The sequence below is a fragment of the Candidatus Xiphinematobacter sp. Idaho Grape genome (assembly GCF_001318295.1).
Classification (GTDB): domain Bacteria; phylum Verrucomicrobiota; class Verrucomicrobiia; order Chthoniobacterales; family Xiphinematobacteraceae; genus Xiphinematobacter.
In genome coordinates, this window is the sequence record NZ_CP012665.1 from 574,684 (window position 1) to 632,354 (window position 57,671).

The window sequence follows — 57,671 nt, forward strand, 5'->3', positions numbered from 1 at the left end:
ACAATCAAATTAATCCAGCTACCGCCACTTTTCAGTTGAGGGCAACTTGTAAAAATACAAACTCCCCACTCTGGCCTGGCCAGTTCGTAAATGTTCGTTTCTTACTAAGAACACTCCCAAACTCGATAGTCATCCCAACGGAGGCCATACAGCTAGGTCCCAACGGCAGCTCGCATGTATACGTGGTAGGACAGGAAAAAAGAGCAGTGATGCGTTCAGTAGTTACTGGACCTGCAGAGTCTGGGTATACATTAGTTCAGTCGGGCCTCAGTGCGGGGGAAAATGTGGTTGTAGAAGGGCAGTACCGCCTTCGACATAATTCTCCAGTTGCAACTACCATTCTTCAGAGGAGAGGGTTCTGTAACCCTCCCTAAACGGTTTTAAGGGAAGGAATTGGGAAGATATGCCGTTGTAGGTGCTTTTGAACTTTATGAAAAATATTTCAGAGCCGTTTATTAAACGCCCTATCGCTACTTCCTTGCTCATGATGGCTATTTCCCTCGCAGGCTTGATCAGTTATCGGTTGCTTCCGGTCTCTGCATTGCCATCGGTAGATTTCCCGACAATTCAGGTGACATCCAGATATCCTGGAGCAGATGCCCAAGCAATGGCATCATTGGTAACGGCTCCCTTAGAAAAGAGGTTAGGGCAGATTAGTGGAGTGGCCTCCATGGGATCTACTAGCTCCATGGGCACTTCAGTAATTACACTGCAGTTTGTCTTAGGAAAGAATATGGACCAGTCTGCTCAAGATGTGCAGACAGCTATTAGTGCAGCTGGTGGCGTCCTACCCAAGGATATGCCGAGTCCCCCCATCTATAATAAAGTAAACCCAGCAGACATGCCCATTCTGACTCTCGCCATTACCTCAGATAATTTGCCATTGGCGAAAGTTAATGACTATGCAGATTCTATTCTGGCACAAAGACTCAGCGAAATCTCTGGAGTCGGATTAATAACTATTCAAGGCAACCAGAAACCGGCTGTACGAGTCCAATTGAACCCGTCCGCTCTTGCTGCAAGGGGAATCAGTCTAGAGGATGTACGCAAGATAATTACACGTGCCAACACTAACTCCCCCAAGGGAAGCCTTGAAGGAGCCCGGCAGTCATTGACTATAGGGGCTAATGACCAAATTCGAAACGCTAGTGAGCTTGCCCCTTTGCTTCTATCCCATCAGGGTGGAGCGTCCGTATGTTTACAGGATGTGGCAGCGATAGAAGATGGGGTCGAAAATTCATTGACGCAGGCCTGGATTGCTAACTCCCAGCGGCCATACCAACGGGCTGTCCTCCTAGACATCCAAAGGCAGCCGGGCGCCAATATTATCCGCACAGCCGACCGGGTCAAATCTATTCTTCCACAGATTACTCGTTCTTTGCCGCCGGGAGTACATCTTTCTGTTTTTTCAGACCGTACTGAAACAATTCGAGCATCTATGCAGGACGTACAATTTACCCTCTTGCTGACAGTATCTTTGGTTATACTGGTGTTGTCACTCTTTCTAAGAAAAGTGGGTCTTACGCTCATTCCGACCGTAACTCTGCCAATTTCTATGTTAGGTACCCTCGTCTTTCTCTATTTTGCTGGGTTCAGTTTGGACAACCTTTCTCTGATGGCACTGACCATCTCTGCCGGATTTGTAGTAGACGATGCTATTGTGGTGATTGAGAATATTGTCCGCTACATAGAACAGGGGGAGCCGCCGATAACGGCCACTTTAAAAGGGACTCGACAAATTGGCTTTACCGTTATTTCGCTTAGCATCTCACTCATAGCAGTGTTTATTCCCTTATTGCTCATGCCTGGAATAGTTGGGCGCCTCTTCAGGGAATTCGCCATTACGCTGAGTTGTGCCATTGCAATTTCTGCTCTGATATCTCTGACTCTGACCCCTACAATGTGTTCCAGGATGCTGGGTGCACCAGATGTGTACTCGAAGAAAGGAGTATCCAGGGCCCAGCATTGCTTCGACTTTTTTTTCAGCAGGCTTCTCCAGTTCTATCGTCATTCCCTAAACTGGATATTAGAACGCCAACGAATAACCCTTCTGGTTACAGCGGTCACCACCTTCGCTACAGTAATCTTGTTCTCGTTAATTCCAAAGGGATTTTTACCACTTCAGGATACTGGGTTATTGATTGGTGTAACAGATGCCTCTCAGGACGTTTCCTTCAGCAGGATGGTGAGGTTACAGAGGCAAATCTCACAACACCTCTCCCAGGATCCGGACGTGTTGAGGGTAGCGGCTTTTGTCGGCACTAGTACAGTTAATCCCACCCAAAATATGGGGAGATTTTATATCGTACTGAAACCTCGTAAAGATCGTGCAAGCGCGCAGGAAATCATACTTCGCCTCTCAAAGACTGCCCAACGAGTGCCAAGCATCCGCCTACACCTACAGGCGGTGCAGGATTTACAGATAGATACGCATATCAGCCGTACGCAGTTTCAATACACACTGGAAGATGTACACTCTACCACCCTTCAAGAATGGGTGCCAAAACTGCTCGATAAGTTAAAAGCCGAACCTAGCCTTACCGATGTAGCTACCGATCAACAACATCACGGACTCCAGCTCCGTATTGCGATCGACCGCACAACTGCCTCTCGGCTCAATATCCCTATCCAGACTATTGGCGATACGCTTTATGACGCGTTTGGACAACGCCAGATATCAGTAATCTATACCGACCTTAACCAGTACCGCATCGTCATGGAAAATGAGAAAGGTTTTAGAAACTCACCGCGTTCCTTAGAGAAACTCTACGTAAACCCTACCATGGGTGGTAGCCTAGTTCCCATAGGATCTCTAGCGCGAGCAAACGTTCAGCCGGCTCCGCTGATAATTTCTCATTATGGGCAATTTCCGTCAGCGACAATTTCCTTCAATCTACATCCCAGATTTTCTCTTGGCGAGGCCATACATTCTGTTGAGCGCGTGGGAGTATCTATCGGCATGCCAAAAAGCATTCAAACTCATTTTGTAGGCAGTGTCGCAGAATTCCACTTCGCCCTCAAAAAGGAATTCTTCCTTATTCTCTCGGCCCTCGTGACAGTTTATATCGTTCTGGGAATACTCTATGAGAGCTACTTCCACCCCATTACCATTTTATCCACTCTGCCCAGCGCCGGAATAGGAGCTATACTCGCTCTTCTGCTCTGTAGACTGGAACTTTCTCTAGTTGCCCTTGTCGGTGTTTTTCTCCTAATCGGTATTGTGAAAAAGAATGCAATTATGATGGTTGATTTTGCTCTGGATGCAAGGCGCGAGGAACACCTTTCGGCAAGAGATGCAATTTATCAGGCATCCCTCTTACGATTCCGGCCCATTATGATGACGACAGCTACCGCGTTGTTAGGAGCCGTTCCAATGGCTTTAGGGTCTGGGCTAGGATCTGAGTTGCGCAGGCCGCTAGGGGTAGCAGTTATTGGCGGATTGTTACTTTCTCAGCTTATTACTCTCTACACTACACCGGTGGTGTATCTCTACCTTGATAGGTTAGAGCAATGTATAAAGCGGTGGAGAAAGAGAGTAACTGCTAGTAGTGCCCCTGCGGCAATATGAGTATCGCGAAGTTCTTTATTGAACATCCCAGAGGCGTCTCCCTACTAGTAGCAGGAATGCTTCTCTGGGGTATGTCAGCGTACCTTTTTTTACCAATTTCCCCATTACCCAATGTAGATCTCCCAACTATTAGCATCTCTACTTCCCTGCCGGGGGCTAGCCCTGAAACGGTTGCTTTGTCCCTAGCAGCTCCTCTAGAAAAACGCCTAGGACAGATTACAGGGCTGCAGAGAATGACTTCTTCTAACACTTTGGGTAGTTCTTTTATTACCCTCCAGTTCGACTTGAATAGGAGCATCGATGGTGCTGCAAAGGATGTTCAGGCAGCCATTCAGGCAGCAAAAAGTGACTTGCCTATCGGCACAACACCACCCACGTATCACAAAATAAACCTTGCAGGTACCCCTATAGGAGTACTTGCTATGACCTCCGATGCGTTGCCGATTGCTCAGGTATATGAACTAGCAGAAGACATCGTAGCGCGACGCTTAAGTCAGATTATTGGGATTGGTCGGGTTCCGGTTTACGGAGGAGCACGAACTGCCATCCGCGTACAAGCGCATCCAGCTCTGCTTGCCAATATGGGTATGGGTCTAAATGAGCTACAGGACTTTCTTTCTCATACTAACTCTTTCACCCCGCAAGGGTTTCTAGCAACCGGTGGCCAATTCTATGGACTCCGCACTAATGATCAACTGCCTAATGCATTGGAATACCGATCACTAGTGATCGACCAAAGAAACGAGATTCCAGTCATGCTTTCCTCAGTAGCTCGCATCATTGATGCAGAGGAAAATAAACAACATGGAGGATGGCTTAATGGCAAACGTGCCGTGATCCTCCCCATATTTAAGGATCCGAATGCAAATGCCATTTGCATAATTAAGGAACTTCACAGGATGCTACCTTCTCTCCGTTCCTGGCTACCCTCTGGGGTACATCTGGATGTGGTTATAGATCGCACGCAGACCATTCATGAGTCTCTTCACAATCTTCAATGGACACTAGCTCTAACCGTTGCTCTCGTTCTTGTCGTGATATTTCTGTTTCTCCAGCGATGGATGCCCACTCTCATAGCGGGGGTTGCAATATGCCTTTCTCTCGCAGTTACTTTCGGAATTATGGCACTCTATGGCTTTAGCCTTAATAGTATTTCCTTAATGGCGTTAACTATTTCAGTGGGATTTCTAATAGATGATGCCATAATTCTCACAGAGAACATTGTACACCACATAGAAGAGGGACACGCTCCTATGGAGGCTGCCTTGCGTAGCACAAGGCAGATAGGATTTACGGTGATATCGATGGCCCTTTCAACAGTATCCGCATTGATACCAATTCTATTCATGGGAGGGATAGCAGGACGGATTTTCCAAGAGTTTTCTATTAGCTTGAGTATGATAATTCTTATCTCAAGCATTGTTTCTTTAATTCTCATACCTACTTTCTGTGCCCAATGCTTATATGAGAAAACTCTCCGCCTACACAACACTTTCACCGTGTGGATGGAATCCTCATTTTCAAAAACAGTGGCTTGCTATCAAGCAGGATTAATATTGGCTCTACAGCATAAGAAATTCATCCATGTGGTTCTCTTGATCACCCTAGTAGGTAGCCTAATCCTCTATAAAATACTTCCTAAGGGCTTTTTTCCACAACAAGATATAGGCTTAATGTTTGGTGTAACAGCAAGTTCCAAGAACTTGTCCTATCTAGCTCTCCAATCTAAACAGCAGCGGCTAGCAGAAATTATTTTGGCTGATCCAGCAATAGAAAGCGTACTATCCATCATACATAGGGGAGATGGTTCTCCAGGCAGTAGTTATCTCTACGTTTCTCTTAAGCCTCTTTCAGAACGCAAGGTGAATGTGGAAAAGGTCATCCGTCGCCTCCGACCAAAGCTGGTTGCACTCCCGGGAATGGCACTCCATCTTTTTCCAGCACAGGAGCTTCGCACGGGCGGCCGCATCGGCATGGCCCAGCACCAGTATGCCTTGCGTTCGGATAACTTTTCAACCTTATTGGAGTGGGCACCCCGTTTGCTCAAAAAATTACGCGAGCATCCAAAACTGGTTGATGTAGAAAGTAACCAAGAGCTCGACGGTATGCAAATGCGGGTTCGCATAGATCATAGTCTTGCTGGGCAATTGGGCATTCAGTCTGAGCAGATCAGTGCTGCACTACGCTGTGCATTCGGTCAACAGCAAGTGTCCACTGTATATTCCAGCATTAATCAGTCCAACGTGATTTTAGAGGCTGGTCCAGAATTTTCTAGCAACCCGAATTCTCTTAATAAAATTCACATCAAATCTTCCTCTGGAAACTTAGTGCCCTTGGGCACAATAGCCTCCTTTGAAAAGGAAAAGTCCCTGCTTTCGGTCAATCATGAAGATCAGTCTGCAGCAGTGATACTTTCCTTTAACCTGAAGGAAGGAGTTGCACTAGGTAAAGCCATAGCAATAGTAGAGAAGGCATGTAGTGAGCTCCATATCCCTGCCTCCATCAGAGGAGAATTTGTAGGAAACGCGAAACTCCTCAAAAAGACTTCCTTGTCCCAACCTCTACTCGTTTTGGCTGCCATTGCGGCAGTTTACATCGTCCTGGGAGTACTATATGAAAGTTTACTCCATCCTTTAACCATTCTTTCTACGCTGCCCATAGCCAGCATTGGGGCCCTCCTTGCCCTGCTCCTAACAGGGATAGAGCTTAGCATCATGGCAATGATTGGCATAATCTTACTAGTTGGGATTATGAAAAGGAATGCCATTATCATGGTTGATTTTGCTATTGAATCCCAGAGAAGACGAGGCCTTAGTGCACATGACGCGATTTATCAGGCTGCTATCGTACGATTTCGCCCCATTCTCATGACAAATATAACGGCATTGCTTGGAGCTTTACCACTTGCAATAGGAAGAGGAAACGGAGCTGAATTACGTCAGCCGCTCGGGGTCACCATCATAGGAGGAGTGTTAGCATCGCAAGTGCTAACACTTTTTACAACGCCCGTGATTTATCTGACCCTTGAACATCTAAAGGGAACAGTTACTAGAGCTCAGTGTTCTTTTCTTCAATGGCAACGGGGGCCTTTATCCACTAAAATTGCCCATCTGGCAGGTTTCCCAAAAGGCCGAGAAAAGCAGCTTTAGCGACTTCTACAACCTCATATATATCTATTTCTAGTCCAGTTTCTTGAGAGAGAGAGGTCATAACGACTCCAGAAATTCCACAGGGGACAATAGATGAAAATCCAGTTAGTCCTTTGGTCACATTGAGTGCGAACCCATGCATGGAAATCCATTGTCGCACTCCAATACCGATGGAAGCAATCTTCCGGTTTTCTATCCAGACACCAGTGAAACCTTTCTTACGCTCGCCGCTCAATCCGTATTCTCTTAGGAGCTCAATTAGTACTCCTTCTAGGAAATGGAGGTATCTGTGGAGATCACGCCCCCTAGAAGCTAGGTTGAGGATAGGATAGCAAACAAGTTGACCAGGACCATGATAGGTGGCCTGTCCACCTCGATTGATATAGTGGAGAGGGAATGGGAGATGGTCTGGGTCTAAAAGACTTGATTTGTCCCGTGTTTTTCCGATAGTGAAGACCGGTTCGTGCTCGAGAAATAGCAGCCTTTCCTCTCCACAGGAACAGGCCTTTTCGACCCAATATTTCTGGAAGAACAAGCTTTCCCTGTAGGGGACTCTGCCGAGCCATTCTGCGGTTGGTGTGTCCACCCCTTACTCAGACAAGGGGACTGGGCTGTCCAATGAAAAGAGCCGCGGAGTTGGCTTGAAAATGGCAGAGGCCAACAGCCATAGCGTCAGCAACGTCTTTGGGGGGAGTCTCCGCAAGCCCCAGTATAGATCTTACCATAAAGGCTACTTGATATTTTTCTGCAGTTCCGTATCCAACAACTGCCTGTTTTACTTTCCTAGGTGCATACTCATGGACGGGAAGCCCTTGTTCTGCAGCGGAAAGGAGTACGGCTCCATGAACACCACCCATGTTGATAGCAGTACGGTGATTTTGCACAAAAATAATTGCTTCTACAGCAAGGGAGACAGGAGAATATTCCATAATGAGCTGCGCGATGTTTTGGTGAATAGAAAGGAGACATCTAGAAAGACAAAGCGCTGCAGTGCTGCGAATAGTTCCAAACCGCAGGCAACGGACTTTTGTATCTCTACATAAGATTGCATAACCTGTACTCCGCAAAGAGGGATCTACAGCCAAAATTGTCTCCATGCTTATTCTATTCGATGTATGAGAGACTGGAAGGCATGTTGCACTACCTCAAAGTGGAGATCCGCCATAGAAGGAGTGGTACAGGATACAACTGATACAAGAACATTTGCGGGTGCCCACACGCGTGGGTTCGTAGGACCGTAGAGAAGAATACAGTGAATACCGGTTGCGGCGGCTATGTGGGAGACCCCACTGTCCTGCCCGACGAAGACGCGAGCCTGGGAAAGCAGTCCAGCAAGGATAGGAAGAGGGAGGCTATCGAAAAAGCGAAGACGCGGAGAGCAAATTTGACGAGAGAAATACTTAAGTGCCAACTCATCAGCTTCTCCGCCGACACATACCAAGTTATAATCGGGAAATTTTTGAAGAACCCACAAAAAAAGTTTTTTCCAGCGGACGAGTGGCCAATTCTTATGTATTCCACCACTACCTGGGTGCATCGCAAAAAAAGGTGCTTTACATCCTGCATTCTTGAGTGCATGCAGAGCATTTTGTTGGTCCTGATCAGATAAAAAAATCTGAGCGGCTGGGTCCTCTAGGAAGAGAGACAGCTTTTTAAACGGCCGTGCTAGCTGATAGGCAGCATGTGTTTCATCGTTGATTTTTGAAGATCCCTGGATGAGGCACTGCACTCCGATACGAAGAAGATTTCTGGAAAACCAAGGACCGTGAATGTAGTTAATAACTCTCTGAAATCCAGAAAAATATCCGTAGAGTTCCTTATTTAGCTGTGCTTGTGGAGTGAAAAGGCTCGCCCACAAAGCGCTGTTTAAGTTGCGCGTTGCCCGCGCGTAATATCGCCTCTCAGCGAGCTGGACGGCAGGATAACAACCTAGAATATCCACTGCTGCTTCTGGAAACGCTACTCGAAGCAGCCGGATCGCTGGTAATGTAAGAACAAAGTCTCCAATTGCACCCCCACGAATCACCAAAGTGCTCATGCTAAGAAGGATGTTTGCAGTAATTCGATTTATGGACGGCTCCCATTTACTTCGCTTCACCCTGGATGTTCTAGAGGCATACTGACCTCCTCCCAATCTGCGGGGCGGTTCCAAGGAATCAGACTCTCCTCTTTTAAGCTCCTAGCAGGGAGAGAATGATGAGTAGTAGCACACCCAGAAAAGAGAGACACTGCTGCAATAGTTATAAGGGGGAAGATGTATTTTACTGCCAAGGTAGAGTTTAGCGAATACTGCATCACTCGCAAATAGATGCTACTTTTACAGGTACTATTTTTACAGGTACTATCTCTGTCTGGCATTTATAACTCCACCGGAACTCTAGTGGCAGGGTAGTGGGAAATCAACCTGGCATAAAGAATAAAGGTATTTTTGAAATTTTCCCTCTATATTTCCCTCTGTAGTTTTATCCATAGGGTACCCCTGCTAGGTTGTCAGGGGCGTGGTTTTTTTCGTCACAGTTCAGGAGGGAGGGGTCCCTTAGACATTTTGCCTTCTTGACTCTTAGCAATTCAATCTTAGGGTCTTCTCATGAATTTTGAGAACCGCAAGCAGGTTTGTGCTGCAGCGCGCAAGTTTTTAGAGAACAAAGGGTTGCGACAAACGCCGCAGCGCAACGCTATCATTCTGGCGGCATTTTCCACTTCTGACCACTTCAGTGCGGAAGGCCTATTGCGCATGGCCAGGGAAATTGATTTTTCTGTTTCCAGAGCCACAGTGTACCGCACTCTGCCACTTTTGATGGAAAGTGGACTCCTAAGAGGGCTAGATTTAGGGAATGGAGTCCAGTACTATGACCCAAACTTCATAGAGCATCCCACCCATAACCATCTGATTTGCGTGGATTGTGACAAAATCATTGAGTTTGAAGACATAAATATGGAACTGTTGAAGAACTGTATCTCCCGTAGGCTAGGATTTTTTCCGGAAAGTAAGGTGTTGCGAATTGAGGGGCATTGTGAGGAATTGCAACTGCATGGGAGTTGTCCGAAGCGCCGTGGATAGAAGTGTCATACGGAGGGGAAGGTTTGCGGAGGAGACGTCTGCGCTTCTTAGGGTTTATACGGAATCCATTTCCTATGACTGGCGTCTGTATCGACATGATATCCAAGGGAGCTTGGCTCACGCCAAGGCCCTAGTTGCGGCAGGTATTTTGACGGAAGAAGAACGCCTCTTGATTGAAAAAGGGCTGCTTGAAATCCAAGCAGAAATAGATCGGAAGGAATTCACATTCGATGCTTCCTTGGAGGATATCCACATGAATATCGAGGTTGCATTGATTCGCCGGATCGGATCTGTTGGGGCCAAGTTGCATACGGCACGTAGCCGCAATGACCAGGTGGCCCTGGATCTTCGTCTATACTTACGCGAGGCCATCACTAGACTACGCAAACAGTGCGCCAATCTGCAATGCAGCCTTGTAGGCTTTGCCTGCCGCCATTCCAGCGTATGTATCCCAGGCTACACTCATCTCCAGCGAGCACAACCAGTTTTATTAGCTCACCATTTACTCGCCTATACGGAGATGCTAGCCCGTGATAGGAGTCGTTTGAACGATTGTATGGAGAGAATGGACGAATTGCCTCTTGGTTCCGGTGCTATATCTGGATCGACCATTGTGCTGGATCGTAAACTGCTCGCCAGAGAATTAGGTTTTTCCCGCATTACCCAGAACAGTATGGACGCCGTTAGTGACAGAGATTTTGCCTGTGAATTTCTTTCTGCGCTGGCTATTTTGGGCATGCATCTCTCGCGACTTAGTGAAGATATAGTCCTGTGGGTTTCAGAGGAGTTTGGATTCCTTGAGTTAAGTGATCGACACACTACAGGCTCTAGTCTAATGCCTCAAAAGAAGAATCCTGACGTTGCGGAGCTCACCCGCGGAAAAACGGGCCGCCTTTACGGTAACCTTTTCTCATTACTTACTACCCTTAAAGGGTTACCTATGACTTATAACCGTGACATTCAAGAAGATAAAGAGGCCGTGTTTGATTCTCTGGATACTGCTAGCATGGCTCTTCCTATCTTTGAAGAGATGCTGGATGCAGCCCGTGTGAGAGAAGATCGGGCTGCTGCTGCCGCTGGTGATCCTATACTGCTTGCAACGGATTTAGCTGACTACCTAGTATTAAAGGGTCTACCTTTCCGTCAAGCCCACGAAGTGGTTGGGCGTATCGTCACAATGGCTTTCCAATTGAGCGTGCCTCTTAGTCAGATCCCACTACAGCAGCTGCGTGTTGTTTCTCCACTGTTTGGAGCTGACGTAGAGGCTGTTTTCAATCTTCAGCAGGCAGTTGCACGCCGACTAGCTATTGGGGCCCCTGCTCCTGCAAATGTTGAGGAACGACTCACCTATTGGAAGAATGCCTTGAGAGAAAGCCCATAGTCTTCATATGATGTGCGGTCTTTCCCTTCAAAGTAGAAGGGCAATGCGCTGTGCTGCACAGACTTGCAGCTTGCCGCCGTTACCAGAATGCCGTCTCTGAAGATTACAGATGTGCATGTTTCCTCGGCCTGCTGTCCTGAGAAAGATGAGCTTTTGGCACAAGTTTTTGGGATGCACACAAAGTCAAGATAAGCCTAAACCATTTCTTGATCATGTAGAAGACCTACGTCGCATGCTAATTAAAATGGCAGTAACATTAATCACCATGACCTTGACTTGTTTTGCCTTTCGTACGGATCTAGCGAGGCTGTTACAGCTTCCCCTCGCAGTAGCAGATCCTTACCAAGCAGCTCATCTACAGTCCCTTGGAGTAGCAGACTCGATGGTGATCTCTTGCCAAATATCCTTCTATACGGGCTTAACGCTTTCCCTTCCTTTCCTGATTTTCTTCTTGGGAGAATTTATCCTTCCAGCCCTTACCCAACGTGAAAAGCAACTTTTGCTTCCCACTGGTGTGTTTTGTACACTCCTTTTTCTAGCAGGAACCACCTTTGCGTATTTTGTACTGCTTCCTGTAGCGCTAGCATTTTTCTCTCTGGATGCCCGTTCCATGCAGTGGCGCCCTACCTGGACGGTCCGCGAATACTACACGTTCGCGACGCAATTTATTATCGCTTTCGGACTAGCTTTTGAGTTACCCCTCGGTACGTTTCTTGCCGTCAGACTAGGACTGTTAGACGTCGATTTTCTGAAGAAAAAGCGGGCATTTGCTTTTGTTATCATTCTTGTCTTAGCTGCCGCTATTACTCCGACGTCTGATTTATTTACTCTCTTTCTCATGGCAATACCAATGTATGGACTCTACGAGATGTGTATCTGGCTAGCGCCTCTTGTGAAGAGGGGGGGAACTCAAGAGACTAACTCAATCTAAAGGAAGGGGGATGACAGGATAACTACACCGTAAAAGGGATTATGGACTTCTACGGCCCATCAATCTACGCTCATCCGGGAGCTTTTCGGAAGTTGGTTGTTGCTGAGTTAGGCAGTGAAGGGCGCCAAGACCCCAGATAAGCTTACAGCAATTAATAGGTACCACTTTACGAGAAGGAAACATCTCCTGAAGAACAAAGAGCGCCTGGCTATCGTGAATGTCTGCAAAGGTAGGAAGGAGAATGATCTCGTTCCCAATGAAGAAGTTAGCGTAACTAACGGGCAATCGTTCTCCCATTGCCAAGAATGGCCCTGGCATAGGTAGTGTGATAACGTTGAGGCAGCGGTCATTACTTAATTTTGTTTCTTGGATCCTTCGTAGATTCTCTTGGAGAGGTTTAAAATTTGGATCCTTTTCATTCCTTTCGATGACGGTAAGAACAGTGTCCTCTGCAACAAAGCGTGCTATGTTGTCTACGTGTCCGTCCGTATCATCACCTGCAATTCCTTCACCTAGCCAGAGAACTTTGCTAACGCTTAGAGAACTCCGCAGGGCTTCTTCGATCTTAGATCGGGTCCAGCCGGGATTTCGGTGAGAGTCAAGGAGGCAACTTTCAGTAGTGAGTAATGCACCCGCGCCGTTGGTATCTATTGAGCCTCCCTCCAGTATCAAATCCGGACGGCCAAATATTGGAAGGTTAAGCTCCTCGCTCACACGGACTGGAACGGAATTGTCTGCATCGTAGGGTGGATATTTCCCTCCCCAGGCGTTATAGCCGAAGTTTACCACAGCAAGCTGTGGAGACCTGTTTCTTCGGACGAAGATAGGTCCATAGTCACGGCACCAGGGTTCATTAGTAGGGATATGAAAAAATTCTACCCGTTCTGGAGGCACAGTGCTGTTGAGTAAAGAACGGATCTGCTTCTCCTGTTCCAATTCTGAGACGTTAATTCGGACAACCTCCGAAGTCGAAAGAACCTCCACCATCTGCACAAAGGTAGGGAGTATCTCCCTGTAACAGGTAGCAAAGCTAGAGCCCTTTGGGTGTGGCCAAGAGACCCATGTTGCTTCATGGAGTTCCCATTCCGCCGGCATACGGTATCCAAGCCTAGCTGGAGTCTCCGTGCTAATTTCAGCCGTATTGTTCCTTGGCAAACGCATTTTGCGAGGTCTGTTCTTTCTCCTAGGTCTGTTCTTCTCCTATCAGGAATATAGAAGGATAAGTAGCTAGAGTTTTTTGTACAATCTACATATATTGTGGTCTCTTTCTATGCCGAACTTTTACATAAAGACATATGGCTGCCAAATGAATGAACAGGACTCTAGACAGGTCTCCAAAATGCTTGTAGACCGTGGTTACTGTTTGGTGGAGAATGAAGAAGAGGCGGACGTTATTTTACTTAATACATGTAGCGTGCGAGAGATGGCTGAGCAAAAAGCCATTGGAAAAATGGGAATGTTGCGCAAACTTCGCTACGATCGCCCGCGTTTGATACTTGGCTACTTAGGGTGTATGGCTCAAATCCGTGGCGACGGGTTGCTAAATATCTCTCCCCACGTAGATCTTGTGGTAGGTACGCGGAAAATTCATCGGGTAGCTGAATATGTAGACGCAATCTTCCGCCGTTCTCAGCAGGCACGGATGGATGACGAACGTTTGCCTATTGTAGAAGTGGGTGAGGAACAGGATGCTTCCACAAACTCCTTGAATCGTGCTCACACTTCCAAGGAGAGTCGAGCAACGGCTTTTGTGTCCATTATGCAAGGGTGTAACATGCACTGCGCATTTTGTATTGTGCCACAGACTCGTGGTTCCGAGAGGTCGCGCTCCATGGAAGAGATCGTGGAGGAGGTGCAAATGCTAGTAGATGAAGGAGTATTAGAGGTCATTCTACTTGGTCAGATTGTCAATTTTTATGGGCGTCACTCTTTTAAAAAGGTGGACAACAAAAGCCCTTTCGTACAGTTGATTGAACGAATTCACCGAATAAAGGGGCTGGAGAGAATTCGGTTTATCTCTCCCCATCCCATAGGATTTCAGCAGGATTTGATTGACTGCTTTGCGAGGCTGCCAAAACTTATGGAACACGTCCACCTACCACTTCAATCGGGATCAGACCGTATCCTTAGATCAATGCGCCGAGGTTATACTGTATCCACCTATCTTAGACTTGTGGAGAAATTGCGAGCCGCTAGGCCTGATCTTGCTATCAGCACCGATATTATCGTAGGCTTCCCGGGAGAAACGGAAGAAGACCACCTGGCTACAAAGGAAGTCTACCGAACTGCCGGTTTTGACCATGCGTTTATCTTTCGTTATTCCCCTCGGCGAGCAACTCGGGCCTCTGCTATGGAACAGCAGGTTACCGAGGAAGCCAAGGAGGCTCGTAATCAAGATTTACTCCATCTTCTCCGTGTCACCAGCGCAAGGAAGCTTTCAGCCTGTGTTGGGACTCGTATGGAAATTCTTTGCGAAGGTCCTAGCAAGACCAACCCAAGCCGGTTTAGTGGTCGAACTCGGACTAATCAACTAGTCGTCTTTGACGGTTCAAATCGTCATGTAGGTCAAATCTTTGATGTACTCATTACTGGCTCCTCTGCCAGCACGCTCTATGGTGATCCGGCGTTATCCTTATGACGGTTTCCTAGACGGGGGATGCTTTTTTCCTTCCCCTAGCGAAAATGTAGATAATTACCGTGCAAAAGAGCGTATTTTCCATTTGTTCTTGGTTCCTATTGGCACAAAAAAACCTAGACAATCTGTCTCAGACAGTCTTGCCGTATCTCCTCAACCCGCTGCTCCTATGTCTTGTTCTTAGGCGCAAACTAAAAAAGCGCGAAATAAATCCCTAGTAAAGTGCCCTATGTTCGTCCAGCACATGCCGGCATTCTCTTTGTCGTCTCTGCTCCGTCTGGGGCAGGAAAAAGCACGTTGTGTGCTAATTTACGGCAGGAGGGTGATTTTATCTATGCTGCCTCCTGTACAACTCGGCCGCCACGCCCTGGAGAAATTAGTGGAGAGGATTATCATTTCTTAAGTGAAGAGGCGTTCCGATCTCACTTAGTGCAGGGAGAATTCTTAGAACATGCTGAAGTCCACGGGCAAAAATATGGTACCCTGAAGAGCACCATAATTGATCATCTTCAAAAGGGAGTGGACGTCCTTATAGACATCGACACCCAAGGAGCAGCTTCCATTCGCTCTTGTAGGGATCTCTTCATCTTGCAAGCCCTAGCGGATGTATTTATCATGCCACCCAACCTTGAAGAGCTCAGGCGCAGGCTAGTGCGTCGTGGAACGGAGACTGAAGAACAAATTAGAAAGCGGCTTGCCACCGCCAAACGGGAAATGTGCAGATGGAAGGAGTACAAGTATACAATTGTTAGTAGTTCTATGGAGGAAGACATTGCCAAGTTCCGCGCCGTTATCCGAGCTGAGCAATATTTGAGCCGAAGACTCCTTTTAGAAATGGAAGCACTGCCATGAAGACAATTATTCTCGGTGTCTGTGGTTCAATTGCGGCCTATAGGTCAGCAGACCTTGCTGGCTCTCTAGTGAAGCTTAGATACGCAGTGCGTGTCGTTTTAACACAGTCAGCTGCTAGATTCGTTACGCCGCTTACCCTGCATACTCTCTCTAGAAACCCAGTCTTAACAGATATGTTTGAAGAAGAGAGCAGTTGGCATCCAAGACATATTGCCCTTGCAGACTCTGCAAGCCTTCTGCTCGTGGCACCAGCTACTGCTAATATCATTGCAAAATTGGCCATAGGCCTTGCTGATGATGCACTCTCCTCGTTAGCTCTGGTATGCCGTGCTCCTATGCTACTCGCTCCGGCGATGAATGGAAAAATGTGGAAGCATCCTGCAACTATGGCCAATGTCGCACTTCTTGCCAAACGAGGAATAGAATTTGTTGGGCCCAGGAGCGGCATGCTCGCTTGTGGGTACGAAGGGATTGGGAAACTTTGGCCGGTAGAAGAAATTACTGCACGTGTCCACCAGATTCTTTCCTCAGCTGGAGAGGGAAACCTAGACCGAGAGCGTAGGGGATTTGCCTCACAAATGCATCCTTCCGCGGAAGAATTTTGAGGATTCTGGCGATCTTCTTCTACTATTTCACCAGTCTTTGCTTACAGGGACTGGTGTTTCTAGTGCAAAAGGCTTTCCTACACGCGTTTACACACATTACCTAGACTGCATGCAAACCTTTCTTCAAAGTGCCTGTGAAGCGGTGCTGAAAACCGGCGGTTTTCTGCGCTCTCATTTTGGAAAAGAATTACACGTGGATACCCGAGAGGCACATGATATCAAATTGGAGCTTGATAGACGTTCGCAAAAACTCATAGAAGAAATCCTCCTGGGATATCATCCCGACCACACTATCTATGGGGAGGAGGGGATAGTAGAGGGTAGTTCTGCTTATCAGTGGATCGTGGATCCTATTGATGGGACTTCAAATTTCTTCTGGGGAATCCCACATTTTTCCATTTCTATTGCCCTACGCTACAGGGGACAAGTCCTGGTCGGTGTCATTTATGATCCCATACGGAATGAACTTTGGGCAGTGGAGCAAGGAGCTACTCCTACTCTTAACGGAGTACAGATTTTCGTAAGTAGACGTAAAACGCTAGCTGATGCGGTAATCTCTGTAGGAATCTCCAAGTCTCTTGAATCCATTCAGTCCGGTCTCACTTTGTTTCAGAGAATGGTTCGTGTAGTAAACAAATGCCGAATTATGGGAAGTGCTGCCTTGGATATGGCCTACGTAGCCTGTGGTCGCCTAGATGTCTATATTGAAAGCCAGATCAATCTATGGGATATAGCGGCTGGTATGGCTCTTGTTGAGGAAGCAGGGGGCAAAGTAGAGCTTAGTCCTCATCCAGTAAAGCTTGGTAAATATTCGATTGTTGCCACCAACGGGAATATTCGTCTTAGCCTATGAGGAACACTTTGGTGGGCATAGGATATGACGTTCATCCCTTTAAGAAAGGGTGCCCTCTGATTCTGGGAGGCATCTGTATAGAGTCTCAGCTGGGTGGGCTAGAGGGTCATTCCGATGCGGATGTATTGGCGCATGCACTTGCGGACGCCCTGTTGGGTGCGGCTGGAAAACCGGACATTGGTTGCCTTTTCCCAAATACGGACGAATCCGTCCGCGGAATAAGTGGTTTGGCGATTTTGCATAGGGTCAGCATGCTCTTACACGCAGCAGGGTTAAGCATATGCAATATAGATTGCACTGTAATTGCTGAGGCGCCTAAAGTTTTACCTCACTCATATGCAATGAAGGAAAAACTTGCTGGAGCTCTTGATATAAAGCCTCTCCGCGTCGGGATTAAGGCTACTACCAATGAGGGAATGGGGTTTCTCGGGAGAAAAGAGGGTATAGCTGTGCTTGCCATTGCAAACTTGGTTTCAGCAGTTCATGAAGAACTGCTACGTCCACCTCCTGAAATGTCAGAGTATGAGGAGGATAAATGTTAAGCTTTTTCAACACCCTCACCCGCAGGGTGGAAGAGTTCTCCCCCTTAGACCCTGAGGGGCAAACCGTTCTGCTCTATACCTGCGGTCCAACAGTATATAGCCTGGCTCATATTGGAAATTTTCGCGCCTATATTTTTGAGGACCTTCTACAGCGCCATCTAGAATTTCGCGGGTTTAACGTGCGGCGCGTGATGAACTTAACGGATGTAGAGGACAAAACTATTCGTGGCTGTTGCGAGGCAGGCATCCCTCTTGCAGATTTTACTCGTCCTTTTAAGGAGGCATTTTTCCAGGATTTAAGTACGCTCCGTATAAAGAAGGCTGAATCCTATCCAGAAGCGAGTGCACCTGTTCATATCGGACGTATGATTGAAATGATCGCCACTCTCATTAGTAAAGGCCATGCGTATCAAGCTAGGGACAGTTCCGTATATTTCCGTTTATCGACATTTCCTGCCTATGGGCAGCTTGCTCATTTTCATCTCAATGAGCTGCGGCCTTCCGGGCGCATAAAGAGCGATGAATATGGGAAAGAAAGTGTAGGAGATTTCGCTCTTTGGAAGGCATGGGATGAGAAGGATAAAGCCGTTGGTTGGGAAAGTCCATGGGGGAAGGGGCGACCCGGATGGCACATTGAATGTAGTGCTATGGCTACAGGTACTCTTGGACCAAGCATCGACATCCATTGTGGTGGAGAAGATAACATTTTTCCCCATCACGAGGCAGAAATTGCTCAGTCAGAGTGTGCGACTGGAAGACCCTTTGTTAGACTATGGATGCATTGCCGACACCTCCTAGTCAACGGACAAAAAATGTCTAAATCTAAGGGTAATTTCCTAACCCTTCGCGATCTTCTCCATCAAGGATGGACAGGAAGAGAAGTTCGGTATGTACTTGCCAGTACTCGCTATAGAGAGCCTCTGAATTTTACCTTTGAGAGCCTATTAGGGGCTAGAAGCGCTCTGCAGCGTTTGGATGAATGGACCAAGCGCTTGCACAGCAGAACCAGTAGAGTTTCATTGCAGCCTATAGCACCTCCACAACTGGATACTGCGGCATTTGGAAGAGCATTGGACAACGATCTTAACACTTCGGCCGCACTGGGTAACGTCTTTGAGATTGTACGAGATTCCAACCGCCTCTTAGACCAAGAGAAACTCTCACCGTCCAATATTACTTTTTTAAATAGCTGGATTAGGCAAGTGCATTCCGTGTTCCATCTAGAGCTAAATTACCGGCGGCCAGACCTGCCTAGAAAGGTAAGTTCTCTTCTTTTCCAAAGAGAACAGGCGCGAGCTAAGAAACAGTGGGGCACCAGCGATAGTTTACGTGAGGAAATTCTCGCTTTGGGATGGAAGATAAAAGACACTAGGGGAGGCCAGGAGGTAAGTGGTAATTCGTTGAATTAGGTTGCGAAAAAGCTTTTCGGCTGGCTTTTACATTTTCCATGTTTCGTCCAGAAGACTACTTCGACCTGGTGCATACTGAGCACGCAACTCTTTTTGAAAAAGTCGAGAACGTCTGGGAGGTGCTATCTGGAATTGGAACTTATCTCCAACTTAACCTCCGGTCTAGTATCGAAGGAAAGCTAATGGGGGAGCCACTTATTGGGAAAAGGGCTCGTATAGGGAGGGGAACACTTGTCGAAGACGGGGTAATGATCAAGGGCCCAGCATGGATTGGAGAGCACTGCCAGATTCGCCACGGATGCTATATCCGGGAAAATGTAATCGTTGGCAATGGGGTAGTCCTAGGCAATTCCTGCGAATTGAAGAACTGCCTAATTTTTGATGGCGTGCGGTTACCGCATTTCAATTATGTGGGAGATTCTATTCTGGGATACAAGGCTCACTTGGGTGCAGGAGCCATCCTTTCCAACGTCAAATTAAGCCCGGGTGAAATTTGGGTTGTGGGCCCACATGGGAAAGTCGCAACGGGATTAAGAAAGTTTGGTGCTATACTGGGTGACTATGTCAAGGTGGGCTGTAATTCCATCTTAAATCCAGGGTCTCTTGTTGGTCGGTATGCTGTGCTCTACCCGGGCTGTCAATGGCGTGGAGTCTTACCCGCTCACTCCATCGTTAAATTACGGCAGTTACCACTGGAAATCCTTTCTAGAAAGACTACTAGCCCCTAACAAACAGAATAGCCCTCCCAATTCCTCTCTCTGTCTGCGTCGTGGACTTCTCAATCCTAATGGGGAGCGAGCGCAAAAAGCAGATATGGGCTTTTGGCAGATCACTCGATGCAGAAGCGCTCGCTTAAAAGAGGTTTCTCCTATACCTTGGCGGGAAAGAGCATGGGGCCTCTATCCGGCTAGCCCCATGTGCGTGACACCGAAGATAAGATCCCCGATATTATCGGTAAACGCGTTTACGAGAAAAAGGATACCACAAAAATATAAGCTCCAGCCGGGTCAAGCTTATATAGGGTCTACATTACAACGAGGCACTTCCCTACAAAAGAAGCGAGGGGCGTTCATAGACCTCGTATCAAAAAGAGGTCTGTCCTCCAGAGTATTCACCGTAACCGAAAAAGCTACAGACCAGGAGACAATGTTATTCCTTGCCATGCAAACGGTTCATAAAGAACGCGCGAAGCGTTTTATCTTCTAAACGTTCTAACACAGAAGAGAGAAAACCATTAGCAATGAGCTGGCGACCCAATCTTGCAGGAATGCCTCGTGTTTTCATGTAAAAGAGTTCCTCCTCATTGATTTGTCCAGAAGTCGCTCCGTGAGTACAGCGAACATCATCTGCTAAAATTTCCAGGCCAGGCATGGAGTTGGCCTCAGCGGCATCACTGAGAAGGAGGTTACGCACTTTTTGATAGGCGTCTGTCCTTTGAGCATGCGGTTCCACTCGAATAAGACCAGAAAAGATAGTACGTGCTGAGTCGTCAAGTGTATTATGGTAGAGTAGGTCGCTGGATGTGTTTGGGGCAATATGGTCTTGGAGAGTGCGTTGATCAACCTCTTGGGTATCCGAGGCTGACGTTAATGAGAGCATGAGACTACTAGCCTTGCATCCAGTTAATCGGCTAAGGCTCTCAGAGCGGAGAAATCCTGCTCCAAAGTTTGCCTGAAAAACAGTCGCTCTGGCATTTTGAGATACCAGTGTAGAATTGAGGTGCCAGGCACGCGTAAGGGCGCTCCACTCCTGCATGGCAGCGTATGTGACGCGGGCTCCTGCCGCAAGATGAATATCACTGACGCCGCAGACAAACCCTCCGTCCTGTTGGGAAACTGAGCGAAAATGCTCCAGCACAGTGATACAGCTATTTTCTCCGCAAACAATCAGAGTATGCGGAGATAAAGCAACCCCCCTCCCATCTAACCAAGAAAAAATCTCCACGGGGACCTCAACAGCGGTGTCTGGAGGGACATAAATAAACACCCCGTTGCGCAAACGAGCCTTATGCCACATTGCATACTTGTGGGACCCTAATTCCGCTGGTTGCTTCATGAAGTATCTTCGAATCAAACTGCCATGAGTATGAATAGCAGATTGCAAAGGCGACATTACTAGCCCAAGGGGGAGAAGGCTCTGCGTTTTCTGTATAACTGGCGTATGATTAGCAAAGATGAGACGAGGCGTTTCAGGAGCCAGCCCAATGCTGCGTTCTAGGAGAGAAGGAAAGATTTCCTTCCTGGGATTGACATCTACTCCGCAGTGAAGTTCTGGGAGCTCTAAGGTCTGTACACTGGAAAACCTCCATGCTTCCTGCTGAAAAGCGGAAGGGGGGGGCGTAGAGAGAAACTCTTCCCATGCTTGGCGTTGCACCGAGCGAAACCACATTGGCCAGGAAATCCCTTCTTGCAGTCCCAAGATAGAAGAAGGCTGCTTGGGTAACATAGGTTGGTAGCGCTATGGAGTTTGAGGAAATGCTCCCTATTTTTATCCTACGGAGCCCTCCATCTCGAGCTCAATAAGCCGCTTTAACTCAACAGAATATTCTATGGGAAACTGACGAACTAAATCATTGACAAAACCATTAACGGCAAGGCTCATTGCCTCACCTTCGCTTAATCCACGCTGCTGCATGTAAAAGATTTGCTCAGCGCTAACTTGGCTAACACTAGCCTCATGCTGACAGGCGTTTCCCTGCCCACGAACAGTAATAGCTGGATAAGTATCCGTACGGCTCTGCGCATTAACCAGGAGAGCATCACACTCTGTGTTGTTTTTGCAACCCCTCAGCCCCTTAGGTATGTGAACGAGACCACGGTAAGTAGCACGGCCATTCCCGAGGCTAATGGATTTAGATACAATGTTACTAGTAGTTTCGTTTGCAGCATGGATCATCTTGGCACCGGTATCTTGGTGTTGGCCATCTCCAGCAAGGGCAATACTGATGACTTCGCCACGAGCTTTCTGGCCTTTCATAACAACGCCTGGATATTTCATCGTAAGGCGTGAACCAATATTGCAGTCAATCCATTTAATTTCCGCCTCTTTGTGTGCCAAGCCACGCTTAGTAACAAGATTAAAAACATTAGAGCTCCAGTTTTGGACGGTAACATACTGGATTTTAGCACTTGGCATAGCTACTAACTCCACAACAGCACTATGGAGAGTAGTGGTCTCAAACTGAGGTGCTGTACAACCCTCCATGTACATGACCTCGCTTCCTTCATCTGCAATGATAAGCGTCCGCTCAAACTGGCCAAAACTCTCCGCGTTAATCCGAAAATAGGCTTGGAGAGGATGTTTTACCTTCACCCCGGGAGGCACATAAATAAAACTCCCCCCACTGAAAACAGCACTGTTAAGCGCACTGAACTTATTATCTCCTGCTGGAATTACTTTCCCAAACCACCTCCGGAAGATTTGCGGATATTGCTTGAGGCCTTCTGTACTACCCAAAAAAATCACTCCCTGAGCGCTTACAGCCTGCTTAATGTTAGAATAAGCGGCTTCGCTATCAAACTGGGCCTCCACTCCGGCTAAAAATCGGCGTTCTTGCTCCAAAATTCCCAACCGCTCAAAGGTACGCTTTAACTTCTCTGGCACTTCATCCCATGAGCGCTTTGGCTGTTGTCCCTGAGCGAGATAATACCGAATTTGATTAAAAGCAATGCTTTCTAAATCCCTGCTTGCCCAACGAGTGGGGAGCAGTTTTTCTAGGAACTTCTTGTAGGCCCGCTTCCGAAATTGACGAACCCAGTCAGGATCCCCTTTAGCATCAGAAATATAGTCGATGGTCTTTTCGCTCAGACCGACGCCTGCATCATAGGCATAGTCGACGGCATAGCTAAAGTTTCCAATGGAGCGGTCGATGTCAATTTGTGGTTTCGTCTCGATGCTCATTTCTAGTACAGGTTTAAGTGGATTTAAGCAAGTCATCAGATGAACCTGGAGCCCCATTAGACCGTGGTTGGCTGGGAGTAAGCCAATCGTAGCCCTCAGCCTCCAGTTGTAGGGCTAGCTCCCTTCCTCCGCTACGGGCAACCCTACCGTCCATCATAACATGGACACGATCCGGCACAATGTAATTCAAAAGGCGTTGGTAGTGAGTAATAATTAGTATCCCGACATGGGGACCTCGCAGGGTATTCACTCCTTCAGAAACAACCCTTAAGGCATCAATATCTAATCCACTGTCCGTTTCATCCAATATAGCATAGGTAGGTTGTAACATAGCCATCTGGAGAATTTCGCAGCGCTTTTTCTCCCCTCCAGAAAATCCCTCGTTTACAGAACGAGAGGTAAATGCTCTAGGAATTTGTAGGGAGTCCATCTGCTGGTAAAGGGCAGAGTAGTATTCAGTCGCCTCCAATTCCTTACCCTTAGGCAGCCTGGCCTGGATGGCGGCACGAATAAAATTTGCAACTGTGACGCCTGGAATTTCTACTGGATACTGAAAAGCTAGAAAAACGCCCAAACAGGCACGCTCGTTAGGTTCCATCGCCAGGAGGTTCTCACCATCAAGCACAATGCTACCAGCGGTAGCAGTATAACTGGGATGTCCTGCAACGACCTTGGCAAGGGTACTTTTTCCAGAGCCGTTTTTGCCCATAACAGCATGCACCTCCCCCTTCGGAATCTTTAAGCTCACCCCTTTAAGAATTTCCTGGTCATCAACATTAGCGTAAAGGTCCTGAATGGTCAGTGTACTCATAATCAGTAGACAGGAAGAGACAGACGCAGCCTGCGCCAGCAGCACCCACCACTAATCCAGTTGAAAACTAAAAGCAAGGAGAAGAACAACTAAGTAGATTCCTTTCATGTTCAGCCATCAAAATTACAGCAGATATCAAACACCTCGTACGCAGAAGGCTCTGGGTCATGCGACATTGTTGGTCCTTATTTATACCTTATAAACAGGAGCCTCCCTAAGCTTAGGGACATATAAACCCTTACCCCGGGCTGCTATTAAGGATCCTCCTATGGAATTAACTCTTTTCCCCAACACTAAAGGGTTATAAACTCATCCATATCCTCTCTTCTAATGCGTTGGGGAGGTTATCCTTGGAACAGGAGAAGGAGGACTTTTTCTTTTGACTCCTGTGCACGTCTTTCAGTGTGAATATTTAGCACTTTTATAGGTTAGTTACCGAACTTCGGATGCTTTGAACGGCGGAAAAAAGGTCCGGTTTCCCAAAAATAGCTGTTCCAGCAACGAATACATTAGCGCCGGCAAGACGACATTTAGCGGCAGTTTCTGCACAAATCCCTCCATCTACCGCTATATGAAAGCCCAATCTTTTCTGAGAGCGGACCTCAGCGGCAGCTCTTATCTTTTTCAATATCCCTGGGAGAAAATCCTGGCCTCCAGACCCGGGGTATACGGTCATGATAAGAAGAAAATCCAGGTTCGCAAGGAAAGGGTACGCTTCAAAAAGCGGTGTTTCAGGATTAATGGCTATTCCAGCCAAGCACCGCTGGTCACGGATAGAGTGAAGTGTTTCAGATACACACTGTGATGCCTCAATATGAAAAATGATGGAGTGAAAAAAAGAAGAGATAGAGTGAGGAATTAAGCCAAGAAGGTGATGTTGAGGACAATCAACCATTAGATGGATGTCAAGGGGAAGCTTTGTGGAGCGTGCAACAGCCTGAATGATAACAGACCCAAAGGAGATATTTTTTACAAAATGACCGTCCATAACATCACAATGGATCCGATCAGCCCCTGCCGAGATAACTCGGCCGACTTCTATGCCGAGTTGCGAGAAGTCGCAGGCAAGAATAGATGGAGCAATAAGTGACTTATTATAATGGTCTAAATGTAGTCCCATGGGGCAAAGTATAAGTATGGCCAACAAAGTTGTACATGGTAGAAATATTCCCGTGGAGGGGACGGGTGTTCGTTCTTCGCCCTATCTAAGTATGGTTGGTCAAATGTTGGATCGATATTTTATGGGGGAAGCATTGCGTCAAGCAAGGAAGGCATTGGACCTGGAGGAGGTACCTGTGGGTGTCGCAATCGTTCGCCGGGAGGTAGTTATCGCACGCGCGCACAATCAGGTAGAAGTCCTAGGAGATGCCACGGCTCACGCGGAAATATTGGCAATTAGGCAGGCAGAGTACATGATAGGGGACTGGCGTCTAACGGATTGTGTTCTGTATGTCACGAAGGAGCCGTGTCCTATGTGTGCAGGAGCAATGGTACAGGCACGTTTAAGTCAGGTCGTATTTGGGTGTCCCGATCCCAGCAGTGGTGGTGCAGGGGGACGGGTTAATCTTCTACAAATGCCCGGACGGAACCATCACTGCAAGATAGTGGCAGGAGTGCGTAATGCTGAGTGCAGAAGGCTTCTAAAAAAGTTTTTTTCCAACCGTAGAAGACCTTCTGTGTAACTCCTGCTAAAGCTAAGAGATGTTTCCCTTGCCAAGTGGCAAGCTCGGTCTCAGCAAGTTTCTTCGCTGAGAAGTTCAAAGTTGTAATAGTTGTAATGTGCAATGAACTCTTTTTTCGTTAGCTCCACCAGGAGACTGTTTAGAATGAGGTAAACAAGATGTCCTGGCTGACGCTCACAGCAATTGTGGTGGTAGCTACCACCAGTTTAGTGGCGTGTATCTACTTGGGAAAAACGGCCCTAACTTTAACTAGATTTCAAGAGGTAACACGGCTTTATCAGAAACTCGATGCAGTGGTATGCCTGGTCCTTGGAGCCTACTTCCTAGTTTTGAGCGCAACCCCTAAAAATGCGTATTCTCTCTTGAAGATGAGTGACATTCAATGGGGAGGGCTTTTCTACCTCGTGCTAGACACAACCATTCTAAGTTTTTTGATTATTCGCCACATCTCACCCAATCAAGCTTTTGGGGTTTGGAAGTTACAGACCCCACAACTTATCAGGCTATCAGTATCGTGGTTGGCTGCATTCTATCCACTAATTTTTTTGGTACAGACATTCTTAGAAAACCTACAGGGGATTCACCATCGGCAGCCATTGGTGCAATTCTTGATGGAAAACACAAACTTTTCTGACTACATCACCGTAACTTTCATAGTTGTGGTGATCGCTCCTCTCAGTGAAGAACTTATTTTCCGCGGATATTTGCATGGCGTCCTCCGCCAGCATATAGGCTCACTGGGAGCCATGTTCATTACCTCAACCCTCTTTGCCGGCATACATCAGCATCTTTCCATCTTTCCAGGACTATTTCTCTTAGCAGTTGGGCTATCCTTGGCCTACGAAGCTACTGGCTGTCTTCTAGTTCCAGTTCTGATGCATTCGCTGTTTAATTTCATAGGAATTTTGGCTGCAATCTTTTGATTCTCCAAAGATACTTTTCTTTCCAGTCATCTTGTGGAAGATAGCCTGATTCGTAAACTCGTCCAATCTTTCCCCCAGGGAAGAGATGTCCTTGTAGGCGTTGGAGACGACTGTGCGGTAGTCAGGTATCCTCACGCAGAAAAACTGCTCCTTCTGAAGACCGACTGTGTGATAGAAGGAATCCACTTTAAGAAAGATACCCCTGCCATTTGGGTAGGATGGAAGGCACTTTGCCGGGCAATCAGCGACGTAGCCGCTTGCGGCGGAGTTCCAGCACATGCATTAGTTACTTTTGCCACGCCTGATCGACTCTCCATACGTTGGTTACAGTCTATTTATCGCGGAATTGGACGCGCTGCTAGGCGATTTGGGGTTAGTGTCATTGGTGGTGAATCCTCGCGTTCTTTGGATACTCTTTTTCTTTCTATCACGCTTACTGGCTACGTCTCGGTTCAACGGCTTACTCTGCGTAGTGGGGCCCAACCTGGCGACTCTCTTTTTGTAACGGGGCAGCTAGGAGGATCGCTGCAGCGAGGTCATCATCTCAAATTTATTCCTCGCCTAGCAGAAGCACGTTGGCTTACTACACACTTCTCCATCCATGCTATGACAGACTTAAGTGATGGAATTGGTAGTGATCTACCCCGCATGGCTGCTGCTAGTCAGACAGGTTTTGAAATCAATCTCCAACTACTACCAAGAAATCCTGGATGTTCCATTCGACAGGCCCTCTCGGAAGGTGAGGATTACGAACTGCTTTTTGCTATTCCCCCTGGGGAAGAGAAACGTCTTTTGAGGCAGTGGGATCCTATTTTTCCTAGCACAAGGCTTACTAGAATAGGGCATATGAAAACCTGCTCCGAAAGTGAAAAAAGCACCCCCTTGCCTACGGGATATGACCACTTCTTGAAACAGCATATCTAAGCAAAGGTTTTCATCTTGCCAAGGTGGGAAACTCTCCAATCCATCCCTCTGCACAGGGACAAAATCTAACTGCGAGACATACAGATGCTACGGAGTAAGTCGTCCAAGCCAAAAAGCACAAAGCTGAGCGAGCAGTTTCTTTCTACTGGAAGTGTTCCGCAGTCTAATCCAGTCGAGCTGTTGCTGCCCACCCGACCTTAGTCTCCGCTAAAATTTCTAAAAATGAAAATTTCCATTGGATCAGATCATGCAGGCTTTCAATACAAAGAACGTATCACAACCTACTTAAGGGAGCTAAAGCACGACGTGGTGGACTTTGGAACCTATAACAACGATCCGAGTGATGATTATCCACATTATATCCTTCCTGCAGCAGAATCCGTCGTGAAAAGGGAGGCAGAACGTGTCATTGTCATCGGTGGCTCTGGGAACGGGGAGGCAATTGCAGCCAACAAGGTGCTGGGTATACGCTGCGCACTTTGTTGGAACGATAAAAGCGCAAAATACGCACGTCTTCACAACAACGCAAATGCTCTTTCCCTGGGACAACGCATGGTTTCCATTGAAATGGCTCTTAACATCGTCCAAATTTGGCTAGAGACTCCTTTTGAAGGTGGGAGGCATCAACGGCGAATTGAGGCGATCTATCGATATGAATCGTCACTCAAGCGAGTATAGTTAACAATACGGTTTTTAATATAGCTTTTATTTAGTTAGTAATGTTGCCCGGTTTCCGCCAAGGAGCTTAGAAAAAATTTTGACATGCGTATACTCTCTGGTATTCAACCTTCCGGTACTCCTCATTTAGGAAATTACTTTGGGATGATGCGCCCTGCCATTCAAATGCAGGAGCAGAATGGGATGGAGATGCTCTATTTCATTGCGGACTACCATGCCCTTACTTCTGTAAGGGATCCCGTCATCCTGCGAGGGAATGTAAGGAAAATGGCGTTGGACTTTCTTGCCTGCGGTCTTAATCCAGAAAAAACGTGCTTTTTCTTGCAGTCTGCTATCCCAGCTGTCACTGAACTAACCTGGATTTTGGGCACTCTTACTCCAGTAGGATTGCTAGAGCGCTGTCATTCTTACAAAGAAAAAAAAGCCCGTAAACTTCCATCCTCCCACGGACTGCTTTCGTACCCAGTCCTAATGGCTGCAGACATCTTGCTGTACGACAGCGATTTGGTGCTAGCAGGTAAAGATCAGAAGCAGCACCTCGAGGTAGCACGTGATATTGCTGTCAAATTCAATGAAGCGTATGGCTCAGTTCTTAGACTGCCAGCGCCTCACATTCAGGAAGGAATGGCAATGATTCCTGGGCAAGACGGGGCAAAAATGAGCAAAAGTTACGGAAATACCATAGAAATCTTTTTGGCAGAAGAAATTCTAAGGAAAAGGATCATGGAGATTCAGACTGATTCCACACCGACAGATCGGCCAAAACCTACGGCAGGGTCTACTATTCTATCACTCTACAGGCTAGTTGCCAGTCCGTCTGATTATCAACAGATGCTAGACGAGCACATTCATGGAGGAGTTGGATACAGTACTTTCAAAGAGCGTTTGTTCGAGGCAGTGTGGCTATTCTTTAAACCTTTACGTAAGCGCCGGGAGGAGCTAACTACCTGCCCGGAAGTGGTAGATCAAGTTCTCAAAAAAGGATCCACCCATGCTCACGCAATTGCCAATAGGGTCATAGAGCGAGTTCGGTCTGCCATTGGGCTACGATAAGCAACCGCGTCCTTTCTCCAGAGAGGAAGTATAGAGAACATACATAAATGTCATGGAGAGTCTCGTGTTTGCGTACACTGGGTAGTGTCCTTGTACCAGAAGACACCGTGCTTGCGCATATTCAGAATGAACGCACGAACATTTTCAGCTACTTCCTTGTTGCTTAGAAACAGCCCCACCGTATTCTGCTCACTCTTCAAAGCTTGTGAAATTTCCCGGGAAATCATTCTAGCAGAGATAAGTGTTTTTTTACCTTCCTTAAAGGCTACGTCGGCGGAGGCTAGAAGACCTTCCGTCTTCTTGGACAACCGAGCAAAATCACCGCTGACTTCCTTCAGGTTGGCCAATGTTTCAGAGAAGTTTTTTAGATTTTGTGGCTGGAGAAGGTTGCTGGTGCAAACCTTTCTTGCAACTTGTCCCACATCCTGGACCACTATACCTAAGCAAGCTATTAATTCCGATGTCTGTTCGGCTACACTGTTAACAGTGCTCACAAGATCTTCTATCCCTGATGCATATTCTCCATGAACGATAGCGCCTGGCAAAATAGGTTTAGTATCTGTAGCCCCTTTTCCTACAAGAATATCTATAAATCGGTCACCCAGGAGCCCTGAACTGCTAATCGTAAATCTGGACCCCCTAGGGATGGTCACTCTCTGGTCAATAAGCAGTTGGATGGAGACTCCCTTCATGTCTGGCAGGATAGATGGCGAAGTGGCTACGCGTCCAACGCGAGCCCCACTGAGGAGAACATCAGCACCTTTTTTAATGCCGCTGGCATTTGGAAAGTGGGCATCCAGGCGGTAGTGATAGCGCATGCTTTCACCAACCCTTCCGAGATACACGGTCATAATCCCGATGGTGGTGAGCCCAACAAGCACAAAAACGCCTACACGCATTTGGATTTTTCTCTCCTCTGAAATCATCTATCTTCCTTACTCTGTTTCACTACCTTCCGACGATCGCCCTTCTACAAAATTGCGAATGACTGGATCGCCAGAGAAGCGTAATTGCTGTGGAGAGCCACAGAAGTAAATTCTTCCGTGATCGAGAAGAGCAATCCGATCGCCCACATGATAAGCGCTCACCATATCATGTGTTACCACGACCGAAGTTACTTGCAACTGCCCTTGTAAGCGCCGAATAAGCCGGTTGATGCTGCCAGACACAATTGGATCTAATCCAGCTGTGGGTTCATCATATAGAATCACGGAAGGCGGGGAAATAATTGCTCGAGCAAGGGCAACACGTTTACGCATGCCTCCACTCAAGGCGACGGGCACTTTTCCGTCATGCCCGATCATGTTAACCAGAGCAAGCACCTTATGGACCTTTTCCCGAATTTCTTTTTCGTCTTTCATGCAGTGTTCACGGAGTGGAAAGGCGACATTATCAAAAACGCTGAGTGAATCGAAAAGAGCGCCGTCCTGAAAAAGCATTCCGATCTTACAACGAATAGGCTCTAACTGACGCTCATTGAGCTGGGTAATATCTCTTCCTTCAAAAAGGATCCTTCCGTGAACCGGCTTCATCAAGCCAATCAGGTGTCGCAGAAAGACGCTTTTCCCTCCACCACTCCTTCCCAGGAGAACAAGGGTTTCTCCGGGATAGATGGAGAGAGTAATTCCACGTAAGATTTCCTGTGTGCCTATTTTTTGGAAAAGATTCTGCACTTCAATGAGAGGAGCACTATTCGTTATGACACTCATCCTGTTGGAAAAATCACATTTAATCCCATGGTAAGGAAAAAATTCGTAATAAGGATAGCAAGGGAACTAATAACTACCGACTGAGTGGTGGCACAACCTACCCCAACCGCTCCGCCCTTAGCAGCCAAGCCTCGCTGGCAACTAATAAAGACAATGAGAACCCCAAAAACTAAGCCTTTGGTAATCCCCATAAGAATATCCACACCGTCTGTAAATCGACGCATATTCTCTAGATAATAAGTACTGGAGACGTTCAAGACTTGGGCTGCTACGACGAAACTAGAAGAAATCCCAAAGAAGATACTCTCTCCAACGAGAAAAGGCATGGAAAAAAGCATGGCGAGTGCTCGCGGCACAACCAGATAATCAACTGGCTGTACCGCCAACGCCCGCAGGGCGTCGATTTGCTGAGTGACTGCCATGGTGCCTAGCTCAGCACTCATCGCAGCTCCTACGCGGCCAGCCACCATCAGTCCTGCTAGTACGGGCCCAAGCTCTCTACACATAGCTACAGCAACTACAGGTCCCACAGCCGATTCCATATTCAAGTTACTGAATTGAAAAAACGTCTGGGCTGTAAACACAGCTCCAGTGAAGGAGCCTGTTACCACCACTACTACTTGCGAGCGGTAGCCAATCTCGTAGATCTGCTGGAAAACCAGTTTTCGACGGATTCGGCCTCGGAAAATGGCCAAAACAGCTTCAGATCCTATGAGGACCGTTTCCCCAAAACAGCGAATAAAAGTTAGGAGTGATTCTTTTAACAACATGGCAGTTAACATAGTAGGTTCCCCTACAGGTTCTAGCTTCTCCAATGAAGAGAGTAGACAACAGGATATAGGGAGTGCATGCCTTTCCTCCCGTTCAGTCTATAGGTATTAAGGACTTTTGGAAAAAAAGATGACACTAAAGGGTATTCTCTTGCGTAAAAGGATTCGGTTGCGAATCTTCCCCCACTCTGATTAGTCTAACTGGTTCGTGGGTAGTATCCTTCCGATGCCTAAAAACACCTCCCTAAAAAAAATCCTCCTTATTGGTTCTGGCCCAATTGTAATTGGGCAAGGGTGTGAGTTTGACTACTCAGGGGTCCAAGCCTGCAAGGCTCTGGCAGAAGAGGGTTATGCGGTGGTCCTTGTTAATTCTAACCCAGCCACCATTATGACCGATCCAGAATTTTCGATGCGAACTTACATTGAACCGATCACACCCGAGGTAGTAGCGATGATTATAGAACGGGAAAAAGTGGATGCTGTTCTCCCCACCGTCGGAGGACAGACAGCGCTTAATGTTGCTATTGCACTAGTACAAAACGGTACGCTGCAGCGTTTTGGAGTAGAGCTGATCGGCGCAAGTGCCGCTGCGATCCGGAAAGGCGAAGATCGTCAGATCTTCAAGGAGACAATGTTGAGCATTGGATTGGATGTACCGGTCTCTGGCATAGCACACAACGTAGAAGAGGCACTTGCTATCGCAGGGCGTATCGAAAGATTCCCACTTATTATCCGTCCGGCTTTTACTTTGGGGGGAGGGGGAGGAGGGATTGCCTACAACTATCAGCAGTTTAAAGAAATTGTTCAACAAGGGCTCGCCCTTTCTCCCGTTTCAGAGATCCTTGTTGAGGAGTCTCTGCTTGGTTGGAAAGAATTTGAAATGGAGGTAATGCGCGACTGTGCTGATAACTGCGTAGTGGTCTGTTCCATTGAGAATATGGATCCCATGGGCGTTCATACCGGCGATTCTATCACAGTAGCTCCTATTCAAACTCTTACAGATAAGGAATATCAGTCTATGCGGGATGCTTCATTTACAATCATGAGGGCTATTGGCGTGGAAACCGGTGGTGCTAATATCCAGTTTGGAGTTCATCCACAGACTGGACGTATGGTAACCATCGAGATGAACCCCCGCGTTTCACGTTCCTCAGCACTGGCGTCTAAGGCGACGGGTTTTCCTATCGCCAAAATCGCTGCTAAACTCGCCATTGGCTACAGTCTGGATGAGCTCAAGAATGATATTACGCAGAAAACATCGGCCTGCTTTGAACCAGTAATTGACTATGTGGTTACCAAGATACCTCGGTTCACCTTTGAAAAATTTCCCATGGCAGACTCAACTTTGACTACACAAATGAAGAGCGTAGGAGAAGTGATGGCCATCGGCCGTACTCTAAAAGAGTCGCTGCAAAAGGCTATCCGGTCCTTAGAGATTGGTAGATTTGGTCTAGGAGGCGATGGTAAGGACAACCTACCACTATTGGAGAATGGAAGTCCTGACTTGGATGTTATCAAAAAGCGACTACAGGTCCCTAATGCTGAACGAATTTTCTTTCTGCGAAATGCTCTACATGTCGGGTTCAGTGAAAAGCACGTATCTGAATTATCTGGCATTGACCCCTGGTTTATTCGGCATATCCGGCAAATTGTGGACGAAGAGCAATCCTATCACCAAAACCCTACAAAGATCCCCCTCCGCCGGGCAAAAAAGATGGGTTTTTCCGATCATCAACTCGCCTTCCTTTCCGGCACATCCGAGGTAGAAATCCGCAATCGCCGCAAAGCTCAAGGTATTGTTCCAACTTACCGACTGGTGGACACCTGTGCAGCGGAGTTCGAAGCCGATACGCCCTACTACTATTCTACTTATGGTGACGAGGATGAAATTCGCCCAACCTCTCAAAAAAAGGTGATGATTCTTGGAAGTGGACCTAACAGAATTGGACAAGGGATCGAATTCGACTACTGCTGCGTTCATGCAGCTTTTGCTCTTAGGGAGGAGGGAATCGAGACCATTATGGTCAATTCTAATCCGGAAACTGTTTCTACTGACTACGACACGAGTGACAAGTTGTATTTTGAACCATTGACACTGGAAGATGTTCTCAATATTTACGAGAGAGAGAACTGCGATGCTGCAATTGTCCAGCTTGGGGGTCAGACACCGCTCAACCTGGCTACTTCTCTACAGGCGGCTGGTGTTCCAATCGTTGGGACACAGCCCCATAGCATCGAAGCGGCAGAGAATCGCATGTATTTTGCTGCGATGATTGATCGTTTAGGGTTACGCAGAACAGTTGGCGGAACAGCAATTCGAGAGCAGGAGGCCTTGGCTGTAGCTGCACGCATCGGGTATCCTGTACTAGTTCGTCCCTCTTTTGTATTAGGTGGTCGTGCAATGGAGATCGTACACTCCGAGGAAGATCTCCGCTGCTATATTCGCGCTGCCATACCAACTTGTTATGGGGGACCACTCTTGGTGGATCGCTTCTTGGAGGACGCTACTGAGGTGGACATAGACTGCATTAGCGATGGAGATCTCTGCGTAGTGGGTGGCATTATGGAACATATCGAGCAAGCTGGGATTCATAGTGGAGATAGTGCCTGCATGCTACCCTCTTGTTCGCTTTCATCAACAGTCTTAGAACATCTTAGCGAGGCTACCAAAGCCATCGCACGTGAACTAAATGTTGTTGGCCTTATGAATGTCCAATTTGCTATAAAGGGCGGCGAGGCGTATGTACTGGAGGTAAATCCTCGAGCTTCTCGAACCATTCCATTTGTCAGTAAGGCTATTGGAGTACCGCTGGCAAAGCTTGCAGCGAAGGTCATGGTTGGTCGTAAGCTCCATGAGTTAGGCTTTATAAAAGAGGTGATTCCAGCTCATTTTTCCGTAAAAGAAGCGGTATTCCCCTTTGCGAGGTTCCCGGGAGTAGACATCCTTCTGGGACCAGAGATGCGATCTACCGGAGAGGTAATGGGGATCGATCAAGATTTTGGGATGGCATACGCCAAGGCTCAAATCGCAGCTCAGTCAGCCCTTCCCCTGCAGGGAAGTATCTTCGTTAGCGTAAAAGACGTGGACAAAGATGCCGTTGCTCTCGTTGCACTGGGATTTTACCGCCTGAATTTCCAAATTTTTTCAACCAGTGGCACAGCAGCATTTCTGGAATCCCATGGAGTCAAAGCTAAGTGTCTCTCAAAGCTGGCTGAGGGTCACCCGAACATATTAGATAGGATCCAGGAATCGAAGGTTCACCTGATCATTAACGCACCAAGCGGTCAACAGCCCAGGAAGGACGAAATTATCATCCGTAGGGCAGCCCTCGCCGCCCGCATACCAGTCATCACCACCCTGCGTGCTGCACAGGCTAGTTTAGAAGCCATTCGTGCTATGCTTCGTACCCCTCTCTCAGTGCGGAGCATCCAGGAATATCATGCAGCTTTATCGTCTCTCTTGTCCAGGGAGACGTTCCTTTTCCAACAGAAGGAATGAACCTTTTCCGTTTTTTCTTCAGCACAGGGATAGTCTTCGCTTGAAAATTCTTGGTCGGTTGCTACTCTCACCCCCCAATCGGAGGTTAGGTGTGCGTTGTGTGGATGCTACCGCAGTTCCTCTTCTGCTCAACCTAGGTATTGGGGGCTGCACAGTTTAGCGTTTTTTAACACGAGTGGCTTGTAATTCGGTGTAGGTTCTATCATGTAAACGGGATGCTTTTAGGGTTTATCAAACTTTACTCACGCTCCGCGTTGTTTGTAGCCATTGGTGTTGGTGGAGTGTTGTCCTACTTCTCTGAACAATTGCTTGATCCTTATCACGTTCAGGTACTTACACTTGCCGCTGTTTATGCCACATTGGCTGTTAGCCTCAATCTAGTGATGGGGGAAACAGGTCAGTTCTCTCTGTGCCATGCGGCTTTTATGGCAGTCGGTGCCTACACTTCAGCTTACATTACCTCTTATGGTCTCCCGTCCTGGTTTCCTGGCGTGAAATTCACAGGAACCTCTTTCTGGTCACAAGTGACGTTTTTCCCAGTATTAGTTTCGAGTGGATTAACTGCTGGTCTAGCAGGATGGATTGTTGGAGTCCCTTCTCTACGCTTACGTGGAGATTACTTGGCCCTGGTAACACTCGGATTTGGGGAAATCATTCGGGTGGTGCTACAGAATACAGAAGCAGTTGGGGGGGCGCGTGGAATGGAGGCAGTTGTCCCAGCAACTAATCTCTTCTGGAGTATTGGTACGGCAGCAACCGTCATTTACTTTTCCTTCTCTCTGGTTCGTTCTACCTATGGGAAAGGTTTCCACGCCGTACGGGATGATGAACTTGCGGCAGAGAGCATGGGTGTGAATACCACAGCCTATAAAGTTACAGCGTTCGTGTGGGGAGCTTTTTTTGCCGGGATAGCTGGAGCGCTCTACGCACACAGCGTCGAATTTATCAGTCCAGATGGTTTTACGTACCTAAAATCAATCGAAATTCTGGTCATGGTCGTACTAGGGGGAATGGGTCAGATAGGTGGTGTTACCCTTGCAGCAATCTTTCTTACTTTGCTTAATGAATGGCTACGCCAACTGGGAAGTTATCGAATGGTAGCCTATTCTCTCATGATTATTCTTCTCATGATTTTGCGTCCCCAGGGTTTGCTGGGAGGAGTAGGAAAATGCTTTGAGCAATGGGCCTTTCACAGGAAAAGAATGTGAATGGGAACCATCTTCTAGAAGTTCGGAACTGTGCACTTCGTTTCGGAGGTTTACATGCCGTGGCGGGTGTGTCTTTTCAGGTAAAAAAAGGTGAACTCTTAGGATTGATTGGCCCTAACGGCGCAGGGAAAAGCAGCGTATTTAATCTAGTGACTGGTATTTATTCTCCTACTTCAGGGGAGATTCTTTTTGAGGGGAAGGTATGCTCTGGATTACGCGCTAGTAAAGTAACTGCGATGGGATTGGCGCGCACTTTCCAAAATGTACGTCTATTCCACTCTCTCTCAGTGCTTGAGAATGTAGTGGTGGCGTTTAACCTGCACTTAAGTCATAGTTGGCTGCACGCAATTACCCGTGGGGCTAAATTCCTGCAGGAAGAGGCCAATGTGCGACAGCAAGCCCTAGAATTACTGAAAATTTTTGGACTGGACCAAGCGGGTGGACGCCTTGCCACTGCGCTGTCTTATGGGTCACAGAGGAGATTAGAAATCGTACGTGCCATGGCTACACAACCAAAGCTCCTTTTATTGGACGAACCTGCTGCTGGGATGAATACGGTTGAAAAGGAAGAGCTTATGCAGCTTATCCGTTTCGTTCAGGAGCGTTTTGGAATTACCGTTCTTTTGGTTGAACATGACATGCCTCTTGTCATGGGGATTTGCCGGAGAATCGTGGTAATGGAACAAGGTAAATTACTCGCTGAAGGTACTCCTGAAGAAATTCAATCTAATCCCACAGTAATCGAGGCATATCTCGGGCGCCCCCTCCCCTAGCGAATAGAGAAGAGTGACACTGCATGCTTAAAGTGAAAAGTCTCAACGTGTTTTACGGTTCAGTACAGGCTCTACACGGAGTCTCTTTTGAGGTCCCAGTCGGAAAAATTGTTACTTTGATTGGCGCAAACGGTGCTGGAAAGTCTACTGTACTGCGTACCGTATCTGGTCTAAACCGCCCGACAGCCGGTAGTGTGCAATTTAATGGGGAGGACATTTCTAGCCTACCTCCTTACTTGATAGTAGACAAGGGGCTAGCCCACGTGCCAGAGGGTAGGATGATATTTTCAAATCTCTCTGTCCGTGAAAATTTAAAAGTGGGATCCTACCGAAGAAAAAATCACCGTGCATTGCCTGCAGATCAAGATTATGTCTTTTCAATCTTCCCCCACATCGCAGAGCGCCTCAACCAACAGGCGGGAACCCTCTCCGGTGGGGAACAGCAGATGCTGGCCATTGGCAGAGCAATTATGAGTGGAGCAAGAATGTTAATGCTTGACGAGCCTTCATTAGGAATTGCTCCGATCCTTGTGGAAACCATTTTTCAACGACTAATTGAACTTAATGAACGCCGTGGCATGACAATTCTTCTTGTAGAACAGAATGCGAACCTTGCACTACAAGTCAGCCATCTTGCTTGCGTACTGGAGTCTGGAAAATTGGCCCTCAGTGGAAGGAGTAGGGAACTGCGCGAGAATGCTCAGGTCCGAAAAGCCTATCTTGGACATTAAGGATTAGTTTGAGACGAAGGGAGAACCTCTGTAAGAAGTTTAGCTACCTCAGCTGGCTGATCTAAGGGAGATCCTCCTTCCAAATGGAGCTGGTTCCATATTCCCATAGGAGCACGTTGACACCACTTCGGATCAGGTTTTCCACTAACGAAAAAATGGGGTTCTCTCTGAAGTACTGGGGCTCGATATTCGGCAATTATTTCCACCAGATCCTTAGGATCTGCCTTATCCTCCTTAATGAAGAACGCCCTTCTTAGGACTTGTAACCACTTTGCAGGTTTTTGATTGCAAGGTGGGATGTCAAAAAGGACGAGAGACAAGCTTTTTTTGTTCTTCTGATCTAATTGATGAGCTAACTCCCAAGCAAATATTGCCCCCACGCCAATACCGATGAGAGCAAATTCACCTGAGAGATATTCCTGAAGAACGAGTGCTAAACTGCAGGTAATTTTTTCTACAGTAGCTGAAGGAGCTAGTGCCCTCCTAGGAACCACGAGACAATGTACAGCATACTTACTGGATAAAGACTGTGCTATGGGGAAATAATCCTCGGCAAGGCCTCGGCCGGCATGAATAAAATAGAGCGCGATGCTACCATCAATCCCTGTTTGCAGCGTCGTTATAACGGGTAGCCGTCGTAAGGGTTCGACGCCAGAGTTTAGGTGGTGGCAGCTACCTGCCTCCGCCTGGGGAGTGGTAGTTGGCACAAGTATAGGTATAATAGGTTGCGGCTTTGGAGTGGCTAGAGACAGTGGATCTATCTGATCAAAAGGATCTAAATGAAACCGGGTGACAAGTGCAAAATGTGCGGGTACCAACTGTCTTGGAAGGTGTTCCCTTAAATGCTGATCCAACGTGGTTGGCAATGACGCCACGTGGCTGTCGCGTGGCACAATCCATGCACCCAAGCAGGACGATTGCTCCCCAAGCGGAGTAAAGCTACGAACTATGCCGTCAATAATATCTGGATGAGAAGCAAGTGCATCTTCTATCCGATGCAGGGTCGTCCAATCCAAACTATCTGGGAGTTGGCCGTAAGGTTGACTAATCAGTACAAGCTGTCCTTTTTGGTTCCATCGTGCCCATTCATCTGTCACAGAAATTTGCCAGGAACGGCCACCTATAGTGGCAGTTACGGTCTTCTTGTTTTCACACATCCCATTCTGAATGTTTTCGTGCAAACAATATGCAAGAATTCCAGGAGAGTAAGAGGGGAGTAGTTGGTACCGGCTGTCTACAAGAAACACTGCAACACTGGGCTGTGGACGGCCACAGACCAGTCCCATCTCACAAAACTCCGGTGCATCATCAAGGCTTTCCGTTACAATGCCACTCCCCAAGAACTCTGAAGGGCTATAAAATACAACGCAATCAGCTTTTCCTCTGTTCTGTTCCTTCCACTTGGAAATGATCGAACGCGAGATATGACCCGCCTCAATTACTATCCGATGCAAAGTACGAGGTGTAGGATGGTGTAATTCGGCAAGATAGTGTAGCCATTGACTCCAGAAAGCAGCCGTGAGGCGTAGATGTGTGATCTTTGCAGACTCAAGAGTTTCCTGAAAGGCAGTCCGTGTGCTTTTAATGCTTTTCTCTGGAAAAATCAATGTGGCTCCAGTAAGGAGAGCAACAAAGCACTCTTCTACTGCCGCTGCACTACCCTGGAGGTGGTGGCAGAGAATCCGGTCATTGGGCTGCGTATTATAGGTACAAATGGCATTTGTTACGACAGTTTGTAGCTCTGCATAAGAGATTACTCTTCGATCTCCGTTGGACTGCAGGACAGAAACCACAGGGCTAGTAGGAGCGAGAGAAGCAATGGGTAATACCTGCCTTGGAAGAGAGAGGATTCTCTCCCATAGAGGCTCTTCCAACACAAGTAAAGTGTGTTGGATTTTTCCAGGAATAGCCTCCTCGTTCCTGTCTGTTATCACAGTAGACACCTGATATCTGGAAAGGTACTCCCCGAGTTCGGCAGGTAATGCTTCTGGATCTAGCGGCAAGCAGGTACAGCCAACTCTTAGTGCTCCAAGTAAGACAACCAACGTCCATGGGGAAAGGGGCATTATCAGTGCAAGGACTGTTCCAGCACCTATAGAACGGTTTTTTAAAAATGTGGAAAATTGACTGGAATAGGTTTCCATCAGAGAAAAACTTAAAGAATCACTTCCCTTTTCTACAAATGTGCGGGAGCCATGCAGTTGAACAATCCTTTTTAGAGCTGTGAATGGATCGAGGAAAGTTGGTTGCACTAAAGGGGATACCACCCCCAAACAGACTGCTTCCTCCTCTTCACTGGGAAGGCCTAACTCGATCGTAGAAACCAGTGTATTTGGCTCTGCAAAGTAGTGTAGCGCCTTAAGAAGACGTTCAAGTAACTGGCGTACAATCCGCGGAGAAATCCAGCTAGGGTGGTATTCGATAGCGATAGAAAGGCGTTCCCTTCCACAAGCCAGAACCTGCATGGGAAACCGAGAGTTCTGGTGTATGTGAGCGTCGAAACGCATCCACTGAGGTAAGCAAGTATGAATGCGGTTATTAAGACTTTCCGGTAAGTAATGCAGGGTGCTGCTAAGTTGAGGGCAGGGATCAGAATGACCAACGTGGTTCCATACTTCTTGGATATTGGTTATAAGGAAGGGTTCAGTACTAAGTTCTGTCTCCTGCAGAGAGCGCAACCATGCTTCACAGGTTAAGTCCTCTGGAACCTGAATAGGAAAGGGCAAGCAGCTTTCAAAGAGACCTACTGATTCCTCAGCCTGGGAACCCGCAAGACGACGGCAGGAGCGATAGATACCAAATATTGCCTCTCCGTCCACGTTAACCCGTCCAAGGACCAAACCCCAGGCTGCCGCAAGAAGAATAGGTAAGGAGGCGTCTGCTAGACTAGCTGACTGAATAAGCTGCATAGTAGTTTCTTTCTCCAAGAGAAAAGCCTCACATTTTAACGGAGAGTCCTCAGGGGTGCCGCTAGATGCTTGAGAATGGGAAGGAGCTACAAATGGTAGAGGATTGATTCGTTGCAAGAGATGTTTCCAGTGCTGGCAGGAGGCTGCAGGGTCTGCACTTTCGATGGCACCAATAGCGGCTGCATAAGAAGGAGATTCTTGCAAAGAAGGTTGACATCCATAAGAAAGCTCCTCATAGAAAATCAGCCAATCACGCAACACCAAAAAGATAGATTCCCTGTCTAATAGGATTGGGTGACAAGTCCAAAGAAAGTGGTGCATTTCTCTAGGCAGTTTGATGATGTGAAAATGGAAGAGGGGCGGATGAGTTAAATCAATGGATTCTGCTGCATCTTTAGACCGCAGGCGATTCCATTGGACACTTATTTCCTCGCTGGAGAAGTTACACCAATTGAGAGGATGCCAGACAGTTTCGCAATCCTTATACTCACGGAAAGAGAGTACATCGCCTGCTTTCTTGCTGAAACCAGAGCGGAGCAAACCATGCCGGCGTATTACCCATTGCCAAGACTTTTGGAGCAGTCTGATATCCACGGGTTCTCCAAAATTGAAAGAAATCTGTATATTGTCAGCTATGGTTGTCCCATGGAGGATATCTGTGGACACAGCATAAATAGCTTCTTGCATGGGAGAGGCTGGGAATTCGCGCATAGAAGAGTGGATAAGATGGAAGAGTGCCCGAACCGGGTTGAGAATGGTGGAGTGGTGATTGCTATTCTCAGAGACGGAGTTTTCTGTCTTCTAAAGGGGGGGGGGAGAATTTTCTAGTCTTCCATGGAATGGTAATATATCGTCCGTGGTGTGTTGTCGTCGGTCAGATGAAATGGCACTGCCTTGCTCCGCATGCTTAACGAGCGACCAAAAGCAGTAGAGCCGGAGGTAGTTCTGGCAGCAATGCGCGTGGCCTCTATGGGGAAATCACTTAAAGTCTTACAGAAACTCTCTTCTGTGCAAAAGGCATGTATAAATCAAGGCACTATTGAAGATTTAGTTCTCTCTAGCATGAGTGGGATGGGTGTCCGTATTTTCTTGGGTATCCTCGGCATCTTCTTGCTCCTGTCGCTCCTGTTTTCTACAGTAAAGTCGTTTCCACTCACCGGCAGCGTTTTTTCTTCGGCAATTACGGCCATCGATCAAGATGGGAACCAGATGGCTTTTGCTGAGGTCTACCCAAGAGAACCTACGCTCGTGTACTCCTCTACCCAGCAGCAGACACTCCTAGCCGTACAGCACAGGCCTGTTGCCTTAAGGGATGCATTTGAAGCCCTCAAGGCACAGAAACCCCACACCACTGCGGCAAGCCGAGGCTCCAGGATCGCACAAAAAACATTTCATAGTAAATACAATATTCCCCCTCCATTAATTGCAAACACCAACGGAGCTGTTGCTAGGATATTCGGAGTGCCGCTTCTAATGGAGATTTATTCTTCCCGGCGGACCCTTTTTACTAACAAGAACGGAGAAGTAGTTTGGAAGTCGGCTCAAGGCTGCGGCACGCAGTGGTACGATAGAAGTGCAGACAGCGTTGGATTTTTTAGCAAAAAAGGCCTTGACGCGGGGGAAAATTCCAGACCCCCAAAAGATTGGGTTGATAGCTCAACGGTAGAGCAGCGCCCTTTTAAGGCGTTGGTTCTGGGTTCGAATCCCAGTCAACCCATGTAATTTGCCTCCAGGAAGAGGAAGGGGTAAGAGAAAATCGGTTTGAACTTTGTAAAAGACACCAGTGCCACACTAGTAGGAGATCCACTACAGCATTTTCCATCCCCTCCAGGAGCAACAGTACTTCCAAACGGACAGGTTATTTATTGCGTATGGGCGCCGGATGTACCCTTGGTCCGAGTAAAGGTCCTTAGCTCCCAGAGAGGGAGAAAAATGCATATCCTTTCCCTTCAGCGGGATAGTAAAGGATTCCACACGGGATTGGACCAAGTAGGGAAAGCAGGAGATGCTTACTTTTATTATCTAGAGGGCAAAGGGAGCTACCCAGATCCGGCCTCTCGTGCCCAACAGGCAGATGTACATGGCCCTTCCCTGGTTGTAGATCCAACGAAATTTTCGTGGTTGGATAGTAGCTGGCGGCGACCTCCTTTTAGAGATCTCATAATTTATGAATTACACGTTGGCACCTTTACTTTAGAGGGGACATTTCGAAGTGCGTGTGAACGTTTTTCCCTGCTGAACGAACTGGGAATTACGGCCATAGAGATCATGCCGATTTCTGACTTTCCTGGGAGAAGAAACTGGGGGTACGACGGTGTTCTCCCTTACGCTCCAGCACGATGCTACGGAACACCCGACGACTTTCGTGCATTAGTCAACTGCGCACATGCGCACGGCCTTGCTGTGATCCTAGACGTAGTCTATAGCCACCTTGGGCCGTCTGGGAACTATTTTTCTCGCTTTACTCCACATTACTTCAATCCACGCCACCATACCCCCTGGGGAGATTCCATAAATTTTGACTCAGAAATGTCTGGTCCTGTTCGCGAGTTCTTTTTGCAGAACCTTCTCTACTGGATGAAAGAATTTCACATTGACGGGTTTCGGTTGGATGCCACGCATGAAATACGGGACGACTCCCAGAATCACATCCTTAGTGAAATGTCAAAAGCAGTCCACAGAAATAATGGCTATATAATAGCAGAGGATGAACGCAATCTTGAGTCTTTGCTCTGCAACTGTTGGGAAGGGGGTATGGGATTTGACGCAGTATGGGCAGACGACTTTCATCACACGTTACGAAAAACTCAGACAGCTGAAAAATCCTCCTATTTTGCTGATTTTGACGGCTCACTTGCAGAGGCCCTTTCTGTCTTGGAAAATGGGTGGCTGTATCAGGGACAAATTTCACGGCGTACTGGTTGCTCCCGAGGTACACCATGCCGGCATTTGCCTCCAAGTCAATTTGTGCACTGTATTTCCAACCATGATCAGGTTGGGAACCGGGTGCTAGGAGAACGCTTATCTCAGCAAATCTCTCCTCCTGCGTATCGCGTTCTTTCCGCTTTACTTTGCCTCTCCCCCTATACTCCTCTCCTTTTTATGGGACAAGAGTGGGCTGCGTCTACCCCTTTCCTCTATTTTACTGATCATGATATAGAGGTAGGCAAGAAGGTCACGGAAGGCCGTAGGAGGGAGTTTTTAGAGTTCCAGAAGTTTTCAGGTTTCATTCCCGGAGAAACAACTCCTGATCCCCAGATGGAGGAATCTTTTCTGAACTCAAAACTTCAATGGTTTGAATCTCAAAAAGATAAACATGCAGAAGTACGTGCTCTCTATACTGAGTGCCTTCGTCTTCGCCGCTATATCATTCCCATTCCTGCTACGAGAAACAACTGGAGTATCCACCGCCTGCCATGGGGAGCGGGAGCAATCCATTATAGGGGAAGAAAAGCTGACTGCCTAATAGTCTTTGATCTTATGGGGGGGAATGCGGGAAACTTCGACTTCGGTGAGAGAAGGTGGTCACTCATTTTTTCTACGGAGGAAAAACGTTTTGGTGGCAAAGGGGATATAGAATGTACCCCTTCTAAAAGAAGGATCGCTTTTTCAGAAAAGGGGTTAGTGGTACTTCTTTCCTATGTGCTTCAGGGATCTTTACGATAGAGAACTGCAACGGGCAAGCGTGTTAAAATGTCCGAGATTTGTATCTCCTGCTGATCGCAGCGATACGACTCCTCCGTCAAAATATTTCTCCAAGAGCCGATAAATGATCCTGAGACCACCCTTGTTTCAGACCATGCACAGCCGTCACATGGCATTAGCCATAATTTGGCTGTTAGGCGTGGAACAACAACAAGAAGAGTCATGCTTTCGTGCCGGCGCAAGAAGGAAATAATATGATCTTTTCGCAATCCCAGTGATAGCAAGGGCTGATAGTCTGCCATGCGAAAGAAACTGGCATATCTGCGGCGAAATTGTAACAAGCGCTGAATGATAAAGAGTTTGATGCGTCCATTTTTCCATTCAGAAAGTAATTTCTCAGGGGAGGTTGTCGACAGCGATTCTAGGAGCTGTTGACGTAAAGTGTAATCTATCTGGCGACGGTTATCAGGGTCGACAAGACTGAAATCCCAAATTTCGGTACCTTGATAAAAGTCTGGAATGCCAGGTACCGTACATTTCAGGACTGTTTCAGTAAGTGAGTTCCAAGCACCAAGGCGAGCAATTTCTTCAGCAAGAGGCATGAATGCCCTTTGGAAAGCAGATCCTGTCTGAGAATCCAAGATTTTTTTGATAAACTGTGCTACCGCTTGCTCCCACTCTTCGTTGGGTTGGGTCCAGCTGCTATTTACCTTTCCTTCCTTCAGAGCCTTCACTAGATATTTCTGAATCCTGGCAACAAACTGCTCCCAGTCTTCAGAGAAAGTGTCCAGTGGCCATACTCCTAGCAGGGTTTGATAGAGAAAATATTCCTCGTTAGGAGATGGAGCCATTTCATCTCCCACTTGGACCAGGAATTTCTTATTAATCCGCTTCCACCTGCGAACAGCCTCGCGCCACTGGCCTGGTACTTCGGAAATTGCAGCGATTCTAGTTCGTGCGTCTTCGCTGCGTTTAGTGTCGTGCGTGGAGGTGGCAAGCAGCGTATGGGGGGTATGCAAGCAGCGCTCATGGTTGAGCCGGTGGAACTCGGATAGGCTCAAACCCAATGTATCTGGATTTCCTCCTACTTCATTGACTGCAATGAGACGGTTATAAAGATATAGGGTTGTATCTTCTAGTCCTTTTGCTACTACCGGTCCGGTGCACTGCTGAAACTTCATTATGAAGTGGAAGTGGGCATCGCGCTCTTTAGTGGAGAGCCCTTCCGGTAAGTGCACGAGGAGAAGCCTGCGAAGAAAATCGAATGCAGTCTTATCAATGGCGGGATTCCTTCTACGTGCCATCTCTATAGCACCTAGAATAGAGCGTTCTTCACACCCTGACGGAGGATGATGGGTTTCCGTTATGTAGGTACGGTAGACTGGGAAACAGGCAATAACCTCCCGGATAGCATTCGTCAACAGGTTACGGGTACAATCCCGGTAATCTCTGTAAAGTTCAGAAAGCCTATCAAGAAGTCTTCCTAAAGAGAATATTTCGCTCTGAAAAGAAGTTTCCATAACCAACCGCTTTTTCTCATAGAGGAGATCAGAGAAGGAATCAGAATTTCCGATAAAGCGCTGATAGGTTTCAGTAAGATGCGCTGCCGCAGTTGTATCGGTAAGTAGATGTACCATCTGATTAGCAAAGTCGTAACCTGTGGTTCCAAAAACTGGCCAATCAGAGGGGAGTTGCTCATGGGACATGTTAATTATTTTCTCCACAACTATGTAGAGTGGAGATGAAGACTGGGGGAGACTGGCGTAGTAGTCTTGAAGGCGGCCTAAGTATCCCTTTGGATCCCATAGGCCATCGATATGGTCGATTCGTAATCCAGTCACGTCACCACGAGCAAGAAGTCTGAAAAGAAGCTGGTGTGAAGCTTGAAATACTTGAGGAATTTCTACACGGAGAGCAGCCAGGCTGTTAACGTCAAAAAAGCGGCGGTAGTTAATTTCTTCGGCTGCCATGCGCCAGTAGCCTAGCCGATAGGCTTGGAGTTCCAAGAGTTGGTGGAGAGCGTCAAATGTTTCCGGAATGTTGGGATTACCTAAAAATTCAGCCACTGCGAGGTCCACGGCAGACCGTATCCGTGAATCACCCTGAATAAGAGTTTCTAGCTGCGCTCTGGCTGTAACGCTTGAAGGAGAGGCACTTCTCAATCGATCAATAATCTTGCTGAGCTGAGTAACATTCAGGTCTTGAAGGTAGCAAAGACTCCGCTGCAGGATTACAGGATAGGTACTTGGACATACCGGGAGCCTAATGGCGGAATGTCGATACCGAATGAAGAAACTCCCCCCTTCTCGCTCCAAGGTAAGATCGCCATTTTCTAAGGTTTTTCCATAGCGGTCGTTCAGGATAGGAAGCACAACTTTCTCGGAAAGGACTTCTTTATCTGGGTGCCAGTCAATATCAAAGTAGTTTGCGTAGGCTGAGGCAGGACCCTTTTCCAGCACATCCATCCACCACCGATTTAAAGACTCGTTGATACCCATGTGATTAGGTACAAAATCGAGTAATTGCCCCATTTGATGCCGGTGTAACTCCGAGATAAAATGCTGGTAGTCGGAGGTGCCACCCAGTGCCGGGTTTAAGGCGTTGTAGTCGACAATATCATATCCGTGTGTGCTTTCTATCCCAGCCTGAAAATAGGGAGAAGCATAAATGTCTGTAATACCTAGGTTATGGAGATATTCTAGGATCGTGGCGGCATCTAAGAAGGTAAACGCACCGTGGAATTGCAGACGGTAAGTTGCTGAAGGGATACGGGAACTTGAAGTTGCTACCAGGGACACATTTTCGTTTCCAGAGGTGAATTTGCTCTGACCCTTAAAAAACAAGTCATCCGTAGATTCTTTTCTTTTTGGAAGTTGTCGCACAGTCTCTTTTTTCTCTTCCACTTGCAATGCCGCCGCGGCATGCTGCTTTCCTATCCAACAAACTATTCGGAGACTTCTCCCCATGTGAGACTTATCCCTTCTTGTTGCCTTCATGGAAGAGAAAGCTAAGCATGTGGCAATCAAAGCACCGTAGCGTGCGGCCTTTCTTTCCCCCTTTCCTGTCTGCAAAGAGACCCTAGGTGCATTCTATGACTGTTTTGTTGCTTCTGTGAAGGTTGTTTTAGCCCAGATATTGCATACTCTCTATGCAAGGATTTAGGACGCGAAACAGGGCCATCAGTTCTCTCGGAGAACTGCCACCGTGAACCGGCAGTCTGCTACCAGAGCACCTACAACCCCTGGCCAAGGGTTGATTTCCTTCACATAAAGCCCTTTCCCTTCTCGATACACCCGCCAGGGACGCGTATCTGTCTCTATCTTGATTTTTTGCAGCCCTGGAGTTATCCCCTCACCAGCCAGCTTAACAGCGGCTTCTTTTCGGACCCACATGCGAAGAAAGACCTTCTGGCGATCCTCCTTAGGGCAGGACGCCAAGGCGAGACATTCAGAAGAATGAAAACATCGGCTGGCAATCTTACCTACAGAAACGGAACGATTGTCTTTTTCTATGTCTAGACCTACAAAAAACCAGGCAAATGCTACAAGAACCCTTTCACCTGTATGAGAAAGGCTGAAATGGGGCCCCTTCCTCCCAAAGTACGGCTTTCCACCAGGAAGGTATCTCAAGCATACCTCTCTGAGCATGCATCCCCGGTAGCCGCTAGCAATACGCCGAACTATAGCGTAGGTATCCCTCCTTCCGGTAAAGAACCATCCCCATAGATGGACCTCCCCAGATCCTAAAACCGGGACATTTTCCCTCGGGATAGGGAGACGCCTTTGGATACTACCCAAAACCCTCTCACTCTTGTACTTGAAAGGAAAAGCCATGTAGCAAGAACGCCGAACCCTCCTCTCCGTGAGCTTAACTGTAGACAGGTAACCGGTAGGTAGAGATATTGAGAAGCAGAAATATTGTCAAGCCCTCTCCAAAGGAAAGATCAATCACTTGAAATGGATTTTATGGTTCTTGCTGGAATACAGTCAACAGCTTTAGCTACATCCAATTTTCCCTGGACCCTACTTCTAGGATTGTAGTCGAGTCCGTTTTAGGGAAGACTTGCCCGATGTGTGAGTCTTCTAATCTAGAAAACGCCCATATGGAGGAACGAGCAGAACGTGCTGCAAAAATCATCGGACAGCCAGAGAAGTACAAGATCTGCGAAGGTTGTGATTCCATCCTAATACTTGAGGCAGCGACTTGCCCTAACTGCCATAGCTACCGTTTTAACACTAATGTAAGCGAGGTAGTTACACATGCGCAGTTCCTTGCTAGCCGAGTACAAACCAGCGTGGCACAGGAGGACATGTACTAATTAACCAGGTCGGGGTATAACATTGGCGGGAGGAAGCCCCGAGTTATCTGGAAAGGATGCCGCCCATCACTTCAACTGAAAGAATGTCCTAGCCGTGGCGGTAGTCTGTTGAGCAATGGTGCTAAGGCTTTCCCCACGCACCCGTGAAATAGCTTCCGCTACTGTCCGGACGTGGGCAGGTTCGCACCGCTTACCTCTGAACGGTACGGGCGCAAGGAAAGGGCAATCCGTCTCCACCATATAAGCGTTATGGGGTACTTGAGCAACCGTATTTCGTACAGTTTCAGCATTATTAAAAGTCACTATCCCCGTAAAAGAGATAAGATGGCCTCCTGCAATAATCTCACTGGCTTGCTCGATTGTTCCTCCAAAGCAATGAAAAACCCCCCGCAGGCGTCCAGAATAAGGAGTAAGGAGACGCCATGTGTCTTCCCATGCGTCCCTTTGATGGATAACTACGTTGAGACCAAGTTGAGTAGCCAGATCTAAATGCTGTAAAAATACCTTGGCTTGGAGGGATTTATATGCCTCGTCTGCGGCAGTGCCATCTACTTCTTTTGAAGACTGACCACGACAGGGTGTTGTAGTCTTACTGGGAAGACAATGAAAATCTAGTCCAGTTTCGCCGATAGCAACAACTTTAGGATGTGAAGCAATTTCTTGAAGTGGTTTGAGGAAGTCTTGCTCCTCTTCCTCAACACTGGTCGGGTGAATCCCAACAACCGCATAAAGGGAAGGAAATCTTTCTGCGAGAGACACTGCTCGCAGGCTACTTTGAAGCCCAGTTCCAATACTCAGTATGCGCTGAACACCTGCGTCAGTCGCACGAGCGATTACTTCTTCTAAATCTGAAGTATACTCTAACTCATTTAGGTGGGCATGTGTGTCAATCAACATAGAGCACGGAATACATACCCATTTCTCCATAGTGGTGAAGTTGAATTGACTTTCACCATTGGACTATTGAGCTTGCCCAAGTCAGCCCTCCACCAAAAGTGACCATTAAAACGTAATCGCCAGCTTTAAAACGTCCATTGCGGTTAGCTTCATCGAGAGCTATTGCTACAGCAGCAGCTGAGGTGTTTCCAAATCGATCCAAGTTTATATACACCTTTTCCATAGGAACCTTCAATCGGTCCGCGAGCACTTCAATGATACGGATATTGGCTTGGTGTGGAATAATGCACTCGATATCAGAAATAGCCAGTCCAGCCTGTTGTAAAGCATAAAGAGCAGCTGACTGCATGGAAGTGATAGCAAGTTTAAAAGTCTCCTTTCCATTCATCCGAATGGTGTTAAAACGCTTCACGAAGTTTTCAGGAGTCACAGGTAGAGCACATCCCCCCCCCGGCGTGCATAAAATATTCCCATAGTCTCCATTACTCCTCATAAACGTCGTAATGATTCCCCTGGATTCCTTTCTATACTGTAGGACAGCTGCACCCGCTCCATCCCCAAAAAGGACACAAGTGTTGCGATCGCTCCAATTCACCAGGGAACTTAACCTGTCTGCACCAACTACAAGCACAGTGTCATATGTAGAGGTACAGATAAACTGCCGTGCAACTTCCAGTGAGTAAAGAAAGCCAGAACAAGCTGCAGAGATGTCGAAGCAAGCTGCGTGCTTTGCCCCAAGCAGGCGCTGGACGTGGCAAGCAGTTGCCGGGAAAAAGGTATCTGGGGAAACAGTTGCAAGGACAATCAGGTCAATTTCGTTAGCTTGCACTCTGGCCTGTTCCATAGCCTCTCGGGCCGCCTTTGCAGCCATATGGCTAGTAAACTCATCTGATGCGGCGATGCGGCGCTCCTTGATGCCAGTACGAGAAGTAATCCAAGCGTCACTTGTATCCACAATTTTCTCTAACTCAGTATTGGTAAGAATTCGCTGTGGTACATAGCTGCCTGTTCCAATAATAGAGGCTGTGCGACTTAGTGGGGAATATGGAGGCAGATTTACCACTGCTTATTAGAAACATTGAAAAACGTTAACAACGTCGTTCTTCTCTCCGTAGAGGCCGGTTGATAACTGGCTTACGTTATACCACTTTATAGTGCTTAATTGCCTCAGTGATGCGCGGGTTAATGCCCTGCTCAATGAATTCAGTAGCAACACGCACCGCATTCTTAACAGCAAGTGGGCTGCTAGCTCCGTGGGCAATAATGCAGATTCCATTGACTCCCAACAATGGGCTACCACCATATGTTTCATAATTAGTCTTATTCCAAATCGTCCGGAAGGCATTACGTACCATGTAGGCCCCCATTTGATGTAGTACGCCCTTCTTTAACTCACGTTTAAGCCAGTGAAAAACTGCAGCGGCTGTGGCCTCACAGGTCTTGAGGACTACGTTACCGGTAAAACCATCACAGAGTACCACTTCGACTGGACATTCGAAAAGATCATGTCCTTCCACATTTCCACGGAAATTCAACTTAGTAGATTTTAGGAGTTTAAAACTTTCCTTGATTAAGTCACTTCCCTTTGCATCTTCCCCACCAATAGACATTAAACCAACTGCCGGATTAGGAAATCCTAATACGTGCTTAGAAAGAACAGTGCCCATAACGGCATATTGCAGCATGTACTCCGGACGCGCCTCAATATTAGCGCCGGCATCAATTAGAACGCAGACATTATGCTCCGTAGGAAGATAGGAGGCAATCCCAGGACGTTCAATGCCTTTGAGAGTCCGCAATTTAATGGTCGTGGCGGCAACAGTAGCTCCAGTATGACCGGCGCTGACGAGCGCATCAGCACTACCGTCTTTAACAAGGTCAACCGCCATGGAAACAGAAGAATTCTTCTTACGTCGAACGGATTCTGTAGCCGAGTCTGACATTTCTACTACCTGGGTGGTATGAACGACCTCTACTCTCCGATCTCTACAGTTTTTTTCCCCTAAATGTCTAACAATCTGATCTCTGTCGCCAACCAGAAAAAGTTTGGAGATTCTGTGGTACTCACGTAGGGCTAGAATGGCGCCGGAGATAATGTTGGTCGGGGCATAGTCACCCCCCATTGCATCTAGAGCAATCCTCATAGAATCAAGAGAGTAGCAAAGATCTTTAGAAGACAACTCTCAAATGTTCGAATCTGGGTGGTTCTGCAGGGCACTCCCAAGCCCTGATCATCAGACGGCATCTATTTTCAGCACGTAGAACCGGCTTACCTCTTACCTTTATAGTACCCACAAGAAGGGCACGCAGTATGAGGTAGGACTCTTGCTCCACACCGCAAGCAGGAAACAACTTTGGCAGCCCTCCAGCGATGTGCTGCCTTACGTGTACGCAAGCGCATCTTGGAAGTTTTTCTCTTTGGGACTCCCATAAATCAGCTGTCTTTCAACGTTAGGGTTTTTAGAATCAGCCAGGCTGGCAATGGCGTTCGATCGTTTTGTGTAGACACAGCAGAAAGCTCAGCAGGACCCGGACGGGACGCAGACCTACACCTACATCTAGGGTAGCCCGGGACCAACAGAGCAGGGTATTCTCTCGTATAAAGGGGGTCAAGTCCATGCTTTTCTTACCGGCTAATTTTCTATCTGGAGAGAGCAATTATCAATCTGTCTCCTGTACGCTACAGGGTACGAAGATATGTGACACACTGCAAGCACGCCACAAAGTCAGGCTGCCTTTCGCGGAAGGTTTTTTCCTTGGAAAAGACTCCACTCTCAACGAGCAAGCCAGCGGGCCTATGTATAGGAGACACTCCAGATTCCTCCAACTCTCGGGAGCTAAGCTGTACCTTCTTCCCACAGTCCATTTGCTTGGGACTAAGAGGCAATTGACGGAGAAAAGATTTCATTTGCGCTGAGCATAAATCTTTTTTAGCCGCGTTGCCACGGCAGCTGAGACAAATCTGGAAACGTCTCCCCCTAGTAGGGCAACTTCCTTGACTAATCGAGAGCTCAAATAGGTATAATCCTCCTGAGGGGTCAAGAAGACAGTTTCTAGCTTTGGGCAAAGATGGCGGTTCATGAGGGCCATTTGAAATTCAAACTCAAAATCCGAAACTGCCCTTAGGCCTCGGATGACCACCTGAATCTGGTTCTTCCAAGCAAACTCAGCAAGGAGTCCCTCCAATATTAGAACACGGACTGGATGGATACCCTTGTGCAAGGACTGATAAACCAACTCCGCCCTTTCCTGAGCAGAAAACAGAGGACACTTCGAATCATTCACCGCGACGGCCACAACAATTTCTTCGAACAGTTCTGCTGCCCGATAAATGACATCCAGATGACCATTGGTGATGGGATCGAAACTCCCTGGATAAAGAGCGCGTTTCATTCCCATTCGATAGTAGCGGGCGGCTTACTGGAAATGTCATAACAAACTCGGTTAACACCGCTGATCTCGTTGGTAATTCGGGATGAAATCCTGGCAAGCAAACTATAGGGAACTGGGACCCAATTAGCTGTCATCCCGTCGAGGCTTTCTACTATACGTATAGCAATAGCACTTTCATACGTGCGTTCATCTCCCATCACTCCTACTGAACGTACTGGCAGTAGGATGGCAAACGACTGCCATACTTTGCAGTACCAGCCAGAGATTCGCATTTCCTCGGTAACAATAGCATCGGCACCACGCAGAATATGCAGACGTTTGCGAGTTATTTTCCCCAGGATGCGAACCGCAAGTCCAGGTCCTGGAAAGGGCTGGCGATAGATAAGCTCCTGAGGCAGCCCTAGCTTTAGGCCAACCTCTCGCACCTCATCCTTGAAAAGGTAGCGTAACGGCTCTATGAGCTCAAACTCCATCTGGGGTGGAAGGCCCGCTACATTATGGTGGCTCTTAATTAGAGAAGTAGGGCTATTAGCAAGTGAGGTACTTTCGATAACATCCGGGTAGAGCGTTCCCTGAGCAAGATAGCGAAACGGATGCTTTGATGAGATCTGGAGCTGTTGAGCAGTTAATTGAAATACCCGCACAAACTCGTTACCAATAACTTTCCGTTTTCTCTCAGGATCGATTATTCCCTTGAGGCGGGAGAAAAAACTCCCCGAGGCGTCCACCATTTTGAGCTGGATACCATGAAAGTTACAGGTGAAAAGCTTACTTACCACCTGGGATTCTCCGGTACGCAAAAGGCCATTGTCTACAAAAACGCAGGTAAGCTGTTTTCCAATAGCACGCTGCAATAGGGTGGCCGCAACATAAGAATCTACTCCACCGCTTAAACCAAGCATCACTTTTTCTTTGCCTATCTTTTGCCTTAACTCTTTGCAGACGCGTGCAACAAATGCCTCCGCCGTCCAATTTGGGGTACACTTGCAAACCACGGTCAGAAAATTTTGTAGAATGTCTTTTCCGCAAGATGTGTGGGTAACCTCTGGATGAAATTGTAGCCCGTAAATGTGCCTTTTTTGGAAGGCAATCGCGGCATAAGGGGAATTCTCCGTTCTCCCAACAGCACAAAATCCCTCTGGGAGAGAAACAATCTTATCTCGATGGCTACTCCAGACATTTACCTTATCCGGAAGTCCACGAAACAAAAGGCAGTGGTGGTCCACATGGAGAACTCCGGGACCATATTCACGGCGAGAAGATTTTTCCACAATTCCGCCAAAATCTTTGGCTATCATTTGAACGCCGTAGCAAATGCCAAGGATAGGAATACCTAGTTCATAAATCTTCTTGTCGAGGCTAGGCGCTTCTTTGGAGTAAACACTGGAGGGCCCCCCAGAGAAAATAATGCCTGAAGGAGCAGTTGCTTGAACCTGAGCTATACTGACATGATAGGGAACTATTTCTGAGTAGACATGGCATTCTCGAATGCGACGAGCAATAACCTGAGTATATTGAGAACCGAAATCAAGGATGAGAATGTTAGAAATAACGCGCATTCCGATGTACCAATCTAAACCCTAACTTAAAATATATGAAGTTCTTCTTATTCTAACCCATGCTTGCCGATTGGCGTTGAAGCAAAGTAACTCAAGAAAGAGGCTTTCCAAGCTGCACCCTAGATGTCCTCCTGTAAAGCTCTGATAAAACAAACCCATCAAAGAGTGTGGGGGCTGCTTGCCACTGCATCTGCCTCTATCCCTGGCAGGGGGGCCTTGCCTCAAACGTCCCCTGGCGGCGGCTTCCACAGCGAGTTGGAAGGCGCCAGGCCATCTGTACAGGATCTCCCGCCAAAACTGCCACAGCCGTGTTGACTAAAACAGCATCTGCTCCCGTTTCAATAGCTTCAGCGGTATGGCTTTGCGATGCCAATTCCTCCAAGCTCTTGGCTAAAAACTGGATCGGCGCTTATATAAGCAAGACAACGAATCCTTCTTGAGCAAGACTTTCTGCAGCTAGAAATATCTCCATGGGATCTGGAGGTAGGTAGCGAGGATCAGGACGGATTTCAAGTTTGGTCCACTTGGATAGTCCAGCGGAGGCAGCAAGACGAGCGAAGCGAATCGCTTCTTTTGGATTCATGGCTCTCCGCTCTTGTTAGCGAGTACAAGAAAACGTCTGGAGTCTATGTAGTTAAGGACAGTGGCAAAGGGGGGGATCTTTCTTTCCGGATAGGTGTGTCGACCACGCCGGAGCGCTACTATCGCAATTTCTACTCTACTTGCCTTATAAAGAGCTTTCTGCATCTCAGCATGAGAGGAAAACTTCCCCGTTCTCAGTAATAGCCTGGATCGAAATTGCTTTCCGGCGATTACCAAAGGGATGTTTTCCATAAGCCGCTTAAGGAAGCTCTACTACAGCTATACGAACAAAAACATATAGGCAATACGACACAGCCGTTAGCCGCGCCGACACACGGAATCATTCACATTCCAACCTGTTGAGTCCGGAATGAATGGAATAGCCCTGGCCTTCATCGTTTAGGAATGTGCCTCTAATGTCAGTGGAGAACAAGCAAGAGCTCTCCTGGAAAGTCCAGATCACCCTTTGAAGGGCATAGCCTGGTGCGTAGAATGCGGCATGGTCGCCTGCAGCGCTGACGTATAATTAAATATCCCCCTTCCACTTCAACAAGACTCATCGTGCGATGTGGGTCTCCATCTAACTAACCACTATGGTGGCGAATACATTCCTTACAGTTAAGCAATTCTTCTTTTGCCTATAGGTTAAAGTTTGGCTAGTCTGCCAGGTCCGTAGCGCCTGTAGCTCAGGGGATAGAGCAGTGGATTTCTAATCCATTGGTCGCAGGTTCGAATCCTGCCAGGCGCGCGCCACCTCTACTCTCTATTTGTTGTGTGTGGGCTTCCCCATGGTAATTTTGCCTCCCAAATTGTCATATTTACGTCAATCCGGCAAAGGGATAGCTTGACAGCTATAGGAGTAAGTTCCAGCTTACCTTTCGATTTAGCTAAACTCCGGTATGGTAGATCTGCTTTGGCCCTTACATCCTCTCCAATTAAGAGGATACTGTCCCTTTCCTCCGGTTGCCCTCTTGGATCGGAAGTAGTGCAAGCATGCCAAAATCCATTGATTTTCTTAACGACGATGCCGTCTGGCAAACCACCCATGCCTCTGATATCATTCTGTAAGGAGTATGACTTGAGCTTCAAGTTTTGAAGTGCCGTCTTTTCTTTTGGTATGCAAAAGTTTTTTCAAGGGCGGATCGTTGTTACCTGCGGACCTGCTTTTGAGCCTATCGATGCAGTTCGACGTATCACTAATTTTTCGACTGGAGAACTAGGAACACTTTTATGTAACCACTTAACTGGAAAAGGATGGGAAGTATTCTGTCTACGCGGAACGGGTGCTACCTATCCATGTCCGCTTTATGCCAATGTTCTTCCATTCTCAACTAATATGGACCTGGAGAAATGTCTTAACCAGTTATCGGTTCTCCCTAACATAGTAAGCGTCTTTCACGCAGCTGCTCTTTGCGATTTTCGTGTGGTTCAAATAGAAAACAGTTATGGTATCCAAGTCATTCCAACGAAACTGGACAGTCGCTCTGGAAGTTTGCGATTAACTCTAGAACCGACTCCAAAAATCATCCGACAGCTTCGGAGCTTGTTCCCTCACAGTTATATTGTGGGATGGAAGTACGAACTAGAAGGCCTTCCTGAAGAAGCTCTGTCTAGGGGATATCAACAGATTACAGAAAGTGCAACAGACGCATGTATCGTCAATGGCCGCGCTTTGGGAAATAATGGCTTTGCCTTTCTGGAAGGAAGGGAAACTTCGCTCCTCTTTCCAACGAAAATCCAGCTCTGCCTTTACTTGGGCCAACGGCTATCGCACCTTACCCTTTCTTCATAGCAAGAGCAAAGGCGATGGGTAGATGCCCACATTGTCCACTTTTTTTGGAGCACCACGTAAGTCAGGTGGCAGTGTAACTGCAGTAACAAGAGTAAGGTACCTATGGAACGAGATCCACCGTGGTTTAAGACTGCAGTTATCTACGAACTGCATGTGCGTTCGTTCTGCGACAGCACAGCCGACGGAGTCGGTGACTTCCAGGGGCTATGTAAAAGGTTAGGATATTTGGAGGATCTAGGAATAACGGCTATTTGGCTTCTTCCATTCTACCCATCGCCTTTACATGACGATGGTTATGATATCTCCGATTATCTGTCAGTGAATCCAAGCTACGGTACACTGGATGATTTCTGTAATTTTTTAGCAGCAGCCCATCGACGAAGGTTGCACGTCATTACAGAGCTTGTTCTGAACCATACATCGGATCAACATCCCTGGTTCCAGCGTTCACGTTTGGCACCCCCTGGATCAGTTGAAAGAGATTTCTATGTTTGGAGTGATACTACTGAACGTTATGAGGATGCACGTGTCATTTTTAGTGATTTCGAAAAGTCCAACTGGTCTTGGGATCCAGTGGTGCAAGCTTATTATTGGCATCGGTTCTATTTTCATCAGCCGGACCTAAACTTTGACAATCCCTCCGTTCAAGAGGCGGTCTTCAATGTAGTAAACTTCTGGTTGGGGTTGGGAGTTGACGGGTTAAGGTTGGATGCCGTTCCGTATCTCTTTGAACGGGAGAGCACCTCGTGTGAGAATTTGCCAGAAACACATGCCTTTCTTCGGCGCCTGCGTCAGCACGTGGATGAAAAGTTCCCCGGACGTATGCTCCTGGCGGAAGCTAACCAATGGCCAGAAGACGCAGCCGCATATTTTGGGGCAGGAGATGAGTGTCATATGGAATTCCACTTTCCCCTTATGCCACGGCTCTT

49 protein-coding genes, 2 tRNA genes and 1 pseudogene (2 of these 52 only partly in view) are annotated in these 57,671 nt (G+C 47.4%); 29 read left to right on the top strand and 23 right to left on the bottom strand.

Annotation, left to right across the window (positions count from 1 at the left end):
* The 3 genes in view from AMD24_RS02715 to AMD24_RS02725 are tightly spaced (at most 56 nt apart) and all read left to right on the top strand, a layout consistent with a single transcriptional unit that may run on beyond the window.
* On the top strand, positions 1-374 hold the 3' end of the coding sequence (locus AMD24_RS02715) for an efflux RND transporter periplasmic adaptor subunit (protein WP_062100553.1). It extends 871 nt beyond the left edge of the window; 374 of the gene's 1,245 nt are visible here — the last part of the coding sequence; its start codon lies off the left edge, out of view; it ends in the stop codon at positions 372-374.
* 56 nt (positions 375-430) lie between these two features.
* Positions 431-3,568: an efflux RND transporter permease subunit gene (locus tag AMD24_RS02720; RefSeq protein ID WP_062100554.1), complete on the top strand. Its 3,138-nt coding sequence runs from the start codon at positions 431-433 to the stop codon at positions 3,566-3,568.
* Positions 3,565-6,717, top strand: coding sequence for an efflux RND transporter permease subunit (locus AMD24_RS02725; protein WP_062100555.1), 3,153 nt, complete (start codon positions 3,565-3,567; stop codon positions 6,715-6,717). The genes AMD24_RS02720 and AMD24_RS02725 overlap by 4 nt, the downstream gene beginning before the upstream one ends.
* Here AMD24_RS02725 and lipB read toward each other — a convergent pair.
* Genes lipB through AMD24_RS02740 form a run of 3 tightly spaced genes read right to left on the bottom strand, consistent with a single transcriptional unit; the run spans position 6,665 to position 8,815 of the window.
* Complete coding sequence (gene lipB, locus AMD24_RS02730; RefSeq protein ID WP_062100556.1) at positions 6,665-7,303, bottom strand: lipoyl(octanoyl) transferase LipB; 639 nt, start codon at positions 7,301-7,303, stop codon at positions 6,665-6,667. The two genes, AMD24_RS02725 and lipB, sit on opposite strands and share 53 nt — an antisense overlap.
* 7 nt (positions 7,304-7,310) lie before the next feature.
* Complete coding sequence (ruvC, locus tag AMD24_RS02735) at positions 7,311-7,814, bottom strand: crossover junction endodeoxyribonuclease RuvC (protein WP_062100557.1); 504 nt, start codon at positions 7,812-7,814, stop codon at positions 7,311-7,313.
* Positions 7,815-7,816: 2 nt separating this feature from the next.
* The gene (locus AMD24_RS02740) at positions 7,817-8,815 is read right to left on the bottom strand and encodes a glycosyltransferase family 9 protein (protein ID WP_148565184.1); all 999 of its coding nucleotides are present in this window, start codon (positions 8,813-8,815) and stop codon (positions 7,817-7,819) included.
* A 489-nt stretch (positions 8,816-9,304) separates the two neighbouring features.
* Here AMD24_RS02740 and AMD24_RS02750 point away from each other — a divergent pair, with 489 nt between their 5' ends.
* The 3 genes from AMD24_RS02750 (at position 9,305) to tatC (ending at position 12,090) form a co-directional block, all read left to right on the top strand.
* On the top strand, positions 9,305-9,778 hold the full coding sequence (locus AMD24_RS02750; protein ID WP_062100560.1) for a Fur family transcriptional regulator: 474 nt from the start codon (positions 9,305-9,307) through the stop codon (positions 9,776-9,778).
* Entirely contained in the window at positions 9,750-11,159 is a 1,410-nt protein-coding gene (gene argH, locus AMD24_RS02755; RefSeq protein ID WP_062100561.1) for an argininosuccinate lyase, read from the top strand. The genes AMD24_RS02750 and argH overlap by 29 nt, the downstream gene beginning before the upstream one ends.
* A gap of 115 nt (positions 11,160-11,274) precedes the next feature.
* Positions 11,275-12,090 (top strand): twin-arginine translocase subunit TatC, encoded by an 816-nt coding sequence (gene tatC, locus AMD24_RS02760; RefSeq protein ID WP_158404364.1) that lies wholly within the window; start codon positions 11,275-11,277, stop codon positions 12,088-12,090.
* 39 nt (positions 12,091-12,129) lie between these two features.
* On the opposite strand, the gene AMD24_RS02765 is transcribed toward tatC, so the two are convergent.
* The gene (locus tag AMD24_RS02765) at positions 12,130-13,251 is read right to left on the bottom strand and encodes an agmatine deiminase family protein (RefSeq protein ID WP_062100563.1); all 1,122 of its coding nucleotides are present in this window, start codon (positions 13,249-13,251) and stop codon (positions 12,130-12,132) included.
* Between the two features lie 109 nt (positions 13,252-13,360).
* Between AMD24_RS02765 and miaB the strand changes: the two genes are divergently transcribed.
* The 7 genes from miaB (at position 13,361) to AMD24_RS02805 (ending at position 19,714) form a co-directional block, all read left to right on the top strand.
* On the top strand, positions 13,361-14,728 hold the full coding sequence (gene miaB / locus AMD24_RS02770; protein ID WP_062100564.1) for a tRNA (N6-isopentenyl adenosine(37)-C2)-methylthiotransferase MiaB: 1,368 nt from the start codon (positions 13,361-13,363) through the stop codon (positions 14,726-14,728).
* Between the two features lie 219 nt (positions 14,729-14,947).
* Positions 14,948-15,577: a guanylate kinase gene (gene gmk / locus AMD24_RS02780; protein ID WP_062100566.1), complete on the top strand. Its 630-nt coding sequence runs from the start codon at positions 14,948-14,950 to the stop codon at positions 15,575-15,577.
* The gene (locus tag AMD24_RS02785; protein WP_082383029.1) at positions 15,574-16,182 is read left to right on the top strand and encodes a flavoprotein; all 609 of its coding nucleotides are present in this window, start codon (positions 15,574-15,576) and stop codon (positions 16,180-16,182) included. Before gmk ends, AMD24_RS02785 begins: the two co-directional genes overlap by 4 nt.
* 109 nt (positions 16,183-16,291) lie before the next feature.
* The gene (locus tag AMD24_RS02790; RefSeq protein WP_062100879.1) at positions 16,292-17,035 is read left to right on the top strand and encodes an inositol monophosphatase family protein; all 744 of its coding nucleotides are present in this window, start codon (positions 16,292-16,294) and stop codon (positions 17,033-17,035) included.
* Positions 17,032-17,577 carry a 2-C-methyl-D-erythritol 2,4-cyclodiphosphate synthase gene (gene ispF / locus AMD24_RS02795; protein WP_062100567.1) on the top strand — a complete coding sequence of 182 codons (546 nt, stop codon included), beginning with the start codon at positions 17,032-17,034 and terminating at the stop codon, positions 17,575-17,577. Before AMD24_RS02790 ends, ispF begins: the two co-directional genes overlap by 4 nt.
* Complete coding sequence (gene cysS, locus AMD24_RS02800; RefSeq protein WP_062100568.1) at positions 17,571-18,986, top strand: cysteine--tRNA ligase; 1,416 nt, start codon at positions 17,571-17,573, stop codon at positions 18,984-18,986. Before ispF ends, cysS begins: the two co-directional genes overlap by 7 nt.
* Positions 18,987-19,024: 38 nt before the next feature.
* Positions 19,025-19,714, top strand: a complete 690-nt coding sequence (locus tag AMD24_RS02805) for an acyltransferase (RefSeq protein ID WP_062100569.1) — start codon at positions 19,025-19,027, stop codon at positions 19,712-19,714.
* Positions 19,715-20,135: 421 nt separating this feature from the next.
* Here the strand turns inward: AMD24_RS02805 and sufD are convergent, their stop codons facing one another.
* The 4 genes from sufD to rpe all read right to left on the bottom strand — a co-directional run bounded on the left by sufD (position 20,136) and on the right by rpe (position 24,817).
* Complete coding sequence (gene sufD, locus AMD24_RS02810; RefSeq protein ID WP_158404366.1) at positions 20,136-21,374, bottom strand: Fe-S cluster assembly protein SufD; 1,239 nt, start codon at positions 21,372-21,374, stop codon at positions 20,136-20,138.
* Between the two features lie 99 nt (positions 21,375-21,473).
* A complete protein-coding gene (gene sufB, locus AMD24_RS02815) occupies positions 21,474-22,886 on the bottom strand; it encodes a Fe-S cluster assembly protein SufB (RefSeq protein ID WP_200906705.1) in 1,413 nt (470 codons plus the stop codon).
* Between the two features lie 13 nt (positions 22,887-22,899).
* Positions 22,900-23,697 carry a Fe-S cluster assembly ATPase SufC gene (sufC, locus tag AMD24_RS02820; protein WP_062100880.1) on the bottom strand — a complete coding sequence of 266 codons (798 nt, stop codon included), beginning with the start codon at positions 23,695-23,697 and terminating at the stop codon, positions 22,900-22,902.
* Positions 23,698-24,118: 421 nt separating this feature from the next.
* Positions 24,119-24,817: a ribulose-phosphate 3-epimerase gene (gene rpe / locus AMD24_RS02825; RefSeq protein WP_062100572.1), complete on the bottom strand. Its 699-nt coding sequence runs from the start codon at positions 24,815-24,817 to the stop codon at positions 24,119-24,121.
* A gap of 16 nt (positions 24,818-24,833) precedes the next feature.
* Here rpe and tadA point away from each other — a divergent pair, with 16 nt between their 5' ends.
* From tadA to trpS, 5 genes are all read left to right on the top strand, one after another.
* Complete coding sequence (gene tadA / locus AMD24_RS02830; protein WP_235503175.1) at positions 24,834-25,379, top strand: tRNA adenosine(34) deaminase TadA; 546 nt, start codon at positions 24,834-24,836, stop codon at positions 25,377-25,379.
* Positions 25,380-25,537: 158 nt separating this feature from the next.
* Positions 25,538-26,302: a CPBP family intramembrane glutamic endopeptidase gene (locus AMD24_RS02835; RefSeq protein WP_062100573.1), complete on the top strand. Its 765-nt coding sequence runs from the start codon at positions 25,538-25,540 to the stop codon at positions 26,300-26,302.
* 33 nt (positions 26,303-26,335) lie between these two features.
* Positions 26,336-27,226: a thiamine-phosphate kinase gene (thiL, locus tag AMD24_RS02840; protein WP_062100574.1), complete on the top strand. Its 891-nt coding sequence runs from the start codon at positions 26,336-26,338 to the stop codon at positions 27,224-27,226.
* Positions 27,227-27,448: 222 nt separating this feature from the next.
* Complete coding sequence (locus AMD24_RS02845) at positions 27,449-27,904, top strand: ribose-5-phosphate isomerase (protein WP_062100575.1); 456 nt, start codon at positions 27,449-27,451, stop codon at positions 27,902-27,904.
* Between the two features lie 84 nt (positions 27,905-27,988).
* A complete protein-coding gene (trpS, locus tag AMD24_RS02850) occupies positions 27,989-28,957 on the top strand; it encodes a tryptophan--tRNA ligase (RefSeq protein WP_062100576.1) in 969 nt (322 codons plus the stop codon).
* Between the two features lie 50 nt (positions 28,958-29,007).
* On the opposite strand, the gene AMD24_RS02855 is transcribed toward trpS, so the two are convergent.
* The 3 genes from AMD24_RS02855 to AMD24_RS02865 are packed head-to-tail and all read right to left on the bottom strand — an operon-like array spanning position 29,008 to position 31,436.
* Positions 29,008-29,883 (bottom strand): MlaD family protein, encoded by an 876-nt coding sequence (locus tag AMD24_RS02855; RefSeq protein WP_062100577.1) that lies wholly within the window; start codon positions 29,881-29,883, stop codon positions 29,008-29,010.
* A gap of 9 nt (positions 29,884-29,892) precedes the next feature.
* The gene (locus tag AMD24_RS02860) at positions 29,893-30,666 is read right to left on the bottom strand and encodes an ABC transporter ATP-binding protein (RefSeq protein WP_062100578.1); all 774 of its coding nucleotides are present in this window, start codon (positions 30,664-30,666) and stop codon (positions 29,893-29,895) included.
* The gene (locus AMD24_RS02865) at positions 30,663-31,436 is read right to left on the bottom strand and encodes an MlaE family ABC transporter permease (RefSeq protein ID WP_148565185.1); all 774 of its coding nucleotides are present in this window, start codon (positions 31,434-31,436) and stop codon (positions 30,663-30,665) included. The genes AMD24_RS02860 and AMD24_RS02865 overlap by 4 nt, the downstream gene beginning before the upstream one ends.
* 226 nt (positions 31,437-31,662) lie before the next feature.
* On the opposite strand from AMD24_RS02865, the gene carB reads away from it, so the two are divergent.
* The 4 genes from carB (at position 31,663) to AMD24_RS02885 (ending at position 37,647) form a co-directional block, all read left to right on the top strand.
* A complete protein-coding gene (gene carB, locus AMD24_RS02870; RefSeq protein WP_062100579.1) occupies positions 31,663-34,935 on the top strand; it encodes a carbamoyl-phosphate synthase large subunit in 3,273 nt (1,090 codons plus the stop codon).
* A gap of 215 nt (positions 34,936-35,150) precedes the next feature.
* A complete protein-coding gene (locus AMD24_RS02875; RefSeq protein ID WP_062100580.1) occupies positions 35,151-36,143 on the top strand; it encodes a branched-chain amino acid ABC transporter permease in 993 nt (330 codons plus the stop codon).
* The gene (locus tag AMD24_RS02880; protein WP_200906701.1) at positions 36,116-36,916 is read left to right on the top strand and encodes an ABC transporter ATP-binding protein; all 801 of its coding nucleotides are present in this window, start codon (positions 36,116-36,118) and stop codon (positions 36,914-36,916) included. The genes AMD24_RS02875 and AMD24_RS02880 overlap by 28 nt, the downstream gene beginning before the upstream one ends.
* 23 nt (positions 36,917-36,939) lie before the next feature.
* Positions 36,940-37,647, top strand: coding sequence for an ABC transporter ATP-binding protein (locus tag AMD24_RS02885; RefSeq protein ID WP_062100581.1), 708 nt, complete (start codon positions 36,940-36,942; stop codon positions 37,645-37,647).
* On the opposite strand, the gene AMD24_RS02890 is transcribed toward AMD24_RS02885, so the two are convergent.
* Positions 37,644-41,267, bottom strand: coding sequence for a condensation domain-containing protein (locus tag AMD24_RS02890; protein ID WP_062100582.1), 3,624 nt, complete (start codon positions 41,265-41,267; stop codon positions 37,644-37,646). The genes AMD24_RS02885 and AMD24_RS02890 overlap by 4 nt on opposite strands.
* Before the next feature lie 934 nt (positions 41,268-42,201).
* On the opposite strand from AMD24_RS02890, the gene AMD24_RS02895 reads away from it, so the two are divergent.
* Both AMD24_RS02895 and treZ read left to right on the top strand, forming a co-directional pair.
* Positions 42,202-42,273: transfer RNA gene (locus AMD24_RS02895), tRNA-Lys, on the top strand.
* Between the two features lie 44 nt (positions 42,274-42,317).
* Positions 42,318-44,222: a malto-oligosyltrehalose trehalohydrolase gene (gene treZ, locus AMD24_RS02900; RefSeq protein ID WP_062100583.1), complete on the top strand. Its 1,905-nt coding sequence runs from the start codon at positions 42,318-42,320 to the stop codon at positions 44,220-44,222.
* Here the strand turns inward: treZ and treY are convergent.
* Both treY and AMD24_RS02910 read right to left on the bottom strand, forming a co-directional pair.
* Positions 44,204-47,167, bottom strand: coding sequence for a malto-oligosyltrehalose synthase (gene treY, locus AMD24_RS02905; protein ID WP_062100584.1), 2,964 nt, complete (start codon positions 47,165-47,167; stop codon positions 44,204-44,206). The two genes, treZ and treY, sit on opposite strands and share 19 nt — an antisense overlap.
* A gap of 213 nt (positions 47,168-47,380) precedes the next feature.
* Positions 47,381-48,034, bottom strand: coding sequence for a 4'-phosphopantetheinyl transferase family protein (locus tag AMD24_RS02910; RefSeq protein WP_062100585.1), 654 nt, complete (start codon positions 48,032-48,034; stop codon positions 47,381-47,383).
* Between the two features lie 236 nt (positions 48,035-48,270).
* Between AMD24_RS02910 and AMD24_RS02915 the strand changes: the two genes are divergently transcribed.
* A complete protein-coding gene (locus tag AMD24_RS02915) occupies positions 48,271-48,519 on the top strand; it encodes a hypothetical protein (RefSeq protein ID WP_062100586.1) in 249 nt (82 codons plus the stop codon).
* A gap of 66 nt (positions 48,520-48,585) precedes the next feature.
* Here the strand turns inward: AMD24_RS02915 and AMD24_RS02920 are convergent, their stop codons facing one another.
* The 4 genes from AMD24_RS02920 to rpmF form a co-directional block, all read right to left on the bottom strand.
* Entirely contained in the window at positions 48,586-49,416 is an 831-nt protein-coding gene (locus tag AMD24_RS02920; protein ID WP_062100587.1) for a TatD family hydrolase, read from the bottom strand.
* Positions 49,417-49,468: 52 nt separating this feature from the next.
* A complete protein-coding gene (locus AMD24_RS02925; protein ID WP_235503176.1) occupies positions 49,469-50,479 on the bottom strand; it encodes a beta-ketoacyl-ACP synthase III in 1,011 nt (336 codons plus the stop codon).
* Between the two features lie 76 nt (positions 50,480-50,555).
* Positions 50,556-51,560: a phosphate acyltransferase PlsX gene (plsX, locus tag AMD24_RS02930; protein ID WP_062100588.1), complete on the bottom strand. Its 1,005-nt coding sequence runs from the start codon at positions 51,558-51,560 to the stop codon at positions 50,556-50,558.
* 125 nt (positions 51,561-51,685) lie between these two features.
* Positions 51,686-51,847: a 50S ribosomal protein L32 gene (gene rpmF / locus AMD24_RS04350; protein WP_082383032.1), complete on the bottom strand. Its 162-nt coding sequence runs from the start codon at positions 51,845-51,847 to the stop codon at positions 51,686-51,688.
* Here rpmF and AMD24_RS04435 point away from each other — a divergent pair.
* Complete coding sequence (locus AMD24_RS04435; protein ID WP_062100589.1) at positions 51,771-51,983, top strand: hypothetical protein; 213 nt, start codon at positions 51,771-51,773, stop codon at positions 51,981-51,983. The two genes, rpmF and AMD24_RS04435, sit on opposite strands and share 77 nt — an antisense overlap.
* A 337-nt stretch (positions 51,984-52,320) precedes the next feature.
* Here AMD24_RS04435 and coaD read toward each other — a convergent pair whose 3' ends face one another.
* From coaD to AMD24_RS04460, 4 genes and pseudogenes are all read right to left on the bottom strand, one after another.
* On the bottom strand, positions 52,321-52,809 hold the full coding sequence (gene coaD / locus AMD24_RS02945; protein ID WP_062100885.1) for a pantetheine-phosphate adenylyltransferase: 489 nt from the start codon (positions 52,807-52,809) through the stop codon (positions 52,321-52,323).
* Positions 52,806-54,368, bottom strand: coding sequence for a glutamine-hydrolyzing GMP synthase (guaA, locus tag AMD24_RS02950; RefSeq protein ID WP_062100591.1), 1,563 nt, complete (start codon positions 54,366-54,368; stop codon positions 52,806-52,808). The genes coaD and guaA overlap by 4 nt, the downstream gene beginning before the upstream one ends.
* 225 nt (positions 54,369-54,593) lie before the next feature.
* A pseudogene (locus AMD24_RS04480) lies at positions 54,594-54,939 on the bottom strand (thiazole synthase); the annotation flags it as partial.
* An 8-nt stretch (positions 54,940-54,947) separates the two neighbouring features.
* The gene (locus tag AMD24_RS04460; RefSeq protein WP_062100593.1) at positions 54,948-55,202 is read right to left on the bottom strand and encodes a hypothetical protein; all 255 of its coding nucleotides are present in this window, start codon (positions 55,200-55,202) and stop codon (positions 54,948-54,950) included.
* A gap of 423 nt (positions 55,203-55,625) precedes the next feature.
* On the opposite strand from AMD24_RS04460, the gene AMD24_RS02965 reads away from it, so the two are divergent.
* A tRNA-Arg gene (locus AMD24_RS02965) sits at positions 55,626-55,698 on the top strand.
* An 8-nt stretch (positions 55,699-55,706) separates the two neighbouring features.
* Here the strand turns inward: AMD24_RS02965 and AMD24_RS02970 are convergent.
* Positions 55,707-55,997 (bottom strand): hypothetical protein, encoded by a 291-nt coding sequence (locus AMD24_RS02970; protein WP_062100594.1) that lies wholly within the window; start codon positions 55,995-55,997, stop codon positions 55,707-55,709.
* Positions 55,998-56,067: 70 nt separating this feature from the next.
* On the opposite strand from AMD24_RS02970, the gene AMD24_RS02975 reads away from it, so the two are divergent.
* Together AMD24_RS02975 and treS are read left to right on the top strand one after the other, a co-directional pair.
* The gene (locus AMD24_RS02975; RefSeq protein ID WP_062100595.1) at positions 56,068-56,742 is read left to right on the top strand and encodes a phosphopantothenoylcysteine decarboxylase domain-containing protein; all 675 of its coding nucleotides are present in this window, start codon (positions 56,068-56,070) and stop codon (positions 56,740-56,742) included.
* Positions 56,743-56,844: 102 nt separating this feature from the next.
* Positions 56,845-57,671, top strand: the 5' end (the start) of a protein-coding gene (treS, locus tag AMD24_RS02980) for a maltose alpha-D-glucosyltransferase (RefSeq protein ID WP_082383035.1). Its footprint extends 2,452 nt past the window's final position; the window shows 827 of its 3,279 coding nt (coding positions 1-827); its start codon is at positions 56,845-56,847; its stop codon lies off the right edge, out of view.

What these genes read in the sequence shown, in the direction of transcription:
- AMD24_RS02720 (WP_062100554.1), top strand. Translation starts at nt 431, where the DNA reads ATGAAAAATATTTCAGAGCCGTTTATTAAACGCCCTATCGCTACTTCC.
- AMD24_RS02725 (WP_062100555.1), top strand. Translation starts at nt 3,565, where the DNA reads ATGAGTATCGCGAAGTTCTTTATTGAACATCCCAGAGGCGTCTCCCTA.
- ruvC (WP_062100557.1), bottom strand. Translation starts at nt 7,814, where the DNA reads ATGGAGACAATTTTGGCTGTAGATCCCTCTTTGCGGAGTACAGGTTAT.
- AMD24_RS02750 (WP_062100560.1), top strand. Translation starts at nt 9,305, where the DNA reads ATGAATTTTGAGAACCGCAAGCAGGTTTGTGCTGCAGCGCGCAAGTTT.
- argH (WP_062100561.1), top strand. Translation starts at nt 9,750, where the DNA reads ATGGGAGTTGTCCGAAGCGCCGTGGATAGAAGTGTCATACGGAGGGGA.
- tatC (WP_158404364.1), top strand. Translation starts at nt 11,275, where the DNA reads ATGTTTCCTCGGCCTGCTGTCCTGAGAAAGATGAGCTTTTGGCACAAG.
- AMD24_RS02765 (WP_062100563.1), bottom strand. Translation starts at nt 13,251, where the DNA reads ATGCGTTTGCCAAGGAACAATACGGCTGAAATTAGCACGGAGACTCCA.
- miaB (WP_062100564.1), top strand. Translation starts at nt 13,361, where the DNA reads ATGCCGAACTTTTACATAAAGACATATGGCTGCCAAATGAATGAACAG.
- AMD24_RS02785 (WP_082383029.1), top strand. Translation starts at nt 15,574, where the DNA reads ATGAAGACAATTATTCTCGGTGTCTGTGGTTCAATTGCGGCCTATAGG.
- AMD24_RS02790 (WP_062100879.1), top strand. Translation starts at nt 16,292, where the DNA reads ATGCAAACCTTTCTTCAAAGTGCCTGTGAAGCGGTGCTGAAAACCGGC.
- ispF (WP_062100567.1), top strand. Translation starts at nt 17,032, where the DNA reads ATGAGGAACACTTTGGTGGGCATAGGATATGACGTTCATCCCTTTAAG.
- cysS (WP_062100568.1), top strand. Translation starts at nt 17,571, where the DNA reads ATGTTAAGCTTTTTCAACACCCTCACCCGCAGGGTGGAAGAGTTCTCC.
- AMD24_RS02805 (WP_062100569.1), top strand. Translation starts at nt 19,025, where the DNA reads ATGTTTCGTCCAGAAGACTACTTCGACCTGGTGCATACTGAGCACGCA.
- sufD (WP_158404366.1), bottom strand. Translation starts at nt 21,374, where the DNA reads ATGTGGTTTCGCTCGGTGCAACGCCAAGCATGGGAAGAGTTTCTCTCT.
- sufB (WP_200906705.1), bottom strand. Translation starts at nt 22,886, where the DNA reads ATGAGCATCGAGACGAAACCACAAATTGACATCGACCGCTCCATTGGA.
- sufC (WP_062100880.1), bottom strand. Translation starts at nt 23,697, where the DNA reads ATGAGTACACTGACCATTCAGGACCTTTACGCTAATGTTGATGACCAG.
- rpe (WP_062100572.1), bottom strand. Translation starts at nt 24,817, where the DNA reads ATGGGACTACATTTAGACCATTATAATAAGTCACTTATTGCTCCATCT.
- tadA (WP_235503175.1), top strand. Translation starts at nt 24,834, where the DNA reads ATGGCCAACAAAGTTGTACATGGTAGAAATATTCCCGTGGAGGGGACG.
- AMD24_RS02835 (WP_062100573.1), top strand. Translation starts at nt 25,538, where the DNA reads ATGTCCTGGCTGACGCTCACAGCAATTGTGGTGGTAGCTACCACCAGT.
- AMD24_RS02845 (WP_062100575.1), top strand. Translation starts at nt 27,449, where the DNA reads ATGAAAATTTCCATTGGATCAGATCATGCAGGCTTTCAATACAAAGAA.
- trpS (WP_062100576.1), top strand. Translation starts at nt 27,989, where the DNA reads ATGCGTATACTCTCTGGTATTCAACCTTCCGGTACTCCTCATTTAGGA.
- AMD24_RS02855 (WP_062100577.1), bottom strand. Translation starts at nt 29,883, where the DNA reads ATGATTTCAGAGGAGAGAAAAATCCAAATGCGTGTAGGCGTTTTTGTG.
- AMD24_RS02860 (WP_062100578.1), bottom strand. Translation starts at nt 30,666, where the DNA reads ATGAGTGTCATAACGAATAGTGCTCCTCTCATTGAAGTGCAGAATCTT.
- AMD24_RS02865 (WP_148565185.1), bottom strand. Translation starts at nt 31,436, where the DNA reads ATGTTGTTAAAAGAATCACTCCTAACTTTTATTCGCTGTTTTGGGGAA.
- carB (WP_062100579.1), top strand. Translation starts at nt 31,663, where the DNA reads ATGCCTAAAAACACCTCCCTAAAAAAAATCCTCCTTATTGGTTCTGGC.
- AMD24_RS02875 (WP_062100580.1), top strand. Translation starts at nt 35,151, where the DNA reads ATGCTTTTAGGGTTTATCAAACTTTACTCACGCTCCGCGTTGTTTGTA.
- AMD24_RS02880 (WP_200906701.1), top strand. Translation starts at nt 36,116, where the DNA reads ATGGGCCTTTCACAGGAAAAGAATGTGAATGGGAACCATCTTCTAGAA.
- AMD24_RS02885 (WP_062100581.1), top strand. Translation starts at nt 36,940, where the DNA reads ATGCTTAAAGTGAAAAGTCTCAACGTGTTTTACGGTTCAGTACAGGCT.
- AMD24_RS02890 (WP_062100582.1), bottom strand. Translation starts at nt 41,267, where the DNA reads ATGCGCGAATTCCCAGCCTCTCCCATGCAAGAAGCTATTTATGCTGTG.
- treY (WP_062100584.1), bottom strand. Translation starts at nt 47,167, where the DNA reads ATGGGGAGAAGTCTCCGAATAGTTTGTTGGATAGGAAAGCAGCATGCC.
- AMD24_RS02910 (WP_062100585.1), bottom strand. Translation starts at nt 48,034, where the DNA reads ATGGCTTTTCCTTTCAAGTACAAGAGTGAGAGGGTTTTGGGTAGTATC.
- AMD24_RS02915 (WP_062100586.1), top strand. Translation starts at nt 48,271, where the DNA reads ATGTGTGAGTCTTCTAATCTAGAAAACGCCCATATGGAGGAACGAGCA.
- AMD24_RS02920 (WP_062100587.1), bottom strand. Translation starts at nt 49,416, where the DNA reads ATGTTGATTGACACACATGCCCACCTAAATGAGTTAGAGTATACTTCA.
- plsX (WP_062100588.1), bottom strand. Translation starts at nt 51,560, where the DNA reads ATGAGGATTGCTCTAGATGCAATGGGGGGTGACTATGCCCCGACCAAC.
- rpmF (WP_082383032.1), bottom strand. Translation starts at nt 51,847, where the DNA reads ATGGGAGTCCCAAAGAGAAAAACTTCCAAGATGCGCTTGCGTACACGT.
- coaD (WP_062100885.1), bottom strand. Translation starts at nt 52,809, where the DNA reads ATGAAACGCGCTCTTTATCCAGGGAGTTTCGATCCCATCACCAATGGT.
- guaA (WP_062100591.1), bottom strand. Translation starts at nt 54,368, where the DNA reads ATGCGCGTTATTTCTAACATTCTCATCCTTGATTTCGGTTCTCAATAT.
- AMD24_RS04460 (WP_062100593.1), bottom strand. Translation starts at nt 55,202, where the DNA reads ATGGAAAACATCCCTTTGGTAATCGCCGGAAAGCAATTTCGATCCAGG.
- AMD24_RS02970 (WP_062100594.1), bottom strand. Translation starts at nt 55,997, where the DNA reads ATGGGTGGTTTGCCAGACGGCATCGTCGTTAAGAAAATCAATGGATTT.
- AMD24_RS02975 (WP_062100595.1), top strand. Translation starts at nt 56,068, where the DNA reads ATGCAAAAGTTTTTTCAAGGGCGGATCGTTGTTACCTGCGGACCTGCT.